The organism is Synechococcus sp. CS-1332 (assembly GCF_025127995.1).
Lineage (GTDB): Bacteria > Cyanobacteriota > Cyanobacteriia > PCC-6307 > Cyanobiaceae > Cyanobium.
Map to the genome: position 1 here is coordinate 1 of NZ_JAHLYP010000056.1, position 52363 is coordinate 52363.

Here is a 52363-nt window from a genome sequence, read left to right on the forward strand (position 1 = left end):
CGATGGGTCCCCTACCTTCGATCCCAGGCCCCCCACCCCGGGGACCACGGCAGCCGTGATGAAGCGCTCGTTCCTCCCGTTCCCCGGCCTGGTGCTGCTGTCGCTGGCCCTGGCGGCGCCGTTGGCCACCAGCAGGTCCATGCCCGCCGGCTCCATCAGGGGGATCGGCGCCGCCCGCAGACGCCCGGCCGCCAACGGCGCCGCCAGGGCCAGCGACAGCAGCACCAGGCCGGGGAACGGGAGGAACGAGCGCTTCATCACGGCTGCCGTGGTCCCCGGGGTGGGGGGCCTGGGATCGAAGGTAGGGGACCCATCGCGGCGCTGGGGGTCAGCCGAGCTCCAGGCAGGGAACCGGTGATGGACCGTGCACTCCAATGCCTTGCTGACCACTTGTCTATGTCGTCACACTTTTCTGAAGGGCTTCCTGGGCGAGCCTATTGAGACTCTTTCCCTGTACTTCCGCAGTCATCGCTAGTTTCTTGTGAAGATCAGGCGAGATTCTTAGATTGAACCTGCCTGAAAAGTGTTTACGGGGCTCGATTCCCTGCTCCTTGCAGACCTCAAGGAAAACCTCCAAAGACTTCTTGAACTCACGGCGAAGCTCATCAGGAGTGGAGCCATAGAAGTCGGCTCCTCCAGAAAGACCAAGAATCTCCCCGCGAAACTGATCCATATCCTCGTCGTATTCAATCTTGGCTTGGTAGCCATCCATTGTCATGAGATTCATGGTGTCACTCCGTGCTCTTCAAGCCATTTACGGATCGATGCAACAGCACCCTTGTCTGTATCCGGTGATGGGTGGGGCCTGTGAAAGACCTTGACTTCACCAAACAGAACGACCGCGACGCGGCTGCCCGCTCTCTCCGTGACATCCCCACCCAGCTCTTGAAACAGGGCATCCATGTCCTTCCACGGCACATTGCCGCTCACAGGGCGGGAAAAGATCAGTTCAAGGGTGCGCTGGTGCTTCCGCTTCATTCCAAGTGGTACTGATTAACAGTACCACTTGTGGGTTGCGATCAGCCCAGCTCCAGGCAGGCCAGCCCATAGACGTCCGCCAGCGACACCGCCGGCGGCAAGCCCCGGTACATGCGCAACGTGCGGGAGGCCGGGGTGAACCCCAGCGACGCCAGCAGCGGGGCGGCGGCGGCATTGGCGCCGGGGGCATCAATCAGCACCGTGCCGGGATGGCGCTGCAGCAGGCCTTCCAGCAGGGCCCGGGCGGCGGCAGGGCTGTCGGCCACCAGGGGCCCGACGCGCCAACCGTCGCCAGCGGGCAGCAGGCAGGGCCGCACCCGGCCGAAGCCGTGGCAGGCGCCGGCCCGATCCACCAGGGCCAGCACCGTGCCGGCCGGATGCTGCAGCCACTGGCGCAGGAAGTGGGGCCGGGGCGAGGGTTCCCGCTCGGCATCGAAGCGCTGCACGGCGGCCGCCGGAATGGCGCCGCCCTCCAGCAGGCACCAGGGGGGCTCCGGCGCGGCGGTTGGCGGCGCTGGTTTTTCCCCGGCGACGAGCCGCTGCCAGCGGGTGGTGGGGGAGGCGGGCGCGAAGCCCCAGCCGGCGTAGTCGTCGATCCGGTCGGGGGCGGCCTCCAGGCCGATGCAGGGCACGTCGGCCAGGTGCTGGAGGGCGTGGCGCCACAGCTGCACCCCGTAGCCCCGGCCCCGCTGGGCCGGCACCACCAGGAACAGGCCGATGAAGCCGTAGGACGCGTTGTAACGGACCCCGGCGATGCACCCCACCAGCTCATCGCCGAGCCAGCCCACCCACAGCCCCTGGCGGTCGGTCTGGCGGTAGATGGCCACATCGCCAACGCCCGGCGCAAAACCCTCCCGCCGGGCCCAGGCGGTGATGGTGGGGATGTCGGCGCTCTGCAGGGGGCGGATCGTTAGGGGGGAGGGGCGGCTCCGGTCTGGCGTGCTCACCAGATTGTCTCCAGCTCCGGAATGGCGCGGAACTTCTCGTCGGCGCTGATCAGGGGCCGGCGGCCCTGCAGGGCGGTGGCGCCGATGAGGCGATCGGCCGGGTCAATACGTCGGAACTGGGGGCCCCGGGAGAGCAGGGCGATCTCGGCGGTGATCGGCAGCACTTCCAGCCGCAGGGCTTCGAGCAGCCGCCGCAGGTAGAGGGCCGGGGGCACGGCTTCCGGGAGGGTCAGCCGTCCGCGTTCGTGGAGCAGGGTCAGCTCCCAGAGGCTGATGTCCGCGATGGCCAGCTGGCCCTGGGCCCGCCCCTGCTCCAGAGCTGCTGCGGCGCGCCGTGACAGCCGGGCGGGCGCATGGGCCCAGAACAGCAGGACATGGGTGTCACAGATGGTCAGCATCACCGGTGCCTTCGAGATCGGCGTCGCCATCGGCGATCGGGGCGACGACATCCCCCAGGGTGACGCTGCCCCCCAGCCCCTCCAGCCAGCGGCGGGCCTCCTCGGCCGGGTCGTGTTCCGGCTCGATGCGGGCAATCACCCGGCCGTGGGAGGTGACCTGAATGGCTTCCCCGGCCTGCACGCGCTTGAGCCAGGCCGGCAGGTTCTGGCGCAGGTGGGTCACGGAGACGCGCGCCATGGAGGGCGTCTGTACATGGTGTCTGTACAGATTAGGGTGCACCAGCTGCATCAGGCTGATCTGGCGGCGGGCTGGGGCCGGGTGGTGATGCCCTACGACCTGGCGAGGAAATACCCGAAGGCGGATCGGGAGTGGGCCTGGGAGTGGGTGTTTCCCCAACAAAACCGCTGGCGAGACCGGGCCTCAGGAACCCAAGGCCGCCACCACCTCGATCCGAGCGTGGTGCAGAAGGCCGTGAAGTGGGCTATGGCCGAGGCGGGACTCACGAAGGCGGCCAGTTGCCATACCTTCCGGCACTCCTTTGCGACCCAGCTGCTGGAACGGGGCCAGGACATCCGAACGATCCAGGAACTGCTTGGACATCAGGACGTGAGCACCACCATGATCTACACCCATGTGCTGAATAGGGGGCCTCTCGGTGTCTGCAGCCCAGCGGACATGATGTAGTCATGGCTACATGTGGTTATCGGACCCGTGAACCACGGCCAAAGACTTGGCCTTCCAACTAAGATTGCTGTGCAGGAAAGGATTCTCGTCCGATGGTTCACTGGCGTCAGCTGTGGTTCACGGAAAGGGGCGCAGGAAGTTCTGTGGTTCACGGAACCTCCCAATAAAGAGTTGGGATTACGGTAATTGACTGATCACATTGTCACTTGAAATCAACCTAACCTTGCATTAATGTCAGTGCAGTGAAGAGACCCACAGCAATACCCTCATCCATAATGCAATTTCTATTGACAGCTTATCTATGTTGGGCAGTGGAGTAATGCAACAAGATGAGCCAGCCCAATCTGGTATGGTCGATATTGAGACTATCCGTTCTGAGGCACTGCGTAAGGTTGGTCGCAATGTTGTCAACTTTGCAAGACTCGAGTCTGGCCTCAAGATCTTACTCTCGTTGTGTATCTCTGGTACTCCTAAGGAGCTAAAGAGAAAGAAGCGACGCAGAATTCAAGAGAATCGCTCGAAGACCCTTGGGGAACTTGCGATGCATTTTGGTAGTTCACTGGCAAAGGGACAAGAAAACCTGGAACACATTCCAGAGAATCTAGACGACATTCACATTTCACTATCTTTTTCAGTTGGAGACGATAAGGGCAGCCGGAAGTTCCGTAAATCCCTGCTAGAACTTGTAAAAGATCGCAATAACTTGATACATCACAGGCTTGCCGAGCTCGATAGCACATCAGTAGATAGCTATAGAATGCTAATTGAGTACTTGGATGAGCAGCAAAAAAGAATAATTGAAAAGCTTGATTCGATTAGGATTTTACTTGATCTTCTTGATCGGGCCTGCAGCGTGTTTGTTAGCGATCCTCAGGGCCAGCTGTCTAAATTCTCATTGACTTACGATTCGTCTGAAGCCCAACAACAAGATCCACCTGACCCGCCAGCAATGTCTCAGTAGTTTTACCAATGCGATGCTTGCGGGCAGGTGATCTTGAGCGTTAGCCACAGTAATCGGCTGGGCGAGATGGCTTGGATGTGGACCCAATGTGCTTTCTTTGGCCGCGGAGAGGGGAGCAGGGGCGAAGCTAGACAAACTTAGAAACCCAAGAGGAGTTCGCATCTCACGACCTTTGCTTGAGGCGGCTAAGGAATTTGCAGGCGGCGGGATTCTGGATGACGTCACCTCAACACGCATTGATAACTAGGAACGGAGATGATGGTTAGAGTCCCAATCGTCTGGGATGGAATCCATCTGTTCCTCTAAAACCAGTTCGAGGTCAGGAAGTTAGGTAGGTACGGTCATGCGTCGTGGCCTCTCCTGATGTGCTGATGGCTCACCTGATCAACCCCTTGTCGCGCCATTGATTACAGATTGCCTGCTCAAGTAAATCAGAGTTTGGTGCAGCTTTGAATGTAATGCTGTTCACGTCGTGCACGATCAGCTGTGAACCGTGGATCGCGAACGGTTGGTGAAGCCATTGAGAGTCCTTACGGACGAAACTCGGCTTGATGGAAGGCAGTGCATCTGGAACGGCCTGGAGGCCAGCAAGGGGCTCGAGCGAGTACAGATCACGATCCCGCATGTGCGGGCTTCCGACTTGATTACTCCAGTTGAGCCCGGGTTCCCAAAAACCTTGGCTGTGTCAGCTCGTGGGTGCCTCGGGGTGAGGAGCGCTGAGGTGACTGTGGGTGATCCTCCCTCATTGTTGGTGACATACTTTAAATCTTTGCGTAGGCCGGATACCATTGACCTCGGTCTGTTCCGTCATCAGGCCATCCTTCTCCAAGAGAGAGCCATGACCAGCGCGGCCACACATGACAAGATCCAGCGGCTCAGGGGAGCCAGTATCTTCGCCTCCACCCCCACCACCGTGTTGGTCGCTCTGGCTGATGCCGTGGAAGAAGTGCAGCTTGCCCCCAACCAGCAGCTGTTCGCCAAGGGGGATTTCGGCACCTCTATGTACGTGATCGTGGCCGGCTTGGTACGGGTACACATCGGCGACCAGACTGTGGTCGAACTCGCCGACGGCGAGATCGTGGGTGAGCTGGCCGCTCTCGACCCGGAACCCCGCTCAGCCTCAGTGAGCGCAATCGATCCGACAACGCTCTACCGGATCGAGCAGTCAACCCTGCAGAGCCTGATGACCGATCACCCTGAGATCATGCAGGGGATCATCAAAGCACTCGCCCATCGGCTGCGTGAATCCACCGCTCTCTACGGATTCACCTGATGAATCTCCTACAGGCAATGTGTAGCGGCGGCCTGGCTAGTAAGCTCCTTGAGTAAACAGACCACTAAATCCCCTGATCACGTCCAATACTTCTTGCCTGCCACTCAGGGTCAGCGTTAGATGTACGTAACAACCAAGGAGAATCATGCGAATCAAGATTGAAGTCCACGTTGCTGCTCCCATCGAAGAAGTGTGGAAAGCGTGGACCTCACCTGCTGACATTCAAAAGTGGAATGCGGCTTCGGATGACTGGCATTGCCCAAATGCAGAGATCGACCTGAGCCCCGGTGGAAAGTTCTCTTACCGCATGGAGGCCAAAGACGGCAGCATGGGCTTTGATCTTAAAGGTACCATTACGAAAATAGTCCCCTACGAACTCATCGAATTCGCTTTAGAAGACGAGCGGCAAGTAGCAGTTGAGTTCGTTGAGAGTAATGAGTCGGTGACTGTTCGGGAGAGCTTCGATGCTGAATCAACAAATTCTTGTGAGCAACAGCGGCAGGGTTGGTAGGCTATTTTAGACAGGTTTGCTCGCCACGTCGAGGCTAAGCAGGTCAGTTGAGGACTAGCTCATGGCACCTATCACCGCATCTAACACCCAGATTCAGAAGGTGGGAGTTGTGGATTTCGCCAATCACCAGCAGCACTTGCCCGCTTCTGATGTGGAGCCTTTGATGGACCCAACCCTCAGCCAGAAAATCCGGCATACAGTCAACCAAGGTATAATCTGAAAGTTCATGCCTTATGTCAATGTGCAGATCACCAAGGGTGCCACTCGCGATCAAAAGGCACGACTCGTGAAGGATATTACTGACTCTCTTGTGTCCGTCCTAGGGAAGAAGCCCGAACACACGCATGTCGTCATTCAGGAGATTGCTGAAGAAGACTGGGGATTCTCAGGGTTGCTGACTGACGAATGGAAGAAGGCACAGGGTAGGACAGGTGCCGCCTAGCATCAAGATTCAGCGGACGGGGCCAACGGCGCCTGCTTAGGCCTTGGGCTACTACTCGTTGGTGATCTTGAGCGTTAGCTGCCAGCATTGATCTGTCTTCTCATCCGATGATGAAGGCCGTAACGAATAGATTTCTGGTGAATGGTCCATGCACTGGTCATCAGTGGATTCCATCCAGCCTCAGTTGAAGACGATCAGGCGTCGGCATCGGCCTGGGTCATTGTTTCTTGTTCTGGTCGTCTCCTGGTTCGCGGCTCTTGGGTCTTCCAGTCCCTCCCACAGCCAGCCCAGGGAGGGCCGCGCCGCGCTCAGCGAGGCGGAAGAGGAGGTCAATTGCCAGCGGGTTTCGCAGATCGTCACCGCCAATTCCGCTCCCGTCCAGGAGGCCCTGGAACGATTGGCACGGCAGCGCTATGGACGGGCCTTCTCCGAACTCAGCCCTGAGCAGCTGATGGCCCTGGCCATGGCGGCGAATGTGGAAGGTCGGCCGATGACGGCGGCCCAGCGACAGATGGAGGAACGCTGTGCGGCCCACCAGCAACGGGGGATGGCCAAGGCATCCGCCGCTACCGGTCTTCGCTCCCTCTTCAGCGCCCAGGGGTTTCTGGATCGCTGGGGCCGGGAGCGCCTGGCGGGATTGGGTTGTGATTGCCCGGGCTTCCGCCCCGCTGCAGAGGACGTGGAGCAGCGCTGCGAAACCAGGGCCGTTTGCCCCGGCCAGCAGGGCGGTCCGCGGGTTCCCGATCCGGAGCGGGGCTGCCGCAGCATCGGGGCGTCGGCCTGGATCCGGCAGCAGTTGCCCGACTTCTACCGAGTCCTTGGCCTGTCGTCGCAGAACGAACAGGTGCGCGATGTGATCGCCGCCCGCGATCAGGTGGACCCGCCATCGGCCTGCGGCCCCCTTCCAGCCCCGAGCGCATCCCCGCCCACCGTCGTTGCCCTCTCGGGTTCCAGCGCCCGGCCATCGCCCCCCGGCTCCACCGCCCCGGCGGCGATCGCGGCGGCCGCGGCCTGCTTCGCCAGCCCGACGGCGGCCACTTGCCAGGAGGCCCTGGTGCGGGGCGATGGGCTGGTGGTGGCCGCCCATCGGGCCAGGCGCGACAAGTGCTTGGGGTACGCGCTCTCGGCCCGCACCCTCTGGGCGCTGGGGGCCGATCCGCGCTTCACCGACCTGCTGATCCGCTTCCCGGAGGCGACGCGCCTCCGCAATGAGGCCCGCATCGCCCTGCGCTACCTGCGCGCCGATTGCCAAGGGATCTGACGCCTACGCTCATGGTTGCACTGGATCTCTATCCGTTGTGGAGAGGTTGTGTGAACGAACCGCCCTTGACGGTGCGCCGAGCGACGGACACAGACCTGACGGTGCTGGCTCGCTTTGGCTTCGCCCTCGCACGGCTGCATGTCGGCTTTGATGGGGAACGCTTCGCCGTGCCGCCGGGTGGCGAGGGCGCCTATGCGGCGTTCTTTCAAACGGAGCTCCAACGCCCGGAGGTCGTGCTGCTGATCGCTGAGGCCGGCTCCAAACCCGTGGGCTATGCGTTCGTGCGGATGGAGCCGATGAGCCTGGTGGACATCCGCCGTGCTGGAGCCTGGCTTCACGACATCTACGTCGATCCCCAGGCCAGGAGCGGCGGGATCGGCCGCCGGCTGCTTGAGGCGGCCAAGGAAGCGGCCCTCGCCCTGGGCTCCAGCAGCCTGATGCTCAGTGCCTCGCCGCACAATGCCGCCGCCCGTCAGCTGTTTGAGCGCGCCGGACTGCGCCCGACCATGGTCGAGATGCGGATCGAACTGGGGGCGTGAAACAGGAGTTCCCCCTCACCGACGACGCCGAGATCGAACGGCTGGTCCGCGATTTCGAAGCCCTGACGCTTCCGCGTGCCAACTGGACGCATCGTGCCCATCTGGCTGTCGGGGTCTATTACGTTCGCCACTGGGGCCTGGATGGCGCCCTGCAGCGGATGCGGGAGCGCATCCAGGCTTACAACCTTGCCTGCGGCGACCCGGCCGGTTACAGCGAGACGGTCACCGCCACCTATCTCCGAAGCATTGCTGCCGACATCAGCCGCGACGACCGCACGGTCACCATGGCCGAACAGGTCGCGCGGCTGGAGCGACGTTGCCTTCTGAACGTCAGGCGTCCGGCGCCGTCGTGAGCAGCGGCAGCAGTTCCCGCATCGCATCCCCAACCTTCAGCTCCAGCGTCACGCCGAACACCCGGGCCTCGCCCGCCTGCAGGTCCAGCAGGGCGTCGTCGTGCTCCAGATGCGCAGGCCGATCGGGCCCATGGCGACCCGCTGGAAGGGCCGCAGACTCTCGAGCCGCAGCAGCAGCACCCGCCCGGTGCTCTTGGAACGCCGCCTCGATCTCAGCGCTGAGCCGCTCGTTCTCGGCTGCCCGCTTTCCCGGCGCCTCCCGCCGCTGCCGCCAGTCGGAAACATTCCTTCTCCCTCCTGAGCTCTCGGTTCTCCTTGCTGCAGGGAGGGAACGTTCCGCTCTGCGCTTCGAGCCGCCCTTCCGGTGCTCGATCGGACCCATCGTGCAGGGGCCAACGGATTAGCTTCAGGCGTGAAGGCCGACTTAAGGATGGAGCCAGCAACCTATCTCCAGATCAATGCCCGGCGTTCCCATCCCTTTCTTTTTAGCCTGACAGGCCGCGGCTTCTATTCCGAGATCAATGCACTACTGAATGCCATCCTGTTCGGATTGGTCACCCGGCGCAGGCTGTGCGTGGACGAGTCGGTCTTCGCCGGCGGCCACCTGCGCTGGTCGGATCTGTATCGTTCGGATCTGCCTTGGGCGAGCGGTGATCCGGAGGAGGTCGCCGATCCTCGCTGGCGGAGCATAGGGGTGGAAAGCACCGGCTTCTGGACGGTTCATCGGTTGGTCGGCCGCTGGCATCGCTACCGACGCTTCTTCCTCTCGCGCTCGTTCGGTTTCCATGCCAACGTTTTCGACGCCAAGCGTCATCTGGCCCGCCAGTTCTGCCAAGCCATCGTGCCGCAGGCAGAGCCAGCCTCCCTGGCCTCTCCCTATGCCGCCATCCATGTGCGACGCGGAGATAAGGTGAAGGGATACATGTTGGGCGGAAACCTTCGCATCGAGGGGGAGGATGTGCCCCTGACCGACTACCTCACCATCCTCCGCCACCGGGCGCCGCAGCTGAAGAACCTGTTCGTCATGACCGACGATCATCAGGTCCTCGACGATCTGCGCGCCCTTGATCCTGGTCTCACGGTCTCCTCCCTCTGCCAGCCGCTGGAGCAGGGCTACGAGCAGACGGATTTCGATGCCATGGAAGGGCTGGCGAAGACCATCGCCGTCAGACGTCTGCTGGCCGAGGTGGACATCGCCTGCCGCTCCCGGATCTTCATCGGCTGCTACAAGTCCAACGTGTCGCGCTACATCGCGCTGGCCCATGATCATCCCCGCTATTGTCACAGCGCCGATGCCATGAAGCGCTGGCATCCCCGCTGAATTTCCGGCCTGACGGCCGCCTCGGAGTCCCCCGGACGCCCGCTCCCGGGGCCGGCGCCCTTCGCCTCGTTCGCCGCGCGGCTCAGCCCGCGTCGATCAGCGGCACCAGCTGCTGCACCACATCGCCGGGCTTCAGCGCCAGCAACGTGCCCGAGCCGCCGCAGTCCTCCGGCGCCAGCTGGTCGGCCTTCAGCCGCAGGCTGCGGCTGTCGCTGCCCTCCAGCGTCACGCCGATCACCCGGGCGTCGCCCGCCTGCAGGTCCACCAGGCCGTCGTCCCGCTCCAGGAAGCGCAGGCCGATCTGGCCCATGGCGCCCCGCTGGCAGGGGCGCAGGCTCTCGAGTTGCAGCCGCTTCACCTGGCCGCGGCGGCTGGCCAGCAGCACATCGCCGCCTGCTGCGGCCCGGGCCGCCCCCACCACCCGTTCGCCGGGCAGCAGGCGCAGCAGCATCGGCCCCTGGGCGGTGCGTCCCAGCACCGGCAGGTTGGCGTCGTTGATCGCCAGCCGCAGCACCCGCCCCGTGCTGGTGGCCACCACCAGATCCTCCCCCTCCAGGCAGGGCACCACCCGCTGCAGCGCCACCCCCTCCTTCAGCTTCAGCACGGTGGCGGGCCGGCCCGACAGCTCCAGGAAATCCCCGATCGGCAGCCGCTTGAAGCGTCCATCGGTGCTCAGCAGCCCCAGGCTGCCGCTGGCCGGCTGCGGCAACGGCAACACCTGCACCACCATCTCCCCCTGCAGGCTGTCGGGCAGGAAGCGCTCCAGCTTGCCGGGGTGCTGGCCGGCGAACTCCCAGCGCAGCAGCGCCACCTTGCCGCCGGCACTGAACGCCAGCAGGGCCGGCTGCTCGGCCACCGGCAGGATCAGCCTGGCCGGCGGCGGCAGCTCCCCCAGTTCGGCGGCGTCATCGAGGTGCAGCCGCCCCAGCACCTGGGGGGTCACGATCCGCACGGCGCCGTCGGTCTGGATCAGCAGCCGGCCGTCACCGGCCAGGGCCCCGAAGGCCTGCTGCCGCTGCAGTTCGGTGTTGGGCCGCACCGCCGCGGCCCGCTGGGCCACCAGGGCGTCGCCGCCCTCCACCAGGCGGGTGCGGCGGGGCGTGGCATAGCGCTTCTTCAGCCCTTTGAGCTCGCTCACCATCGTGTCGAGCAGGGTGTCGCGGTCGTCGCGCAGGTGCCGCAGCCGGGTGCGTTCCTGCTCCAGCTCCGCCGCCTCCTTGCGCAGCCCCTCCTGCTCCAGGCCCGTGAGCCGCCGTAGCGGCATGGCCAGCACCGCATCGGCCTGCCGCTCGCTCAGGTCCAGGTGCACCTGCAGGCTCGCCCGGGCCGTGGCGGCATCCCGTGCCTCGCTGATCATCTCGATCACCCGTTTGAGGTCGTCGAGGGCCTTGGTCAGCCCCTGAACCACCTCCAGCCGGTCTTCGCAGCGCTTGAGCGCATGGTTGGTCCGCCGCAGGATCGTCAGCTCCCGGTACTCCAGGAACCGCAGCAGCAGCTGGCGCAGGTTCAGCTGCTGGGGCTGACCGTTCACCAGCGTCAGCAGGATGGCGCCGAAATTGCTCTGCAGCGCCGTGCGGCGCTGCAATTCCTCCAGCACCTTCTGGGGTTCGGCGTCGCGCCGCAGCTCGATCACCACCCGCATCCCGTCGCGGTCGCTCTCGTCGCGGATGTCGGCGATGCCGCCGATCTTGCCGTCGTTGACCTGCTCCGCCAGCTTTTCGATCCAGCCCGCCTTGCTCAGCTGGTACGGCAGTTCCGTCACCACCACGGCACCGCGGCGGTGGCGCCCCTTGCCCGGTTGCACCTCCTCGATGTGGGCCACGCCCCGCATCGGGATGCTGCCGCGCCCGGTGACGTAGGTGTCGCGCACCCCGCTGCCGAGCAGCACCTCCCCGCCAGTGGGGAAATCCGGGCCCGGCACCATCGCCAGCAGCTTCTCCTCCGCCAGGTCGGGCTTGCGGATCAGGGCGATCAGGGCCTCCACCACCTCGCCCAGGTTGTGGGGGGGGATGCTGGTGGCCATGCCCACGGCGATGCCGGTGCAGCCGTTGAGCAGCAGGAAGGGCAGCTGGGCCGGCAGCACTGTCGGCTCCTGCTGGGAGCCATCGAAGTTGGAGGCGAAATCGACCGTGTCGCTGCCGATCTCATCGAGCATCGCCTCGTTGGCGATCGGCGCCAGCCGGGTTTCCGTGTACCGCATCGCGGCTGGCGGATCGTCGTCCACCGAGCCGAAGTTGCCGTGGCCATCCAGCAGCGGGTGGCGGCTGGCGAAGGTCTGGACCAGTCGCACCAGGGCGTCATACACCGCCTGGTCACCGTGGGGGTGGTACTTGCCCAGCACATCGCCCACCACCCGGGCGCACTTGCGGTACGGCCGGTCCGGGGTCAGCCCCAGCTCGTGCATGGCGAACAGGATGCGGCGCTGCACCGGCTTGAGCCCGTCGCGCACGTCCGGCAGGGCCCGTCCCACGATCACGCTCATCGCGTACTCGAGGTAGGAGCGCTGCATCTCCTGATGCAGGGCGATCGGTTGGACGCGCTCGTCCTGCATCCGGTCCTGGGGGTCTGCGGCTCAGGGCGCTCAGCCTACAGATGGTGCCCGTGGCAACCAGCTCAGGAGTCGCCGCCGCTGCTGCCGTTGCCGTCACCGGCGGTGGCATTGGCCTGGGCCCGCTCCACCGCGGCCTTCAGCTCCGGCAGGGCCAGCAGCTGGGCGGTCACCGCCCGCAGCCGCGGCCCCCACAGTTGCTCCTTCTGGAAGCTGTCCTTGACGTAGTTGGGTTCCTCCGCCAGGGCGGTTTCGGCCAGCTTCAGGGCCTGGGCCCTCTCCGCAGGTCCGCGCTCGAACAGGGCCGCTGCCAGGGCCAGGGAGGTTTCGGCGATGTCCGGCTTGATCTTCAGCACCTGTTGCCAGCGGCCGAGGGCGTCGGCGGTGCGGCCGCTCTCGAACAGCACCAGCCCCTGGTTGTTGATCGCCTCCCAGAAGTCCTTGCGCAGCCCCGAGGCCTTCTCGAACGACCCCAGGGCCGCGTCGGTGTTGCCCAGCAGGATCTGGGCATTGCCCAGGTCGAAGTAGGCCCCGGCGTTTTTGCCGTCCAGTTCAATCCCTTTGCGCAGCAGGCCGATGGCGTCCTGGGGCTTGCCGTTGCGCAGGGCCAGGGAACCTTCGGCGAACCAGATGCCGGCGTTGTTGGGATCCAGCTGCTTGGCCCGGGTCAGGGCCACCATGGCCTTGTCCATCTGGTTGCTGCGCAGCTCCGCCTCCGCCAGCAGCACCCAGCCGCGGGGGTCATCCGGCAGCAGTCGCACGGTCAGCTCCGCCAGCCGGGCGGCATCTTCGGCTTGGCCGAGGCGCAGCAGACGTGCCGCCGCCTGGGCGATGCCCAGGCCCGCCCCCTCCAGTTCCTTTTCCTTGGGCAGGTACACGAAAGGCACCAGCGCCTTGGCCGGTGTGGGGAGCACCGTCAGTGGCAAGGCCAGGCAGAGGGAGGAAAACAGTCGCCAGAACCGCCGGCCCAAGGAATCACCCCGAATTTCACCAGCCTAGGGAGCCGTCCCCCGTTGTCCCCAACCGCCGGCCAGAGCTGCCCGGATGTTGCGCCGCCACATCGCCGGCCGGATCCGCCTCAGGGCCGAGGCCCGCAGCCGCTCGTCCCAGTCGCCGTCGCTCCAGCCGAGGGCCTCCTCGCCGCGCAGATCCAGCAGCCACGGGCGCGGCTGCACGTCCACGTCGCTGGCGACGGGCAGGGCCTGGTGGTTCCAGGGGCAGACCTCCTGGCAGATGTCGCAGCCGGCCACCCAGCCCTTCAGCCGCCCGGCGATCGGCGCCGGCAGCGCGTCGTCGCGGTTTTCGATCGTGTGATAAGCCAGGCAGCGGCGGGCATCCACCACGAACGGCTCGTCGATGGCGCCGGTGGGGCAGGCGTCGATGCAGGCGGTGCAGGCGCCGCAAAGGGGTTCGGCCGGGCGGTCGGGCGGCAGGTCGAGGCTGGTGAGCAGGTGGCCCAGCAGCATCCAGGAGCCACGGCGGCGATGGATCAGGTTGGCGTTCTTGCCGATCCAGCCCAGGCCCGCCTCCTCCGCCCAGGCCTTGTCGAGCAGGGGCGCACTGTCGACGCAGGCCCGCCAGCGGGTGCCCGGCGCGGCCTCCTCGAGCCAGCGCCCCAGCTGCCGCAGGCGCCCATCGATCACCCGGTGGTAGTCGCGCCCCCAGCCGTAGCGGGCCACCCGCAGGCTCCCCGGCGTCTGCTCCTGGGCCACGTGGTAGTTCCAGCCCACGGCCAGCACGCTCCGCACCCCCGGCAGCAGCGCCTCGATCCGCTGGCGGCGCGGGTCGTTCATCCATCCCATCCCCGCCTGGTGCCCCGCCGCCAGCCAGCGCTCCAGGGCGGCGCTGCGCAGCGGCAGTCGGGGCCCCCCCGGCACCGCCGCCAGGCCCACCGGCGCGAAGCCCAGCGCCTCGGCCCGGGCACGCAGCGCCGCCGCCAGCGCGCTAAGGGAGCTGGGAGCGTTCAAGGGCAGCCGGTAGAGTCCCACGAATCCGACCCCCCCTGAGTGGCTGCCGTTTCCTCCTCCCGTTTCAGCCCGCTGTTGCGCTGGATGGGCCTCACCCTGGTGGTGTTGCTCGTCCTGCAGCTGGTCGCCGTCCTCAGCCTCTGGGACTGGCAGGAGGAGGCCTTCCGCCAGCTGGTGGTGGAGCGACTGATCAGCCAGGCCCCCATGGGTCTGATCGGTCTGCTGCTCATGTACCTCTCCTCCCGCCTGGAAGACCAGTCGGAGGGGCGCACGCCCGTCCTCTGGACGGTCTGCATCATCAGTGGTCTGCTGGCTGTTCTGCTGACCGCGTCGCTGCCGATCACCTTCGGCGGTGACCAGCAGATGCAGCAGCAGAACGACCAGCAGATCGCCGCCAAGCGCGGTCAGCTCGAAATGGCCCGCCAGCAGAGCAAGGACCCCGCCCTGCTCCAGCAGCTGATCCGCCAGGCCGAAGCCACCGGCCAGGTACCTCCCGGCGCCACCGACGCCCAGAAGACCCAGTCGGCCCGGGCCTTCATCGATCGCCAGCTCGATCAGCTTGAAACCCAGTTCAAGCAGACCGAGCAGACCGGCAAGGTCACCCTCAGCCAGCGTCGCTATGGCGGATCGCTTGGAGCGGTGGTGCTGATCATCGCTTTCACCATCCTTTGCCTCGGCAGTGTCCTGTAGGACCCCCGTGGATCGTTACCGTTAGGGTTTCGCCCCTACGGACCCCTTCTCCCATTGGTCCCATCCAGTAGTCCCAGTTCCGACCAGCCCCTGGGCAACCGGCTGCAGCAGGATCTCAAGAACGATCTGATCGCCGGCCTGCTGGTGGTCATTCCGCTGGCCACCACGATCTGGCTTGCCACAACGGTGAGCCGCTTCGTGCTGGCGTTCCTCACCTCGATCCCCAAGCAGTTCAACCCGTTCAATACCCTCAACCCGCTCCTCCAGGACCTGATCAACCTGGGGGTGGGGCTGCTGGTGCCGCTGCTGGGCATCCTGTTGATCGGTCTGATGGCCCGCAACATCGTCGGCCGGTGGCTGCTGGAGTTCGGTGAGGGCACCCTGCTGCGCATCCCCCTGGCGGGCTCCGTCTACAAGACCCTCAAGCAACTGCTGGAAACCTTCCTGCAGGGCAACTCCAGCCGCTTCCGGCGGGTGGTGCTGGTGGAGTACCCCCGCGAAGGGCTCTACGCCGTGGGCTTCGTCACCGGCGTGCTGGGCACCGCCATCCAGTCCGATTTCGGGGAAAAGATGCTCAGCGTTTTCATTCCCACTGCCCCCAACCCCACCACGGGTTGGTACGCGGTGGTGCCGGAGCGCCTGGTGAAGGATCTGGAGCTGAGCGTCGAGGATGCCTTCCGCACGATCATCTCCGCCGGCATCGTCAGCCCCGACGAGCGGGAACCCAACTCCAACCGCAGCTTCGCCAGCCTCCTGGCCCAGCTGCGTGCCCCCCAAACCTCCTGATGAAGAGTCGCACCCTTGCCCGTGAACTGGCTCTGCTGATGCTGGGTCAGGTGAGCGATCGCGGCACCGGAGCCGAGGCCCCCACCGGCTCTTTCGATGTGCTGCTGCAGCAGGCCGTCACCACCCTCAGCCAGCATGTGCGGGAGGCCCTCGACCGTTCCGCCGAGGATCTGCAGCAGGCCCAGCAGCGGCTGCTCGACAGCGAGCTGCAGGACCAGGGCGAGAAACAGCTGCCCACGGTGCGCCGCCACCTGCAGGAGGGCCTGGGCCATGCCGAGCAGGCCCTCAATCGCCTCTCGGCCAGCCTGGAGCTGCCGCGACTGCTGCTGCTGGCCGACCAGGACGCCGTGCGGCTCGATGCCATCGCCCGCGCCAAGGCGGTCCTGCGTGACCGGGAGGGCCTCGACAGCCGCATCGATGCGGTGATGGAAGGCTGGCGCCTCACCCGCCTGCCCCGGGTCGACCGCGACATCCTGCGGCTGGCGGTGGTGGACCTCGAGGACTTCGCCACGCCCCCCGCCGTGGCCTGCAACGAGGCGGTGGAACTGGCCAACCGCTACAGCGACGACCAGGGGCGACGCATGATCAACGGTGTGCTGCGGCGCTTCACCGCCGCCCGGGTGTAGGCAGGAACGCGATGGTCTTCGATTGGTTCAAACGGACGCTGGCCCAGCCCGCCCCGGAGTCCGAACCGCTGCCCGAACCGCTGCCCGAGCCCCAGGCTGAGCCCGACCCCGAAGCGGCGGCTCCCGCTGAGGCTCCGGTGGCCCCGATAGAACCTGTGGCGGAACCCGTGGCGGCGCCCGCGCCTGCAGCGTCCCCTGCCCCTTCCGCCGCCGCCGCCGCCGTCGCCGCCGTCGATGAGGACGCCCTGGCCTGGGCGCGCCAGGCCTATGCCCGTCTCAAGGCCCAGCAGGAGGCGGCCAGCCCGGTGGTCGCCGCGGTCGAAACCGAGCCTGAGCCCGAGCCCGAGCCGGCACCAACCCCCGAGCCCGAACCCCCCGCCGCCGCCCCCGTGGCCACGGGCCTGTCCCTGCTGGAGCAGGCCGCCGCCCAGCGCCAGCAGCGTCTCCAGGAGATCACTGCCCCCGCCGTGCCCGTGCCGGCAGCGGTCGCGGCCACTCCCCCCGCCGATGCCGACGACCCCAGCCTGGGCGCTTTCGATGCCACCTTCACCTGGTCGGCGGACGTGCTGGCGGCCCAGGGGCGTCGCGTTGAGGAGGTGTCCCTCGAGGAGATCGACTGGCTGGGCCGGCTGCGCCAAGGCCTCGAGAAAACCCGCAAGGGCTTCGTCACCCAGCTGCTGGAGAACCTCGGCGACGATCCCCTCACCCCGGCGGTGCTCGACGATCTCGAGTCCACTCTGCTGCGCGCTGATGTGGGCGTGAAGGCCACCGACCAGGTGCTCGAAGCCCTGCGCCGTCGCCTCAACGAAGAAGTGGTGGATCCTGCCGAAGGCCTGCGCTTCCTCAAGGAGCAGTTGCGCGGCCTGCTGGATGCCCCCATCCGCGCCGGTGACACCGCCGTGCTGGCACCCCAGCGCGACAGGCTCAACGTGTGGCTGCTGGTCGGGGTGAACGGGGTCGGCAAGACCACGACCCTCGGCAAGCTGGCCAACCTGGCGGTGCGCAGCGGCTACAGCTGCCTGATTGCCGCCGCCGATACCTTCCGGGCCGCAGCCGTGCAGCAGGTGAGCGTCTGGGGCGAGCGCAGCGGCGTGGCGGTGGTGGCCAACCCCAGCGCCAATGCCGATCCGGCGGCCGTCGTCTACGACGCCATCGGCGCCGCCCGCTCCAAGGGCACCGAGCTGGTGCTGGTGGACACGGCCGGCCGGCTGCAGACCAAGCACAACCTGATGGAGGAACTGGGCAAGGTGCGGCGCACCATCACCAAGCTGGCGCCGGAGGCAGTGGTGGAGTCGCTGCTGGTGCTCGATGCCAGCCAGGGCCAGAACGGCCTGCGCCAGGCCATGGCCTTCGCCAGTGCCGCCGGCCTCACTGGGGTTGTGCTCACCAAGCTCGACGGCAGTGCCCGCGGCGGCGTCGCCCTGGCGGTGGCCTCTGAGGCGGGGCTGCCGATCCGCTTCATCGGAGCCGGCGAGGGCATCCGCGACCTGCGGCCCTTCAACAGCTTCGAGTTCGTCGAAGCGCTGCTGGCCTCCTGAGTCCCGCCTGCCGCTGCTACCTTGCGTGTCCTTTGCGGCCGCTCGGTGAGCAGCCTGCCGCCTCCGCAGCCCCTCTCCACGTCCGCGGCGTCCCCTGCTCCCGATCGGGGGCCGTCGGTCACGGCTTCGCTGCGCCAGCTGCTCGACAGCCTCGGCCGGGAACAGCGCCGCAACCAGGAGCTGCTGGCGTCGCTGTCGTTCGCCCTGCGCAGCTACACCAACCTCAAGCGTTTCCTCGAGTTGGTGCCCCTGGTGGCCGCGCGGCTGGTGGAGGCCGAAGGCAGCCTGCTGGTGGTGTTCCATGCCGATGGCCGGCTCTGGCGCGAGCAGCTGCAGGCCACCGCCGGCGAACGCAGCGCCGAGGTGCTGCGCCAGCTGGCCGCCCTGCCCGATGGCCAGCTGCATAACCAGGACGGCGATGAGGCCGTCGCGTTGCTGCTCGACCCCCTGGTTCAGCGCCTGCTCGGTGCCCAGCAGGTGGTCGCCACCTCCGTGGTGGCCCGCAGCCGCCAGCGGGGCCGGTTGTACGTGTTCAGTGGCCGGCGCGGCTACAGCTGGAGCGACGTGCGCCGCCGCCACCTCCAGCTGGTGGCCGACCTCACCGGCGTGGCCCTGGAGAACGAGGTGCTGCAGCAGGACCGCCGCCGCCACGAACGGCTCGACCGCCAGCTGAGCATCGGCGCCGAGGTCCAGTCCCAGCTGCTCCCCGACCACTGCCCGGTGATCGACGGCGTCGAGCTGGCGGCCCTCTGCCGTCCGGCCTTCCAGGTGGGCGGCGACTACTACGACTTCATCCCCACCCAGCCCCAGCTCACCGGCCACCGGCGTGAGCAGGCCCCCTGGGCACTGGTGATGGGGGATGTGATGGGCAAGGGGGTGCCGGCCGGCCTGCTGATGACCCTGCTGCGGGGCATGCTGCGGGCCGAGGTGCTCAGCGGCCTGCCCCCGGATCGCATCCTCCACGACCTCAATCAGCTGGCCCAGGAGGACCTGGCCCACTCGCACCGTTTCGTCACCCTCTTCTATTCCGACTACGACCCCCGCACCCGCCTGCTGCGCTACGCCAACGCCGCCCACAACCCGCCCCTGGTGTGGCGGCGCCACGCCGGCCGTGTGGAGCGGCTCGACACCCCCGGCCTGCTGATCGGTCTGCAGAGCGAGGCGGAGTACGGCTGCGGTGAACTGCAGCTGGAGCCGGGTGATGTGATCCTCTATTACACCGATGGCGTCACCGAAGCCAGCGGCTTCAGCGGTGAGCGCTTCGATGAGGAGCGGCTGGTGCGGGCCTTCCATGGCGCCTGCCGGGCGGCCCATGAGGCCCAGACGATCCTGGATCGGTTGTTTGAGCGCCTCGACCGTTTCGTCGGCAGCGACCGTCGCCTGGAGGACGATGCCTCGATGGTGGTGCTGAAGGTGCGGGACGGGGTGGTGCTGCCGACCCTCCCCCCAACCTGAGACGAATGGCAAGCTGAAGGGCTGCCCGGAACCCCGTGATGGCCGCTGACTCCTCCCCCACCACCTGGAGCGATCGCTTCGAGCAGGGTCTGCATCCGGCGATCGAGCGGTTCAACGCCTCGATCGGTTTTGACATCGCCCTGCTGCAGGAGGATCTCGACGGATCCATCGCCCATGCCCGCATGCTGGGCCGCTGCGGCGTGATCACCTTGGAGGAAGCCGAGCGCCTGATCGAGGGGCTCGAAGCCATCCGGGCCGAAGCGGCCGCCGGCAGCTTCACGCCGGGCCTCGAGGCGGAGGACGTGCATTTCGCCGTGGAACGGCGCCTGATCGAAATCCTCGGCTCCCTCGGCAAGAAGCTGCACACCGGCCGCAGCCGCAACGACCAGGTGGGCACCGACCTGCGCCTGTGGCTGCGGCGCCGCATCGACAGCATCGATGGCGCCCTGGTGCGCTTCGAGCGGGCCCTGCTGGCCCAGGCCGAAGCCCACCCCGACACCCTCATCCCCGGTTACACCCATCTGCAGCGGGCCCAGCCGGTCTGCCTGGCCCACCACCTGCTCGCCTACGTGGAGATGGCCGAACGCGACCGCCAGCGCCTGGCTGACGTGCGCCGCCGCGTCAACATCTGCCCCCTCGGGGCGGCGGCCCTGGCGGGGACGTCGGTGCCGATCGACCGCCGCCAGACCGCCGCCGAACTGGGCTTCGAGGCGATCTACGCCAACAGCCTCGATGCGGTGAGTGATCGTGATTTCGCCGTCGAGACGATGGCGGCGCTGTCTTTGGTGATGGCCCACCTCAGCCGCCTGGCGGAAGAGGTGATCCTCTGGGCCAGCGAGGAGTTCGGCTTCGTGGGGCTCACCGACCGCTGCGCCACCGGCAGCAGCCTGATGCCCCAGAAGAAGAACCCCGATGTGCCCGAACTGGTGCGCGGCAAGAGCGGCCGCGTCTTCGGCCACCTGATGGGGCTGCTGACGATGATCAAGGGTCTGCCCCTCGCCTACAACAAGGACTTCCAGGAAGACAAGGAAGCCCTGTTCGATGGGGTGCGCACCTGCCTCGATTGCCTGGAAGCGATGGCCGTGCTGTTCGAGGAGGGGCTCGCGTTCCGCCCCGCCCGGCTGGAGGCCGCCGTGGCCGCCGATTATTCCAACGCCACTGATGTGGCCGACTATCTGGTGGCCCGGGGCGTGCCGTTCCGGGAGGCTTATCAGTTGGTCGGTGGGCTGGTGAAGGCCTGCCTGGTGGAGCAACGGTTGCTGGCCGATCTGCCCCTGGAGCGCTGGCAGGAGCTGCATCCCTCCTTCGAGGCAGACATCCATCTGGTGATCGCGCCGCGCCAGGTTGTGGCGGCCCGGCGCAGCGAGGGCGGCACCGGATTCGAGAGGGTGGCCGAGCAGCTGCGCCAGGCCCGGGAGCGCCTGGACCAGACCCCCTGATACCGATCGGATGCACCATTTGACGCGCTTCCGAATCCCGCGTCTCCGTCTAACGTTGAAGGGTCTCAGGCGCCTGCGCGCCCCATCGGTTCCCCCTCATCGGTCAGTGAGTATTTTCGTCGGCAATCTTCCCTTCCGCGCTGAGCAGGAGGACGTGGCTGAGTTGTTCGCTCCCTTCGGAGAGGTGGTCAACTGCTCCCTGCCGCTGGAGCGCGACACCGGCCGCAAGCGGGGCTTCGCCTTCGTCGAGATGGCCGATGCGGACACCGAGACCCGGGCCATCGATGCGCTCCAGGGCGCTGAGCTGATGGGCCGACCCCTGCGCATCAACAAGGCCGAACCCCGCAGCGGTGGCGGTGGCGGCGGTGGTGGCGCCCCGCGCCGTGGCGGCGGCTACGGCGGTGGTGGTGGCGGCGGTTATGGCGGCGGCGGCGGTGGGTATGGCGGTGGTGGCGGCGGCTATGGAGGCGGCGGCGATCGGGGATCCGGTGCCAAGGGCTGGGAGGACCGCAGCTACGGCGGTGCTGGTGCAGGCAGTGGTGGTGGCGCCGCCCCTGATGCCTTTGAAGCAGGCCGCTCCCGCCGGCGCCGCACCGGTGGCGGTGGTGGTGAGTACGGCGGTGGTGGCGGTGGCGGTGATTACGGCGGAGCCGAAGTCTGAAGCGCGCCAGGCCGTGGGCTGATCCGCGTCACAGGCCCCGTTCCTCCAGCTGACTGGCGGCAGCGTCCAGCACGTCGGGGCCGGCACCGGCCTGGCCGGCCTCCCGGGTCAGCCAGCCGCGCCAGCCGCGCGCCCCGCTGACCCCCTCCACCACCTGCACCAGGTGCCGGGCGATCGGCCACAGCCGCCCGCCCGCGGCGCACCAGCGCTCGGCGTGGGGCAGCACTCCCCGGAGCACCGTCGAGGCCCGGGCTTCCTGGGCGCCCGCATCCCCGAAGATCTGCCCATCCACCCTCGCCCAGCGCAGGGGGTGGGCGTAGGCGGCCCTGCCCACCATCACCCCGTCCACCCAAGCCAGCTGCTCCCGGCAGGGCTCAAGCTCCTCAAGACCGCCGTTCAGTTCGATTCGCAGCGCCGGGCGCTCCCGTTTGAGACGGTGCACCAGATCCCAGCGCAGGGGGGGGACGGTCCGGTTCTGCTTCGGATCGAGGCCGTTCAGCCAGGCCTTGCGGGCATGGACGGCGAAGCGGGCGGCGCCGGCTGCGGCCAGGGTGTCCACGAAGGCCAGCAGTTCGGCGTAAGAGTCGCGCTCGTCGATGCCGATGCGGTGCTTGACCGTCACCGGCAGGGGCGTGGCCGCCGCCATTGCCGCCACACAGCGGGCCACCTGCTCCGGCTCCGCCATCAGGCAGGCTCCGAAGCGGCCCTGCTGCACCTTTTCGCTGGGGCAGCCCAGGTTCAGGTTGATCTCGTCGTAGCCCCAGGCGGCCCCCATCCTGGCGGCCTCCGCCAGCAGCTCCGGGTCGTCGCCCCCCAGCTGCAGCACCAGCGGGTGCTCGATCGGATCGAAGCCCAGCAGCCGTTCCAGCCGCTGCTGCCGCTCCCCCATCCGGGAGGCGGAGCCGTCCTGGGCGATGTGATGCAGCGCCCGGGCCACCACCATCTCGGAGTAGAGCAGGCAGTGCCGGCTGACCTGCCGCATCAGCACCCGGAAGTGCCGATCCGTGCAGTCCAGCATGGGCGCCACACTGAAGCGGTAGTTGTGCTCCATCGCCCCATGCTGCCCAGCCGTGCCTCCGTTGTGGTGGTGGGAGGTGGCCCGGCGGGCTTCATGGCCGCCATCGCGGCCGCTGAAGCGGCCGGCGGCAGCGTTCCTGGGGGGGTGCTGTTGCTGGAGTCCACCCCCGAGCCGCTGCACAAGGTGCTGATCAGCGGTGGTGGTCGCTGCAATGTCACCCATGCCTGCTGGGATCCGCGCGTGCTGGTGGATCATTACCCCCGTGGCGGCAAGGCCCTGCGGGGGCCCTTCTCGCGCTTCGCCACCGGCGACACGGTGGCCTGGTTCCAGGCCCATGGCCTGCAGCTGGTGGAGGAGCCCGACGGCCGCCTGTTCCCACGCTCCAACCGTTCCAGTTCGGTGGTCGACACCCTGCGCCGGGCGGCCATCGCCGCCGGGGTGGAGCTGCACACGGCCCAGGCGGGCCAGGTGGCCGAGGCCCTCCCCGGGGGCGGCTTCCGGCTGCGGTTGCGCTCGGGGGCCGAGGTGGAGGCCGAACACCTGGTGCTGGCCACAGGCAGCCACCCCAGCGGCCAGCGCATCGCCGCCTCCCTGGGCCATGGCCTGGTGGCGCCGGTGCCCTCCCTGTTCACCCTCACCCTGGCCGACCACCCCCTGCTGGACCTGGCCGGGGTGGCGATGGATCCGGTGCAGCTGGAGCTCCTGCTGCCCCCCCTGCCGGGAGCCGCCTCCGCCGGCGCCACCAAGCCCCAACGGCAACGGGGGCCGGTGCTGATCACCCACTGGGGCCTCAGCGGTCCGGCCACCCTGCGGCTCACGGCCTTCGCCGCCCGCGCCCTGCGGGAGCGTCGCTACCGGGCCGAGCTCCGGGTCGACTGGACCGGTGGCCGCAAGCCGGCGGAGCTGGAGGGGTGGTTCGTTGATGCCCGCCGCGAACAGGCCCGCCGTCAGCTCGGCAACTGGCGCCCCTGGCCCGACCTCAGCCGCCGCCTCTGGCTGCACCTGCTGACCCTGGGCGGCATCGACGCCAGCCTGCGCTGGGCCGATCTTCCCCGCCGCAGTGAACAGGCCCTGGTCACCGCCCTGCGGGACAGCCGCTACCAGATCTCAGGCCGGGGGCCCTTCGGCGAGGAGTTCGTGACCGCCGGGGGTATCCCCCTGGCGGAAGTCAACCTGGCCACGATGGAGAGCCGTGTTCAGCCGGGTCTGTTCCTGGTGGGGGAGCTGCTGGATGTGGATGGGGTGACGGGTGGCTTCAACTTCCAGCACTGCTGGACTTCGGGCTGGCTGGCGGGGCAGGCCCTGGCGGCTCAGCGCACGTGCTCATAGATGGAGAACATCGGCAGGTACATCGCCAGCAGCACCGATCCGACGATGATGCCCACCAGCACGATCATGGCCGGCTCGAGCATGGAGGTCATGGCCTTCACCATGGTGGTGACCTCGTCTTCATAGAAATCGGCGACCTTGGAGAGCATGGCGTCCATCTCGCCGGTTTCCTCACCGATGGCAAGCATGTTCACGCACATCTCCGGAAACACATTCTTCAATCGCAGGGCGGCGCTGAGCGGCATCCCTTCGCTCACTTCGTTCTTGCAGGAGATGATGGCATCGGAAATCACCGAATTGGTGGCTGTTTCCCTCACGATCTCGAGCGAAAGAAGAATCGGAACACCCGCCTTGGATAGGGAACTCAGGGTGCGGCAGAACTGCGCACTGGCCGTTTTCACGAGCAGCTCCCCGAACAGGGGAAGCTTGAGCAGCAACCCATCGATCTGCCGTCGGCCGATCGGCGTGTTGTAGGTGGCGACCACCCAGAACGCAAAGCCCACCAGACCACCGAGCAGGATCAGGGCCTTCCAGGAGCGCAGAAACTCACTGAGGTTCAGCATCATCTGGGTGAACAGGGGCAACTCCGCACCCAGCTGATCGAAGACGCTGGAGAAGGTCGGGATCAGGAAGATGGTCATGCCCAGGAACACCGCGATCGCGATCACCAGCACGGTGACCGGATAGCTCATGGCCCCCTTGATCTGATTCTGGAGCTTGGCGTTGTCCTCCAGCAGCTTGGCCAGGCGCTTGAGGGTGTCGTCGAGGACGCCGCCGGCTTCCCCCGCCTCCACCAGGGCGATGCTGAGGTTGTCAAACACCTTCGGCCAGCGGCGCATCGAATTGCCGAGGCTGTCGCCCTGGTTCACGTCCTGGGTCATGCCTGCCAGGGCCATGCGCATCTTTTTCGAGCGCTGCTGCATCCGCATCAGGTCGAGGCTGCGCAGGATGGGCACGCCGGCGTCCACCAGGGCAGAGAGCTTGTTGGCGAAAAGGGCCTTGTCCCGGATCGTCACCGGACCCTCCAGCAGGTCGGCCAGGCCGCTGAAGGAGGAGTTCGTTTTCTTGGCGCCCCCCTGGGGAATCTTCGGCGCCTCCTTGCGCACCAGGGTGTTCGGCAGGATGCCGCGGCGACGAAGTTCCCGCCGGGCCACCGAAGGGTTATCCGCCGTCAGGGTCATTTCCCGGCGCTGGCCGGACTTGGTGGTGTAGGTGACGACGAAGGCGGTCATGGCGGCGCTCGGGTGAAACGAGGATCGGCGTCCGGGGGGAAGGGGATCAGGAGGTCATTATCGGTCGAGAAGCCTGACCAGCTCATCCGGTTTGGTGGTTTTCAGCAGGGCCTCGTCGCGGGTGACCTTGCCGTCCTCCACGAGATTGGCCAGGCAACGCTCGAGGGTCTGCATCCCCATGCTGGCACCGGTCTGAATCTGGGAATAGAGCTGGGAGCTCTTGCCCTCCCGGATCAGGTTGGCGATCGCGGGGGTGTTGATCATGATCTCCTGCGCCATCACCCGGCCGAAGGCCCCGCTGGAAGTAGGCACGGCGCTCCTGCAGAGGGTCTGGGAGAAGACCGCCAGAAGACTGCCGCTCAGCTGCACCCGGATCTGGGTCTGCTGGCCGGCCGGGAACACGTCCACCATCCGATCCACAGTCTGGGAGGCGGAACTGGTGTGCAGGGTGCCGAAGACGAGGTGGCCGGTTTCGGCGGCGGTGATCGCCAGCTGGATTGTCTCCAGGTCGCGGAGTTCCCCCACCAGGATCACATCGGGATCTTCCCGCAGGGCGGCCCTCAGGGCATTCGAGAAGCTGCGGGTGTCCTCGTTGAGCTCCCTCTGGTGAATGATCGACTTGACGTTCTTGTAGGTGAATTCGATCGGATCCTCAATGGTGAGAATGTGCTCCGAGCGGGTGGCGTTGATGTGCTCGATCAGCGCGGCGAGGGTGGTGGTCTTACCGGAACCGGTGGGCCCGGTGACCAGCACCAGACCCTTGGGCTTGTTGCTGATCTCCTCGACGATGGGCGGCAGCCCGAGCTTCTCCAGGCTGGGAATGGAGTTGCCGAGTGCCCGCAGGCAGGCAGCGTAGGTGCCCCTCTGGCGGTAGACGTTGATGCGGAAACGGGCGACTCCCTTGAGGCCGTAGGAGCAGTCCAGCTCCCAGTTCTGCTCCAGATTCTTGCGCTGGGCGTTGTTGAGCAGGGAGAAGATCAGTCGGTTGCAGCTCTCCTCGCTGAGTGTCGTGTCCTGGATGATCGGCCTCAGCTGGCCGCTGAAGCGGCCGTAGGGCGGATTGCCTGCGGACAGGTGAAGGTCGCTGCCTCCGGCCTTGACCAGTTCCTGCATCAGGTCCTCAATCAGAAGGTCCATTCCGCTCAGCTCCTAACGCTCAGACAGTAGGGACATTCCAACCATTCGTCCTCCAGGCCGGCCCCGCAGCTGCGGCAGGTGAGGGTGCTCAGGGCCCGGGCCCGCCGTTCCGATTCCAGGCCCGTGTCGGTGAGCAGCATCCGCTCCACCTCCTCGAGGGTGGTCAGGCCCTGCCGCACCAGGTCGAGGCCGTAGCCAAGCAGGGTTTTCATGCCGCTTTCCAGGGCCAGGCGCCGGAGCTCCTCGGTCGTTGCCCGCTTGGCCACGGCAGCGGAGAGGGTCTCGTTCATGCGCAGGATCTCGTAGACCCCCACCCGGCCTTTGTAGCCCCGGCCCTGGCAGGCGCTGCAGCAGGCCTCCGAGCCGGGCGACACCGTGTTGGCGCGATAAAAGGAAATCTCGCTTTCATCGGACGCCACCAGGCCGAACCGAGCCAGTTCGACATGGTTTGGATGGTAAGAAATCCGGCACTCGCTGCACAGACGACGCAGCAGCCGCTGGGACACCACTCCCAGCAGGGAGGCGCTTACCAGGAAGGGCTCCATGCCCATCTCATCGAGCCGGGCGAAGGCGCTGGCGGCGTCGTTGCAGTGCAGGGTGGTGAGCACCAGGTGGCCGGTCAGGGCCGCCTCAATGGCGGTGCGGGCGGTTTCCAGGTCACGGGTCTCGCCCACCAGCAGCACGTCCGGGTCCTGCCGCATGAAGGCGCGCAGGGCGGAACTGAAGTCGTAGCCCTTTTCCCGGTTCACCTGGGTCTGGGTGATGCCCTGGAGGGTGTACTCGATCGGATCCTCGACGGTGGAGATGTTGATCGAGGGGTCGTTGCGCTCCGAGAGCAGGGCGTAGAGGGTGGTGGATTTGCCGGAACCGGTGGGTCCGGTGACCAGGATCATGCCGAAGGGCTTGGAGCCGATGTCCCGCAGGGTGCCCCTGGCTTCATCGTCGGTGATCAGGCTGTCCAGGCCCAGTTGGGTGGCGCCGCTGTCGAGCAGCCGCAGCACCACCTTCTCGCCGTAACGGCCAGGCAGGGTGCTGACGCGGAAGTCCATGGTGCGACCGCGGAAGTTGCGGCGGATCCTTCCGTCCTGGGGCATCCGCCGCTCGGCGATGTCCAGGTCGGCCATGATCTTGAAGCGGGAGGTCACCGCCGGGATCAGGGTGCGGGGAAGCTTGTCGATGCTGCGCAGGACACCATCCTGGCGGAACCGGACCAGCAGGCCGTCCTCCTGGGGTTCGACATGGATGTCGCTGGCGCCGGTGGTGAGCGACTCGATCAGGATCCGGTCCACCAGGCTCATCACCGGCGAGATTCCATCTCCGGTGCTGCTGGCTTCGAGGTCCTCCGTTTCCGGTGCGATCTGCCCCTGCGGATTGGCGGCTTGACCCAGGTCAAGGTCGCGGAACAGCGAGGTGTGCTCCGCTCCGGTGACCTGAGGACGCTGGGTGAGACCTTCTGATGGCATCGACGGGAATGATCGGGAGCGAAGCCTGGGGCCGAGGTGCGGGGTTCCACCGCTTGTGGAAGGTGCTCCTCGACATTCAACATAACGGGATCTGACATCCCTGCCAGAACGCATGACCGGCGACAACACTCCCCCCCATGAGGAACGGATCGATCCCCGGGAGGGCGCGGTCGACGCGGCCCGGGTGGAGGAGCTCCTCGAGACCCTCCAGGCCACTGCCGACAGCGAAGCGAACGCCATCCCCGGCGATCAGGGCCCCCAGGCCTCCCCGTCCCCCGTCGAGGAGCCAGGAGAGCCCCTCGGCCAGCTTGAGGCCGAACTGGCCGCCCTGCGCAGTGAAAACGAGTCGCTGCGGGGCCAGTACATGCGCATCGCCGCCGACTTCGACAACTTCCGCAAGCGCCAGAGCCGGGACAAGGAGGACCAGCGCCTGCACATCACCTGCACCACCCTCACCGAGATCCTGCCGGTGGTCGACAACTTCGACCGCGCCCGCCAGCAGCTCAACCCGCAGAGCGAAGAGGCCCAGACCCTGCATCGCAGCTACCAGAACCTCTATAAACAGCTGGTCGATGTGTTCAAGCAGCTGGGGGTTTCGCCGATGCGGGTGGAAGGCGAACCCTTTGATCCCACCCTTCACGAAGCTGTGATGCGGGAACCGAGTCAGGAACACCCGGAGGATGTGGTGATCGAGGAGCTGCAGCGGGGCTATCACCTTGATGGCCGTGTGCTCAGGCACGCCCTGGTCAAGGTCTCCATGGGCCCCGGACCGGCTGGTGGCGCGAGCCCCGGAGAAGTCTCGGCGCCTCCCAGTGAGGGGCCATCCGACTGATGGCGGACTACTACGAGCTGCTCGGTGTCAGCCGGGACGTGGATGCCGACAGCCTCAAGAAGGCCTATCGGCGACTGGCCCGCCAGTACCACCCGGATGTCAACAAGGACCCGGCCGCAGAAGATCGCTTCAAGGAGATTGGTCGGGCCTATGAGGTGCTCAGCGATCCCCAGGCACGGGCCCGCTACGACCAATTCGGCGAGGCCGGCCTGGGTGGTGGCGGCGGCATGCCCGACATGGGCGACATGGGTGGCTTCGCCGACCTGTTCGAAACCTTCTTCAGCGGCTTCGGTGGGGCCGGTGGCGGTCCCCCCGGGGGTGCACGCCGACGCGGACCTCGCCAGGGCGACGACCTGCGCCTCGATCTCACCATCAGCTTCAGCGAAGCTGTCTTCGGCAGCGAGAAGGACGTCCAGATCCGGCACCTCGAGACCTGCACCACCTGCAGCGGCTCGGGAGCCAAGGCGGGCAGCGGCCCCACCGGCTGCGGGACCTGCGGTGGTGCCGGCCAGGTGCGCCGGGCCACCCGCACCCCCTTCGGCAGCTTCACCCAGGTGGCGCCCTGCCCCACCTGCGAGGGCACCGGCCAGGTGATCGCCGATCCCTGCTCCGCCTGCGGCGGCCAGGGCCTGCAGCAGGTGCGCAAGAAGCTGCGCATCAACATTCCCGCCGGTGTCGACTCGGGGACCCGGCTGCGGGTCGGCCAGGAGGGCAACGCCGGCCAGCGTGGCGGCCCGGCGGGCGATCTCTACGTGTTTCTCACCGTCCAGCCCCACCCCCACCTGCGCCGGGATGGTGTCACGATCCACTCAGAGGTGTCCCTCAACTACCTCCAGGCGATCCTGGGGGACACGATCGAGGTGGAGACGGTCGACGGTCAGGAGCCGTTGGAGATTCCCCCCGGCACCCAGCCCGGGGCTGTGATCACATTGCAGGGCAAGGGAATTCCGCGCCTGGGCAATCCGGTGGCCCGCGGCAACCATCAGTTCACCATCAAGGTGCAGCTCCCCACCAAGCTCAACGGTGAAGAGCGGAAGCTGCTTGAGCAGCTGGCCGGACACCACACCAGCAAGGGGCAGCGCCACCACCACAAGAGCGGTCTGTTCGGCGGCCTCTTCGGTTGAACGATCCGCTGGCCCTCGATCTGCGGGGAACCGCCTGTCCGGTCAACTTCATTCGGGCCCGCCTGGCGCTCGAGACGCTGCCGCCGGGTGGCTGGCTCCAGATCGATCTGGATGGGGGAGAACCGGAACAGATGGTGGCCGAAGGGCTGCGCTCCGAGGGGCATGGCGTGCAGCTGGTCCCAGCCTGCGGCGAGGGGGTGAGGCTCCTGGTGCAGCGGGATGGGGGCTGAGCCGCTGCCGGGTCGGGTGGTTGCCCTGCAGGCCAACTACTGCCTGGTGGCCCTCGATGGCCCCTCTGAGCTCGGCATTGGCGGCCGCCTGCTGTGTACCCGCCGCACCCGCCTCGACAAGAGCGGCCTGCAGGTGTGCGTCGGTGATCGGGTGAGCGTCGCTTCTGTCGACTGGCGGGCGCGGCGGGGCGCGGTGGTGGGCCTCGAGCCCCGGCACAACCTGCTGCAGCGTCCGGCTGTCGCCAACGTCAGCCGGGTGGTGGTGGTGGTGGCTCTGGTGGAGCCGGGCCTCGATCCTCTGCAGCTCACCCGGTTCCTGATCACCGCCGAAGCCACTGGCCAGCCCGTGCAGGTGGTGCTGAGCAAGGCCGACCTGCTGCCAACGGCCGCGGTGGAGGCCTGGTGCCGCCGGCTGGAGGACTGGGGTTATCCCACGGTGGCCGTTTCTACCCGCACCGGCGTGGGCCTGGCGGCGTTGCGGAGCCACCTGGAGCAGCCGGGAATCGCCGTGCTCTGTGGCCCCTCCGGCGTGGGCAAGAGCAGCCTGCTGAATGCCCTGGCCCCTGCCCTTGAACTTCGTGTCGCCGCCGTATCCGGACGGCTGCGCCGGGGTCGTCACACCACCCGGCATGTCGAACTGTTTGCGCTGGCTCCAGAGGCCCTCGTGGCCGATTCACCGGGCTTCAACACCCCTGCCCTGCCCTGCGACCCCCAGACCCTCGCGGCGGCCTTCCCGGAGCTGCTGGCGCGGCTCAGGGCCGACCCCTGCCGTTTCGCCAACTGCCGCCACCAGGGAGATCCCGGCTGTGCCGTTGGGGACAACTGGGACCGCTATGTGATCTACGGCCGCTGCCTGGAGGAGCTGGAGGCCCTGGCGCGGGCCAGAGCGCGCGGGGGCCACGGGCGCCAGGGGGACAGCGGCATGCGCCAGCGGGGCGACCGCCTCGAGCCCCTGCTTGATCCCCAGCTGCGCCGTTCCTCCCGTAGCACCCGGCGTCAGGCGCTGGAGGAGGACCTCAGTTCCCCAGACCGGGAAGATTGAGATCCAGCCCGCCGGTGAGGGTTTCCATCCGCTCGCGCATGGTGGTGGTGGAGAGCTCGTAGGCGTTGCAGAGGGCTGCCAGCACGGCCGCCTCGACAGCTTCGGCGGGTTCGCTGAGCAGTTCGGGGCTCAGCGCGACCCGAAGGGGCTGCTGGTTGCCGGTGAGCCAGACGCTGGCCCGGCCCTCGGGATCGCTGCCCTGCAGTTCCATCGCATCGAGCTCCTCCTGGAGCTTCTGGGCGTCCTGCTGAATCTGCTGGGCCTTGCGGAAGGCCTCGGTCAGCTGTCCGAAGTTGGGAAGTCCGAAGCCGGCCATGCCAGGAGGTCAACGTAGGAACCCAGGCTAGAACCCCAGCCGTTTGACTTCCGGGTGCAGCGGTACGCCGCAGCCCTCCAGCACCCTTTGCTGCACCAGCCGGATCAGGGCGTCGATGTCGGCGGCGGTGGCGGAGCCTGTGTTGACGATGAAATTGGCGTGGATCGGTGACACCTGGGCATCCCCGACGCTCAGTCCCTTGAGGCCGAGGGATTCGATCAGCTGGCCCGCCTTGAGCGGCTCGGGATTGCGGAAGACGCTGCCGCAGCTGGGTTGCTGGTAGGGCTGGGTGCTGGTGCGGCTCTGCAGGTTGGCGCTGGTGCGGGCCGTGAGCGTGGCCGGGTCGTGGCCAGGCTCCAGCCGGAACCGGGCCGAGAGCACCAGCAGCGGTTCGTCCTGCAGACGGCTGTGGCGGTAGGCGAAGGCCAGATCGGCGGCCTCCAGGCGGAAGGGGGCTTCGGGTCTGCGGGGATCCAGCACCCATACCGAGGCGAGCCACTCAGCCGTGCAGCCCCCCTGGGCGCCCGCGTTCATCACCACGGCCCCACCCACCGTGCCGGGGATGCCCACGGCCCACTCCAGCCCCCGCAGGCCGCTTCTGGCGGCCTTGCGGGCCAGGGTGGGGATCGGTTCCCCCGCCTCCGCCTCCACCCAGCCCTCCCCCGGATCCAGGCGGCTGCCCTGCAGACGGCGGTTGCAGAGGGTGAGGCCGTCGAGGCCTCCGTCGGCGATCAGCAGGTTGGAGCCGGCGCCGATGCAGCGGAAGGGAAGGCCTGCGGCCGCTGCCCAGGCGGCGTGGGCGATCAGGGCCTCCTGGTCGGCGGGTTCGGCGAACCAGGCGGCCGGCCCGCCCACCTTCCAGGTGGTGAATTCCCGCAGGGAGACCGTCTGACGGGGCTGGCTGAACGGCGCCGTGACCATCCCCTCAGGCCACCAGCGCGGAGGGTCGTTCGTGCTCGTCGAGGGCTTCCAGGCGCTCCCAGAGGCCGTTGACGTCGCCGGCTCCCATGGCCAGCACCAGGTCGCCCGGGCGGGTGCGACTGGCCACCAGGTCCGCCAGAGTCTCCATGCTGTCTGCCACCGCCACCGGGAGGTTGGGGGCTAGGGCCCGCACGGCCTCGGCGAGGGCCTGGCTAGAGATCCCTGCGATCGGGGCCTCGCCGGCGGCATAGAGCGGCGCCAGCAGCACCACATCGGCGTGGGTCAGGGCGGCGGCGAAGTCCTCCAGGAACTGGGCGGTGCGGGTGTAGCGATGGGGCTGGAACACCGCCACCAGCCGGCGCGGCACCAGTGGCAGCGGGCTGCGACCGCTCTCCACCATCAGCCGGGCCATGGCCAGGGTGGCCGCCACTTCGCTGGGGTGGTGGGCGTAGTCGTCGACGATCGCCCGGTCCTGCCACAGGCCGCGGCAGTCAAAGCGGCGCCCGGGGGGGCGCAGGCCCGCCACCGCCTTTCGCAGGGCGTCGAAGGGCACGCCTTCAAGGCGGCAGGCCGCCATTGCCGCCACGGTGTTGCTCAGGTTGTGGCGGCCTGGCAGGGGCACCTCCAGGGTGCCCAGGTCCACCCCCTGCTCGTACCAGGTCGCCAGAGTGCCATCGCCCCGCTCCTCCAGAGGGATGGCGGCGAAGTCCACCGCCTCGCTGCTGCGGGTGGACCACCAGCTGGCGGCCTGGAAGTGCTCGAGCAGAACCGGGCAGTCCCGGTTGGCCAGCAGGGTCGTGCAGCCGCTGGCGAAGCGTTGCAGGGTGGCCACCAGGGCGGCCAGGTCGGGGTAGTGGTCGGTGTGGTCGAGTTCGAGGTTGGTGAGCAGCCCGAGCCGGGGGTTGAACTTGACCAGGGAGCCATCTGATTCGTCGGCTTCCGCCACCAGCAAGCGCCCCTGGCCATGGCGGCCGTTGCTGCCGAAGGCCGGCACGATGCCGCCGATCACGGCGGTGGGGTCTTCACCGACGGCCTCCAGCAGCGTGGCGATCAGGGTGCTGGTGGTGGTTTTGCCGTGGCTGCCGGCCACGGCGATGGAGGGCTGGTCATTGATCAGGGCCGCCAGCACGTCGGAGCGGTGCAGAACCGACAGCCCGCGCCGCCGCGCCTCGGCCAGCTCCTCGTTGGCGGCGGGCACCGCCGAGCTGATGACCACGAGAAGGGTTTCCGCGGCTCCGCGCTCGGGCCCTTCCAGCCCTGCGATCACCGCGGCGATGGTGGCGGCGGTCTGCTCCTGGAAGACCCGTACCCCGGCGGTTCGCAGCCTCTCCAGCACCGGGCTTGGGCGGGGATCGGAGCCGCTCACCAGGAAGCCCCGTTCCGCCAGGATCCCTGCCAGGGCGGACATGCCGATCCCACCGGCTCCAATGAAATGGAGCGGCTGACGGCGATCAAGCTTTGGGATCAAGGGGAACTCCAGGCCTCGCCGAAAATAACGGCAGATCCCCCTCCCCTCCTTTGCGGGATACTGCGCTTTGCCGACCGTCCGATCCGGGGCCTGTGGCTGAGAGTATGAGCAGGACCCCATTTCTGTATGATCGGCAGCCAAAATCCCCCCTTGCTAGCGGGTTCCACCGCTTTCTGCCATGACCTTGCGCGTAGCGATCAATGGATTTGGCCGAATCGGTCGGAACTTCATGCGCTGCTGGCTCAGCCGCGGTGAGAACACCGGCATCGAAGTGGTGGGCCTGAACGACACGTCCGACCCGAAGACCAACGCCCACCTGCTCCAGTACGACACGATGCTCGGCCACATCCGCAATGCGGAAGTGAGCTACACCGACGACACCATCGTCGTGAACGGCAGGCCGATCAAATGTTTTTCCGATCGCAATCCCCTCAACCTTCCCTGGAAGGAATGGGGCGTGGATCTTGTGATCGAGGCCACCGGTGTCTTCATCGATCAGAAGGGGGCCGGGAAGCACATCGAGGCCGGCGCCAGCAAGGTCCTGATCACGGCTCCAGGCAAAGGCGAAGGCGTGGGCACCTTCGTGGTGGGTGTGAACGCCGACCAGTATCGCCACGAAGATTTCGACATCATCAGCAACGCCAGCTGCACCACCAATTGCATGGCGCCGATCGTCAAGGTGCTCGATCAGAGCTTCGGGATCGTCAAGGGCATGATGACCACCACCCACAGCTATACCGGTGACCAGCGGATCCTCGATGCCAGCCATCGCGATCTGCGCCGTGCCCGTGCCGCCGCCGTCAACATCGTTCCCACCTCCACCGGTGCAGCCACGGCCGTGGCTCTTGTCTACCCGCCGATGAAGGGCAAGCTGAGCGGCATTGCCATGCGCGTGCCGACCCCCAACGTTTCGGTGGTCGACCTCGTCCTTGAAGTGAGCCGCGGCACCACCAAGGAAGAAGTGAATGCCGTTCTCGAGGAGTCCTCAAGGAACGGGATGAAGGGGATCATCAAGTACTGCGATCTCCCCCTGGTCTCCACCGACCACGCCGGCACCGATGAATCCACCATCGTGGATGCCGACCTCACCCTGGTGATGGGCGAGAACATGGTCAAGGTGATTGCCTGGTACGACAACGAGTGGGGCTACAGCCAGCGCGTCGTCGATCTGGCTGAAGTGGTGGCGCGAAACTGGAAGTGAGCTGCAGGGCTGGGATCAGCTGAAATGCTGGAAGCCGGCTGACGGGGGGGGTATCGCTCCTCCCCCGCCCGACCAGATCAGGGGACCTTCCGCTTGGAGGGCGTCCAGGTGGCCGATGCAACGGGCACCGGGCAGCCTCTCCTCCAGGGCGGCCGCCCAGGCCGGCTCCAGGGCCAGCACCAGTTCGAAATCTTCTCCTCCCCAGAGGCACCAGTCCTCGGAGACGGCCAGTCCCTCCAGTTCCGGAGCCAGCGGCAGCGACTCGCGCTCCAACAGGGCCGTGCAGCCGCTGGCGACCGCCAGACAGGCGGCCGCGGCCGCCAGTCCGTCGCTGCTGTCGCAGCCGGCCACCCGCCAGCTCAGGGCCCCTGGCTGGCTGGCGCCCAGGGCCGCCACCGCATCGAAGCGGGGTACGGGTCGCCGGTGGGCGTTGATGGCTCGCTCCTGTTCGGCCGGTGCCAAAGCCGGTAAGGCCTCGCCCCGGAGCAGGGCCAGGCCCAGCCGGCTCAGCCCATGGGCGCCCGTGCAGACCAGCTGGTCGCCCGGTTGCCCATCCCCCCGGCGGATCGGCCCGCCGCGGCCCTCCTGGAGCCGGCCGAGGGCGGTGATTGCCAGGAGCCGCTGTCGGCCGCCGCTGCAATCTCCCCCCAGCAGCACGCCCCCATGGGCGCCCAGCAGCTCCGTCAGGCCGGCATAGGCCCCCTCCACCCAGGCCCAGGGGGTGTGTCCCGGGGCCACCAGGCCCACGGTGATCCCGACGGCGTCGACGCAGCCCATCGCCGCCAGGTCGGAGAGGTTGGCGGCGGCGGCCCTCCAGCCCACGTCCCTGGCGTCCATGGTGGCGGCACTGAAATGAACGTCCTCCACCAGCACGTCGGTGTTCAGCACCAACTGGAGACCGCCCCCACCGTTCGGGCTGAGCAGGGCCGGGCCCAGCAGGGCGGCGTCATCGCCGAACTGGCCCCGGGGGGCGAAGGAACCGAGGCGCCGGATCAGCTCCGTTTCCCCCAGCTCCGCCAGGGTGGGCCCCTCAGGCATGGGGGTGCAGGTTGTCGGCCCCTTCGATCACCGTCGCCTTGACGATGCCGTCATCGGCGGTGAGCTCCTCAAGCACCTCCAGACCCTCCACCACGTAGCCGAAGGCGGCGTAGCGCCCGTCAATCAGGTTCAGGCCGGCGGGGGTGAGTTCCGGCTCGAACAGGAACAGGAAGAACTGGGAGGAACCGTCCCCCAGGCCCTCGTCGGAGTGGGCCCATCCCAGGGTGCCCTTGCTGGCGAAGGGCAGCACCGGTTCGGCCTTGAACAGACCCAGATCCTCAAAGGTCTGGTTGTAGAAGGGGGCCTCTTCGCCGGGCACCTTGATTTCCAGGGGCACCTGGCGTTCCTGTTTGGTGGCTGGATCCACGTAGCCCGTCAGCGGGCCGGCGGGATCACCGGTCTGGAGCACGTAGAAGTCTTCGGCGCGGTTGAAGGGCAGGTCGTCGTAGAAGCCGCGTTGCGCCAGATCCACGAAGGCGCCGGCGGTCAGGGGCGCGTTGTACCCGTCCACAACGGTGATCAGGTCGCCCTTGGTGGTGGTCAGCCGCACGGTGGCGCGGCCGAGCAGCCGCGGCAGCGCATCGAATTCAGGCGGAATCGCGAAGGGGAAGGGCCCCACCAGCAGGCCTTCGGCACGGCCGACGTCGGCGAGGGCTTCCCGGCGGGCCGCCAGGAAACGGTCCCGATCCTGGGCCTCGCCGGCAGCCGCCAGCTCCTGCAGATGCACGCCGGCGTCGGTGAGCAGGGCCTCGGCGGTGGCTCGATCGGTGGGATCAAAGCTGGCCAGGATCCGCTCCCGGCTACTGCCGAGCTGGGATTCGGCCCGGCGTACGGAGCCGGTCAGGCTGGTCCAGCGCTTGGCCCGCAGGTCGTCGCTGGTGTCTTCGAGACGGTGCTGCAGCTTCTGAAGATCGCTCTGGTCGATGGGCAGGGCGTTGCGCAGCAGGGCGGTGGGATCACTGACGGCGTTGCCCTGGGGCAGATAGGCCCAGGCGGCGGGGACCGCAAGCAGCAGGGTCAACAGAAGGGTCACGGTGGCTCCCAGCGTGGTGGTCAACCCGATGGGCCTGCGTCGCCGGTCCATGCATCCCTTGTGACTGCCTGGACTTTGGCACAACCGGCCCTGGCTTCCCCCGCGGCGGCTCGCAGGCGTGCCTGTAGCCAGACGTACAATCCCCCGATCCGATCCGCCGGAATGATCTCCAGCAACGACTTTCGTACCGGCACAACGATCGAACTGGATGGCCAGGTCTGGCGCGTTGTCGAGTTCCTGCATGTCAAGCCCGGCAAAGGCTCGGCCTTCGTGCGCACCAAGCTCAAGGGCGTCCAGAGCGGCAACGTGGTGGAGAAGACCTTCCGCGCCGGGGAGACCATGCCCCAGGCCCAGCTGGAGAAGGCGACCCTCCAGCACACCTACATGGAGGGAGACGATTACGTCTTCATGGACATGGCCTCCTACGAGGAGACCCGTCTGACCGCCAAGCAGATCGGTGACGGCCGCAAATACCTCAAGGAAGGGATGGAGGTGAGCGTGGTCTCCTGGAACGGCAAGCCCCTGGAGGTTGAGCTGCCCAATTCGGTGGTGCTCGAAGTCACCCAGACTGATCCGGGCGTCAAGGGTGACACCGCGACCGGTGGCACCAAGCCCGCCATCGTCGAGACTGGGGCCCAGGTGATGGTGCCCCTGTTCATCACCATTGGCGAGAAGATCAAGGTCGACACCCGCACCGACAGTTACTTGGGTCGGGAGTCCTGATCGCCATGCAGCTCGATCACGACCAATTGCGCCAGTTGCTGGCCCTGCTCGGGGACAGCGATATTCAGGAGCTCAAGCTCGAGGGCGACGATTTCCGTCTGGAGGTGCGCCGCAACCTGCCTTCCCCGGCACCGGCCACGGTCACCATGTTGCAGGCACCGGCCGGCCTGCCACCGCTGGCCCCTGGGCCCACTGCCCCGGTCGGCGCCCCCCCCGGCCCCTCGGCGCCGCCGCCGCCGGCCGCCTCGGTGCGCAGCGACCTGCAGGCCGTCACCGCCCCGATGGTGGGCACCTTCTACCGCTCCTCGGCACCGGGCGAAGCCGCCTTCGTGGAGGTGGGCAGCCGGATCAGCGCCGGCCAGCCGGTCTGCATTCTTGAGGCGATGAAGCTGATGAACGAGCTGGAGTGTGAATTCAGCGGCGAAGTGGTGGAGATCCTGGTGGAGAACGGCACCCCGGTGGAATTCGGCCAGGTGCTGATGCGGATCAAGGCGAGCTAACCCAGGTCCCAGGCGGTGCGGATCGCCGCCGCCATGCTGTCGGCCCGCGCCACGCCCCGGCCGGCGATTCCGAAGGCGGTGCCGTGGTCGGGGGAGGTGCGCAGGAAAGGCAGACCCAGGGTGGTGTTGACGGCGGCGTCGAAGGCCAGCAGCTTCACCGGGATCAGCCCCTGGTCGTGATAGAGGGCCAGATAGCCGTCGGCGCCGTCTGCTTCCCCCTTCCAGGCGGCCGCCGCCTCCAGCCAGCAGGTGTCCGGTGGCATGGGCCCCTCCAGCCGCACCTCCGGATGCAGGTCCTGCCACTGCCTCAAGGTGGCAATCAGCCAGTCCTGCTCCTCCCTGCCCAGATGGCCCCCTTCCCCGGCATGGGGGTTGAGGCCCGCCACCACCAGCCGCGGCCGGTTTTGGAACCGCTGGCAGAAGGCCAGCAGGGCCTCCAGCCGACGGACCACCAGCTCCGGAGTGAGCCGGCTGCTCACCTCGGCCAGGGGGATGTGGGTGGTGGCCAGGAGGGTGTTGAGCCGCCAGCCGCCGCCGGGGGCCAGGGCGGTGAACAACATGCCGGCATCGGCGCTGCCGGTGAGTTCCGCCAGCCGCTCCGTCTGGCCGGGATAGGCATGGCCGGCCGCCTGCCAGCTGGCCTTGGCGATCGGGGCGGTCACCAGGGCCCGGCCGCCGCCGGCGCCCACCAGCGCCACGGCACGCGTCAGCCAGGCGAAGCTGGCCGCGCCGGCGGCGCGGCTGCTCACCCCCGGGACAACCGGCAGCTCCAGGGGGACGTCCTCCAAGGCGAAGTCGTCGGGGTCGGCCAGGGGAGCGTTGCTGCAGGCCAGCAACTGGTGGTGGCAGTCCCGCAGCCAGCGGCCGCAGCCCACCAGCACCACGTCCTGGCCGGCGGGACGCGGCTGGGCAAGGGCCTTGAGGGTCACCTCGGCGCCGATGCCGGCCGGATCCCCCAGGGCGATGACAAGGCGATCCGCTGTAGTTTTCATGCCATCGGGCGCTGTCGGGGTCGGTCCATGTTCCGCTTGCTGCTGCTGGGTGCGCTGTTGCTGGGTGGTGGGGTCGCCTTCCGCAACGAATGGGTGGTGGTGGATTGGCAGAAAATGGGGAAAGACACGGGTGTCTCCAACCTGATCGACCCTTCGATCTTTGGCGCTCAGAAGAAGTCCCCGGTGCAGGACGACAAGCCCTCCCGGTAGGTGGGATAGAGCAAGCGATAACCGAGGTCGTCCCGAAGCCGGCGGCTGCTGGCCCGTCGATTCTCGCTCCAGAAGCTGCGGGCCATGGGTCCCATCGTTGGCGCCACGTCCGCGTAGCGCTGCACCTCCGGCAGCCGGCAGCCCAGCAGATGGGCGGCCAGGCCCAAGATCTCGCTGGAGGGACAGGGGCAGGTGTCCGCCAGGATCAAGGTGTCCGGGCGGTCCTGGGGCGCCAGGGCGATGCTGTGCAGCACGGCGCCGACGATGTCGTCGACGTGCACCCTTGAGAACACCTGGCCCGGCTTGTGGATCAGCCGTGCCGTCCCGTTGCGCAGGTTCAGCATCGGATTGCGGCCTGGGCCGTAGATGGCCGGCAGCCGCAGCAGCTGCACCGGCAAGCTGCTGCGGCGCCAGGCCTGCTCGCAGGCCAGCCGGGCCTGGCTCCGCTCCAGCAGGGGCCGGGTAGGACTCGTCTCGTCCACCCAGGCGCCGCCGGTGTCGCCGTAGACCCCGGTGGTGGAGAGGTAGCCCACCCAGGCAGGATCCAGATGATGCAACTGGGCCGCAAGCGACTCCAGCACCGGATCCCGGCCGCCGGCATTGGGCGGGATCGTCACCAGCACATGGCTGACTCCGGCCAGGTCCGCCTGGGTGGGCAGGGCCCCCTGGTCGGGATCGAAATGCAGCCAGTCCGGGTCGGGACCGCCGGGGGAGGGCTGACGGTGGGTGAGCAGCACCGGTACACCGGCCGCCTCCAGCGCCAGGGCCACACGACGGCCGGTGTAGCCCCCGCCGAGCACCAGCATCCGCCCGATGGCGGTGGCGGCGGCGGGCAGCGCCGGGTGTGCAATCCGCTCGGGAGCTGGCACCGGGTTGACAGATGGCGCCGACATCAGTACATCTGTATCACTGTCTGTTCCCCATCCCGTGACCACCTCCTCATTCGGAGCCAGTCTCCCTGTCGGCCTCGCGACAACGCTCCCCGCCAGCCGCCCCCTCCCCAGCGGCAGCCCCCTCGCCAGCGGCAGCCGCAGCCTGGCCTCGGTGCCCCCCGGGTCGCGGGCTACCACCCCCCTGCTGCTGGCCGTGGGGCTGTTGCTGGGGGCCGTGCTGCTGGCGCCGGAGCAGCCCCTTGATCAGGAGGCCATTTGCCATCGCCACAACGGCGTGGAAGCCTGCCGGGTCTGGTGAGTCACTTCGGCCTCGGCCGCCGTGGCTGTCTCCGCTTCAACGGGCGCCACCCACTGCAGCAGCCGCAGCGCCAGGCGCAGGTCGCCATCGGTCCAGGCCCGCAGGGCCATCGCCCGGCGCGGGTCGTAGAAGGGCTGGCTCCGATACCAGGTGAAGGCATCGCTGTCCCCCTTGCGGCCGTTGCAGCCCAGGCAGGCCGGCACACAGTTTTCGGTGATGCTCTGGCCGCCGCGGCTCAGCGGATGCACGTGGTCGATGGATTCGGAGGCCTCGCCGCAATAGAGGCAGCGACGACCGGTCATCCGGTGCAGCGACTGTCGCCATCGTCGCGCTCGCAGCTTGGGGCAGAGATCTTCAAGAAAGACTCCATCCCTGGCCTGCATCAGCGCGCCTCGGTTGCCGGAAGTTTGCCCTCAGCGCACCGGGTGTCAATGTGTTCGTGATTGCTTTTTGCCGCATTGGCCACCCCCCTGGTGCAGATGCGCCTGGGCGCCTCGGGTCTGATCGAAGTCGTCAGTCCCTTCGATGCGGTGACCCAGGCGCAGCTCCGGGCCATCCGCCCCCGCGGGCAGTGGCTCAGCCGCCGTGGCTGCTGGCAGTTTCCCCTTGAGGCAGCCGCGGCGCTGCAGGCGCAGTGCGCCGGCCGCATTCCGCTCACCCCTGAGCTCGACCAGTGGTTCGCCTGGCTGCGGCAGCCCCTGCCGCCCCTGCCCCCCCACCGGGCCCTGGTGGCGGCGGCGGCCGCCGACGATCCGTTGCCCGATGGCCGCCAGCTGTTCCGGCACCAGCGGCAGGCCGTGCGCTGGTTGCTGGCCCGACGCGGGGCCGTGCTGGCCGATGCGATGGGTCTCGGCAAGACCCTCAGCGCCCTGGTGGCCGGTCGTGCCCTGGTGCGCCTCGCCGACTGCCGGCTGGTGGTGGTGGCCCCGGCGGGGCTGCACCACCATTGGCGGCAGGAGGCGGCGGGTCTGGGTCTGCACCTGGAGCTGCACAGCTGGGCCAGGCTGCCCGCCGAGCTGCCGGCCGCCGGCACGGTGCTGATCGCCGATGAGGCCCACTTCGCCCAGACGATCCACGCCGCCCGCACCCAGGCGTTCCTGCGGTTGGCCCGCCACCCACGTTTGCGGGCGATCTGGCTGCTCTCGGGCACGCCGATGAAGAACGGCCGGCCGGTCCAGCTGTTTCCCCTGCTGGCGGCCATCGGCCATCCCCTGGGGACGGACCAGCGTCACTTCGAGGAGCGCTACTGCCAGGGGCACTGGCGGGAACGGGGGGGGCGGCGGATCTGGCAGGCCAGCGGCGCCAGCCAGCTGGTGGAGCTGCAGCGGTTGGTGCGGCCCCTGGTGCTGCACCGGCGCAAAGGGCAGTGCCTCGACCTGCCGCCCAAGCAGCGGCTGGAGCGGCCCGTGAGCCTCGATGCCGTCGCCGCTGAAGCCTTTGAGCAGGCCCTGCAGGAGCGGATCGTCGATTACCGCCGCCGGGCCTGGGCCGGCGAGGTGCGCCGCGATGCCGAAGCCCTGGCCGTGTTCACGGCCCTCCGCCAGATCGCTTCGCGCCACAAGTTGGCCGCTACCACCGAGCTGGTGGCAGAGCTGCAGGGCCGCGGCGAAGCGGTGGTGGTGTTCACGGCCTTTGTGGCCACCGCCCTGGCCCTGCACCGCCAGCTGGGCCAGGGGGACGACGGCGGCCCCCTGGTCGGCGCCGTGCCCCCGGCCCGACGGCAGCAGCTGGTGGACGCCTTCCAGTCGGGCCGCTGCCCCGTGCTGATCGCCACCTACGGCACCGGGGGCCTGGGCTTCACCCTGCACCGGGCCCGGCACGTGGTGCTGGTCGAGCGGCCCTGGACCCCTGGCGACGCCGAGCAGGCCGAAGACCGCTGCCACCGGATCGGCATGGGCGCCGCTCTCACCAGCCACTGGCTGCAGCTGGGCGTTGCTGACCAGCTGGTGGACGACCTGATCGCCAGCAAGGCCGAGCGGATTTCCCTGCTGCTCCAGGGCCATGACACCCTGCGCCGCCAGCAGGCGCTGCCGGCGCTGGTGCGCCAGTGGCTCGAGGGCGGCTAGGGCAGCGTCACGGTCCGTCCTGGCTGCAGCTGCGCTGCCGCACCTCCAGGTCCTGGCGCAGGATCGGATCCAGCTTGGTCTTGGGCACCCCGGCCGCGAGGGTGGTGGCCCTGGCGATGTCCCTGCAGGCGGCGACGGTGTTCCCGGCCAGGGTGTGCAGCAGGAACCGCTCGTTCAGGGGGCCGGGATCCTGCGGGAAGGCCGCCACCACCTTGTCGCACTGCTGCAGTGCGCTGGGGAGGTGCTCCAGCGTCACGTTGCGCAGGCAATCCTCGCGGGTGATCGGTCGCTGGGGCAGGGGCTGCTCCACGCAGCCGCCAAGCAAGAGGGCCAGCAGCAGCACCAGAGGCGGCCGTCGCTGGTGCGCGGTGAGGGCATGCTGGCCAGCCTGCTCAGTTGTAACGCTCACTCCGGGTCATGCCGCTGTCACCAGCCTTACCACCGCCGACGACCGAGATGGCGGTGGGGCTGGGTTCGGTGCTGGTCGCGGTGCTGCCGGAGGAGCGCGGCGCGTACAGATCGCCCAGGAACCGGCCGCAATCGGGGAAGGTGCCGGGGTTCTGGACCACCGCCTCGGTGATCATCACGGCGGCATGCTCAGGGGAGGTCTTGAACAGACCGGCGCTCTGGCGCTTGATCAGGGCATACGAGGCCGTCCAGCTGACCTCATGGACGTTGCCGTTGTTGCGCATGAAGCAATACACCTGGGCGCCCTTGCCCCCGGGTCCGTCGATGTCGTTGCCGGCGCGGGCGCTCGGCGCTGTGCCGGCGGTGGCCAGCAGGCCGGCTGCCGCCGCCAGGACGAGGGGGCCCAGTCGGCGAAGGAGAAAGTGGCGTGTGGCCATCGGACCGGACAGAACGAACAAGGTGGCCCAACGTATCGACCCCTGCGCTCCTGTCCAGGGTGGTCAGCCGCCCGGTGGGGCGGCGGTGGCGGGGAGCACCAGCTTCACCACCAGCGGCAGGATCACGAGCACGGTGATCAGTCGCACCGCGTGCAGGGTGGCCACAGCGGCCCCCACGCCGAACTCCGCGCCGACCAGACTCATGCCGCTGATGCCCCCCGGGGCCGCCCCCAACAGGGCCACCACCGGGTCGACGCCCATCAGTCGGCTGCAGCCCAGACCGACTACCAGGCCGGTGAGCACCAGGGTGACCGTGATCAGCAAGGCGGGTCGCCACAGCTGGCGGAGTTCCACCAAGGCTGCGCCGGTGAGGCCGGTGCCGATCACCGTGCCGATGCCGATTTCCAGCAGGGTGCGGGAACCGACCGGCCATTGGGCCACCTCGAGTCGGCCCGTCACGCTGACCACGGCGGCCCCCAGCAGGGCCCCGGCCAGGGGTGCCGCAGGGATACCGGTGCGCAGGGCCAGCAGGCCGCCGGTGAGTCCCGCCATCACGTAAAGCAAGAGATGCCAGGAATGGTTCATCCGCCGCCGAGCTTGATCAACAGAGCCCACTCTGGGAGATCACTGCTGTGGGTGCTTGAGAGCGTCGCCGGGGTGTGTTGTCATGCGACTCAGAACAGTTGCTCTTCCCGACATGGCCCCCACCTCGGTGTCATTCCGCATCAGCCGCAATGCCGAAGATCTCGCCGAAACCATCCATGCCCTCTCCCAGCGCCTGGTGACGCTGGAGCAGCGCCTGGCCGCGGTGGAACTGCAGGCGTCGAACCAGGCCCGTCCGGAGCCGGAAGAACTGGCCAGCCTCGACAACGTCGAGCGTCTGCTGCAGGACTGCCGCCATCTGCTGGAGATCGGCGTCAGCTCCGACGCGTCCCCTGTCGACGAAAGCCACGACGACGTCCCTTACCCCTCTGCCGCCTGAGTCCACGCACCCCCCTGGTCAAGGGTGTCAAAATGAAAAGAAAGCGGGTCATGGCCTTCCCCACATCCCCTTACCAGTCATCCTCCAGCGCCCTTCACGGGCAGAACGCCTCCTCACGCGCGGCCAACCCTGCCCCCCACTGCCAGTTACGAAGCCATTCCCAGGAGGAAGGCGACCACCAGCTGGAAAAGCTCGAGTTCGCTCTCGCCGTTGCCCTCACCCGGGGCGACCAGCAGCGCTCCGACCAGCTGCGCTCCCAGATCGCTGCCCTGGGTGGCAATCAGGAAGAACCGGGCACCTGAGCAGCAAGTCCGCGCGATCACACCCCAACCTCTCGTTTGACGGTCAATTTCCTCCAACTGGAGGCCCTGGATATGGTGTGGAGTAAGATTTTAAAACGAAGGGTCTGTTGAATGCCAACGGACCCGTTGTGAATGTCTTCAGATACTGCGAAACTCTCGCCGGTCATGATTGTCTCTAGCCCGTCTGCTCCCGTCACCTTGACGTTGGAATCGTCCGCACGTCCAAGGTCCAGCGTCTCACCGCTGTCCGACACCACTGCCCGCCAACGCCTACTGCTCCAGGCGTCCACCCTCAACGAACAGGCTCGGATGGCGGCCACTGAGGGTGATCTTGACGCTTCGGCCCGGGCGATTCTCGAGGCCCTTGATTGCGAACGTCGCGCTGGCGGCCTGGGTCTGCAGGTGCTCCAGTTGATCAAGCCCCGGGCCTGAGCAAGTAGCCCTGCTCAACCTCCGGGCGTGGAAGACGACGCGCGGCTAGAGGCAGGTTCTGAGGCCGCCATTGTCTTCAGGGTGCAGACACGGAGAACCTCTGTGCTGGGCTGCCCGCGCCAGTCATGTTCCGAGCCTCCCAGATTGATGGGAACGCATGGTGCGAAATGGCGCAGAATAACCTATACAACGAAGTGGCCATCTGCCCTGAGAATAAAAAAATAGGTCAGTTCTTAAAAGATATCTCCTGCTCGTTTTCGTTTGGATTCTTCATCAAGCGGGTGACCGGATTCGAACCGGCGACGTTCAGCTTGGGAAGCTGACATTCTACCACTGAATTACACCCGCATCGCATTACACTAGCAAGGCTCTGGGCGCCATTCGGGCGCCCAGAGCCACTGCGCCGCCCGTCAGGGCTTGCTGGGGGCCGCCGGAGCCGGCTCCTCGCACTGCACGGCGGCGGAGAGCGCCCTGCGGGCGGCGATCACTGCCAGGGCCTTTGGCTTCAGCTCATTGGCGGCCTGTTCAAGCGTCTGTGTCTTGTTGGCGGAGGCTTTGGCCACTTCCCCGCGGAAGCCATCAAGCAGCTTGCGGAAGGCCTCCACCCGCAGCTTCTGCAGCTGGTTCTCCGAGGTCTGCAGGGCCGCGATCGACTGCTCCAGCTTCTGCTGGGCCGCCTTGGCTTCACCCACGGTAGAGGAGGGCGACAGGGCAGCCACCTGCTCCAGGGCCTGGTTCACCGTGGTCAGCTCGGTGCAGATCCTGGCTTCGGTCTTCTTGGTCTGCTGGGGGAGGTCGGCGCGCTGGCAGCCGGCGGCCGCGAGGCTCAGGCTGAGGGCGGCGGCGAGGGGAAGGCGTCGCAGGGCAGCAAGGGTCATGGCGTCAAAAGCGTCCACCATGAACCTAATTCGCCCCTTGCCACCCCGCCACCCCGCCACGCGGCTGTTCAGCCACTCAGCCGGCCAGGGCCGCCGCCGCCGCCGCCACGCCCGCGCCGGTGGGCGCCTTGGCCAGGCCCAGGGCCTGCAGGGTGGCCTCGATGGCTGCCACGGCCGTGAGCACATCGCGGTCGCAGACGAAGCCCAGGTGGCCGATGCGGAACACCTTGCCCTTGAGGTGGTCCTGGCCGCCGGCCAGCAGGATGTCGAAACGCTCCTTGACGTGCTTGCGCAGAAGCTCGGCATCGATGCCCTCCGGGGCCACCGCGGTGATGGCCGGGCTGCCATGGCCCTCGGCCGCGTAGAGCGGCAGACCAATCGCCTTCATCGCCGCCTGGGTGGCGCGCCGATGACGATCGTGGCGGGCGAAGATGGCCTCCAGGCCCTCCTTCTGCATCATGCCCAGGGCGGCTTCAAGGGCGAAGTAGAGGTTGATCGCCGGGGTGAAGGGGTTGCTGTCGTCATCGGCCGCCTTGCGGTACTTGCCCAGATCCAGATAGAACTTGGGCAGGTCGGAGCGCTCGTACGCCGTCCAGGCTCGCTCGCTCATGGCGACGAAGCTCAGGCCCGGCGGCATCATGTAGCCCTTCTGGGAGCCGGAGCCGACCACGTCCACGCCCCAGGCATCCATGGGCACGTCGCAGGCCCCCAGGCTGGTGACGCAGTCGGCGATGGTGAGCGCCGTGCCGTGGGCCTTCACGTATCCGGAGATGGCCTGCAGGTCGTTGATCACCCCGGTGGAGGTTTCCGAGTGGGTGAGGATCACGCCCCGGATCTCTTTGGCGGTGTCGGCCTCGAGGGCGGCGCGGAAGGCCTCCGGATCGAGGGGCTGGCCCCAGTCCGCCTTGATCACTTCCACGTTGAGCCCGTAGGCCTTCGCCACCTTCACCCAGCGTTCGCCGAACTTGCCGTTGTCGCCGCAGAGCACCTTGTCGCCGCGGCTGAGGGTGTTGACGATCGCCGCCTCCATCGCCGCGGTGCCGCTGCCGGTGAGCACCAGCACGTGGCCCTTGGTCTGGTGCAGCCACTGCAGCTGCTCGGTGGTGCGGCGCACGATCTTCTGGAAATCGCCGCTGCGGTGGCCGATCGGATGGCGGGCCATGGCCTGCAGGACGGTCTCCGGCACCGGGGTGGGGCCGGGGATCATCAGTGTGAGCTTGTCCTGCATGAGCGGTGGGGAACGAAGGAGCGCGGCCCGGCGGAGGCAAGGCGATCGACCACCATAAAAAACAGCGTTCCCGTCGGCCATCGATTCCCTGCGCCCCCCCCCTGCGCCCCAGCGGGGATTCACCCTGCCGGTGTGGCTGGCGGCCGCGGCCCGCGCCGCCCTCGGGGCCCTGCAAGGGGAGCCCTTCAACGCCGCCGTGCCCCTGGAACTCCTGCAGCCGCAGGGGGTGGTGCCGATTCCGGTGCGGGCCGCCGCGCGGCTGGGGGAGGGGCTGGCCCTGGGGGAAAGCTGCTGTGATCCGGGCGAGGGGCTCGACCTCACCCGCGGCCTGGTGGTGTGGGTGCTGGCGCGGTGGCTTCCAGGCGACGGGCCCTGGCTGCAGTTGGAGCCAGGCGAGGGGGTGGGGGTGCACGAGGCCAGCGGCGAGGCCTGTCTGTCTGCCTATGCCCAGCAGCTGCTGGAGACCAACCTGCGGCCCCTGGTGCCGGCCGGCGGCCGTCTGGGGCTCACCCTGGTGCTTCCCGACGGCCGCCGTCTGGCGGAGCGCACCAGCAATGCGGCCTTCGGCGTGGTGGACGGGCTGGCCCTGATCGGCACCCAGGCCGAGGTGCAGGCGGGCGCGGACCCGGACCAGCTCGCCCACACCCTGGCGGATCTGGCCGGCCGGGTTGCCGCGCCGGGATTCAACGGCGACCTTGTGCTGGTGATCGGCGAGAACGGCCTCGATTTGGCCCCGCGGCTGGGACTGCCGCCGGAGCTGCTGCTCAAGGCGGGCAACTGGCTTGGGCCGGTGCTGGTGGCGGCTGCCGAAGCGGGGGTGGAACGGCTGCTGCTGTTCGGCTACCAGGGCAAGCTGATCAAGCTGGCCGGCGGCATCTTTCACACCCATCACCACCTGGCCGATGGCCGCGCCGAGGTGCTCACCGCCCTCGCCGCCCTGGAGGGGGCCACCGGCGCCACCCTCGCCGCCCTCCACGGGGCCGCCACGGTGGAGGCCGCCCTGGCTGGCCTGGAGCAGGCCGATCCGGACCTGGCCGGGCGCCTGCGGGCCCGCATCGCCGCCACCATCGAAAGCCGTTGCCAGGCCTACCTGGCCAGCCACGGTGCCCCGCCGATCGCCGTGGGGGCAGCCCTGTTCGATCGCGCTCGCCAGGTGAGGGTCTGCGGTCCGGTGGGGGCGGGGCTGATGGAGCGTTTCAGGGGCGCGACTTAGGGTGCTGGCACCGATACCGGGCCCCGGCCCTGGCCGCCTTCGAGCCGATGTCCCAAACGCCGCAGACCGCTCCACCGGGTTCGGAACGGGACCATGCCAGCGGTTCCAGCCGTCCTCCGGCCATCGTCATCCTGGATTTCGGTTCCCAGTACTCCGAACTGATCGCCCGCCGGGTGCGGGAGACGGAGGTCTTCTCCCTGGTGATGGGGTATGCCACCACCGCCGCGGAACTGAAGGCCATGGCCCCGAAGGGCATCATCCTCAGCGGCGGTCCCAGTTCCGTCTACGAGGAGGGGGCCCCTTCCTGCGACCCCGGCCTCTGGGACCTGGGCATCCCGGTGCTGGGGGTCTGCTACGGCATGCAGCTGATGGTGCAGCAGCTGGGCGGATCGGTGGTGGCGGCCGGCCGGGCTGAGTACGGCAAGGCACCGCTGCATGTCGACGACCCGGTCGATCTGCTCACCAACGTCGCCAGTGGCTCGACGATGTGGATGAGCCACGGTGATTCGGTGGAGGCCCTGCCGGACGGCTTCGTGCGGCTCGCCCACACCGACAACACCCCCGAGGCCGCGGTGGCCGACCATGCCCGCCGCCTGTACGGGGTGCAGTTCCACCCGGAGGTGGTGCACTCCACCGGCGGCATGGTGATGATCCGTAATTTCGTTTATCACATCTGCGGCTGCACCCCCGACTGGACCACCGCCGCCTTCATCGACGAGGCCATCGGCGAGGTGCGTGCCCAGGTGGGCGAGAAAAGGGTGCTGCTGGCCCTCTCGGGCGGAGTCGATTCCTCCACCCTGGCCTTTCTGCTGCACCAGGCGATCGGCGATCGCCTCACCTGCATGTTCATCGACCAGGGCTTCATGCGCAAAGGTGAGCCGGAGTTCCTGATGGAGTTCTTCGATCACCAGTTCCACATCAACGTGGAATACATCAATGCCCGTGAGCGCTTCATCTCCAAGCTCGCCGGCATCACCGACCCCGAGGAGAAGCGCAAGATCATCGGCACCGAGTTCATCCGGGTGTTCGAGGAGGAAAGCCGTCGCCTCGGCCCCTTCGACTACCTGGCCCAGGGCACGCTCTATCCGGATGTGATCGAATCGGCCGGCACCAACGTGGACCCCAAGACCGGCGAGCGGGTGGCGGTGAAGATCAAGAGCCACCACAACGTGGGCGGCCTGCCGAAGGATCTGCAGTTCAAGCTGGTCGAACCGCTGCGTCGCCTGTTCAAAGACGAGGTGCGCAAGGTGGGCCGCAGCCTGGGTCTGCCCCAGGAAATCGTCGGGCGCCACCCGTTTCCGGGCCCCGGCCTGGCGATCCGCATCCTGGGGGAGGTCAACGATGACAAGCTCGACATCCTGCGGGATGCCGATCTGATCGTGCGCGAGGAGGTGCGCGACGCCGGCCTCTACAACGAGATCTGGCAGGCCTTCGCCGTGCTGCTGCCGGTGCGCAGCGTCGGTGTGATGGGTGACAAGCGCACCTACGCCTATCCGATCGTGCTGCGCTGCGTCTCCTCCGAGGACGGCATGACCGCCGACTGGTCGCGCCTGCCCTACGACCTGTTGGAGCTGATCTCCAACCGCATTGTCAATGAGGTGCGAGGGGTGAACCGGGTGGTGCTCGACATCACCAGCAAGCCCCCCGGCACGATCGAGTGGGAGTAGGCGGGTCCCCAGGCTGGCCCCCGGGGGCCAACTTCGATAACGTCGGCGCCCGGCCTTTGCTCCGTGCCTTCCGTCTCCCCCGTCGTCGCTGGCAGCCCTGCCGGGGCTGAGCACGACCCCCAGATGCACCGGCGTCTGCAGCAGGACAGCATCCTGCTGGCCGGCAAGACCGTCTTCCTCAATCCCTTCCTCTACTGGCGTCGTTTTGATGCCAACACCGACCGCTGGCTGCGGGAACCCGGCCAGCTGCCGGAGGAGCAGATCCGCAGCAACCGCCTGCGCTTCTATCCCGAACTCGACTGGGAGGGGCTGGATCCGGCCGACCTGGCGGTGAAGGAGGGGGCAGTGGAGATGTTCCTCAAGAGCCTGGAGCTGATCAGCACCTTCAACCCCGACCTCAGCGCCGGCCACCTGCTGGAGGTGGAGCGCAAGATGGCTGTCACCAAGAAGAAGGCCTTCGAGCGCTGGGTGGCCCGGGCCCTCGACCGTCGCGGCAAGGAAAGCCTGCGGGAGCGGCGCCGCTTCGATCGCGACCGCCTGCTGCGGGGCTGGATGGAGTGGCTCTCCCTCGAGGGCACCCGCCAGGCCCTGCTGCCCTTCAGCGTCCTGCTGGTGCTGGCCGTCGCCGGCGGCTGGTGGCTCGGCAGCACCCGCTTCTGCAGCCAGGTGATCGTCGATCCCGGCGTTCAGCGTCCCGCACCCTGAAGCGGGCCGTTCCGCACGTCAGACTGGACAGCCTGGCCCCTTTGGCGACGTCATGGCTGCCGACCCTCTTGATTCCCTGCGTCTGGCCCTGATGCAGGACGTGCTTCCAGTCGGACTGGCGGTGGTGGAGCGGGCCCGCAAGGGGGGGCCGGCCGAGGTGATCGCCGCCTTCAACGGCAGCAGTGCTGACCCCCTCAGCCAGCTGCGCCAGGAGGGAGAACCCGCAGCCAGCCAGGTGCGTGAGAACCTCGACCGCTTCCAGCCCGGTCTGGGCAACCCGGTGATGAAGGTGGAGGTGCGCGACGTCGCCGCCGAGGCTGGGGACGCCGTGGGTGGCCCCGAAGCGCCTACCCCCGCCTGGGAGGCCCCGCCGCCGCCCACCCCCGCCGATCCGGCTGAACTGCTGGCGGCCCTGGGGCGTATTGAGGAGCGGCTGGCCCTGCTCCAGAGCCGGCTGGCCTGATGGTGCGCGCTGCCGGCGGCGGGCTCGGTCCCTCCTCCACCCGCCACAGCGGGGCGGGGCACCAGGCCGCCCTCCTGCTCACCTTCATGCTGCTGGTGCTGGCCGCCATGCTCGGGCGGCTGGCCTGGCTCCAGCTGCTGCATGGGGCCGAGAACCGGGCCATGGCCGACGAGAACCGGATCCGCCTGTTGCCGCGGAACCCGGTGCGCGGGCGCCTGCTGGATCGCAAGGGCCGGGTGCTGGCCACCAATCGCCTCACCTACAACCTTTATCTCCAGCCCCTCCAGGTCGATGACCGCCGTTGGCCCGAGCTGCGCGACCGGCTGGCCACCCTGCTGGGGCTCTCCACCGACCGGCTTGAGGCCCAGCGCAAGAGCGGCGCCAACGCCGAGGGTTTCCGCATCCCCCTGGCTCTCTCGCTCACCCCCGTGCAGGTACTGCGCTTCCGGGAGCAGGCCGGCTCCCTGCAGGGGGCGGAGGTGTCCGAGGACGTGCTCCGCGCCTACCCCGACGGCAGCCTGGGGGCCCATGTGATGGGCTACACCAGCAGCATCACCGAGGAGGAGTACGCCGCCCTCAAGGACCACGGCTACCGCATCAGCGACCGCATCGGCCGCAGCGGGCTGGAGAAGGTCTACGAAACCCACCTGCGTGGCGAGTGGGGCGGCCAGCAGCTGGAGGTGAATGCCGAGGGCCAGGTGCAGCGCGTGCTGGGGGACAAGCCCGCCAAGGCCGGCAAGGATCTGCGCCTCACCCTCGATCTCGACCTGCAGCGCGCGGCGGAGAGGGCCCTCGACGGGGTGCGCAAGGGGGCGATCGTGGCCATGGACCCCCAGACCGGTGCCGTGCGGGCCATGGCCAGCCGGCCCAACTTCGATCCCAACATTTTCTCCGACGGCCCCACCACGGCCCAGTGGAACAGCCTCAACCGGCCGGAGGCGCCGATGCTGAACCGGGCTTTCCAGGGCTTCCCGCCCGCCAGCACCTTCAAGATCGTCACCACGATCGCCGGCATCGAGTCCGGCAAGCTCAACGAGACCTCCACCGTGCCGACGGTGGGCTCCTTCTGCTACTACGGCCAGTGCTATGCCGACCATGGCTCCTTCGGCAGCATTGGCTTCCCCTTCGCCCTTGGGGTGAGCAGCAACAGCTTCTTCTACAAGGTGGGGCTGATGGTCGGTCCTGACGAGCTGTTCAAGGCCG

61 protein-coding genes, 1 tRNA gene and 1 pseudogene (1 of these 63 cut by a window edge) are annotated in these 52363 nt (G+C 67.8%); 35 read left to right on the forward strand and 28 right to left on the reverse strand.

Annotated features, from left to right (window positions below):
* The 6 genes and pseudogenes from KQ305_RS14670 to KQ305_RS14695 form a co-directional block, all read right to left on the reverse strand.
* Positions 1-258, reverse strand: a pseudogene (locus tag KQ305_RS14670) (hypothetical protein); the annotation flags it as partial.
* 136 nt (positions 259-394) lie between these two features.
* Complete coding sequence (locus tag KQ305_RS14675; protein WP_259726147.1) at positions 395-718, reverse strand: type II toxin-antitoxin system HicB family antitoxin; 324 nt, start codon at positions 716-718, stop codon at positions 395-397.
* A gap of 5 nt (positions 719-723) precedes the next feature.
* On the reverse strand, positions 724-978 hold the full coding sequence (locus KQ305_RS14680) for a type II toxin-antitoxin system HicA family toxin (RefSeq protein WP_259726148.1): 255 nt from the start codon (positions 976-978) through the stop codon (positions 724-726).
* Between the two features lie 41 nt (positions 979-1019).
* Entirely contained in the window at positions 1020-1925 is a 906-nt protein-coding gene (locus KQ305_RS14685) for a GNAT family N-acetyltransferase (RefSeq protein WP_259726149.1), read from the reverse strand.
* Entirely contained in the window at positions 1922-2323 is a 402-nt protein-coding gene (locus KQ305_RS14690; RefSeq protein ID WP_259726150.1) for a type II toxin-antitoxin system VapC family toxin, read from the reverse strand. Before KQ305_RS14690 ends, KQ305_RS14685 begins: the two co-directional genes overlap by 4 nt.
* Positions 2307-2561, reverse strand: coding sequence for a type II toxin-antitoxin system Phd/YefM family antitoxin (locus KQ305_RS14695; RefSeq protein ID WP_254964418.1), 255 nt, complete (start codon positions 2559-2561; stop codon positions 2307-2309). Before KQ305_RS14695 ends, KQ305_RS14690 begins: the two co-directional genes overlap by 17 nt.
* A 15-nt stretch (positions 2562-2576) precedes the next feature.
* Between KQ305_RS14695 and KQ305_RS14700 the strand changes: the two genes are divergently transcribed.
* The 8 genes from KQ305_RS14700 (at position 2577) to KQ305_RS14735 (ending at position 8348) form a co-directional block, all read left to right on the forward strand.
* Positions 2577-3008 carry a tyrosine-type recombinase/integrase gene (locus KQ305_RS14700; protein WP_311134364.1) on the forward strand — a complete coding sequence of 144 codons (432 nt, stop codon included), beginning with the start codon at positions 2577-2579 and terminating at the stop codon, positions 3006-3008.
* A gap of 319 nt (positions 3009-3327) precedes the next feature.
* On the forward strand, positions 3328-3969 hold the full coding sequence (locus KQ305_RS14705; protein ID WP_259726151.1) for a hypothetical protein: 642 nt from the start codon (positions 3328-3330) through the stop codon (positions 3967-3969).
* 838 nt (positions 3970-4807) lie between these two features.
* Positions 4808-5242 (forward strand): cyclic nucleotide-binding domain-containing protein, encoded by a 435-nt coding sequence (locus tag KQ305_RS14710; RefSeq protein WP_259726152.1) that lies wholly within the window; start codon positions 4808-4810, stop codon positions 5240-5242.
* A gap of 145 nt (positions 5243-5387) precedes the next feature.
* Complete coding sequence (locus tag KQ305_RS14715) at positions 5388-5753, forward strand: SRPBCC domain-containing protein (protein ID WP_259726153.1); 366 nt, start codon at positions 5388-5390, stop codon at positions 5751-5753.
* A gap of 226 nt (positions 5754-5979) precedes the next feature.
* Positions 5980-6195 (forward strand): 4-oxalocrotonate tautomerase family protein, encoded by a 216-nt coding sequence (locus KQ305_RS14720; RefSeq protein ID WP_259726154.1) that lies wholly within the window; start codon positions 5980-5982, stop codon positions 6193-6195.
* A 220-nt stretch (positions 6196-6415) separates the two neighbouring features.
* Entirely contained in the window at positions 6416-7456 is a 1041-nt protein-coding gene (locus KQ305_RS14725) for a gluconate 2-dehydrogenase subunit 3 family protein (protein ID WP_259726155.1), read from the forward strand.
* Positions 7457-7506: 50 nt separating this feature from the next.
* On the forward strand, positions 7507-7995 hold the full coding sequence (locus KQ305_RS14730) for a GNAT family N-acetyltransferase (protein ID WP_259726156.1): 489 nt from the start codon (positions 7507-7509) through the stop codon (positions 7993-7995).
* Positions 7992-8348, forward strand: a complete 357-nt coding sequence (locus KQ305_RS14735; RefSeq protein WP_259726157.1) for a hypothetical protein — start codon at positions 7992-7994, stop codon at positions 8346-8348. The genes KQ305_RS14730 and KQ305_RS14735 overlap by 4 nt, the downstream gene beginning before the upstream one ends.
* Here the strand turns inward: KQ305_RS14735 and KQ305_RS14740 are convergent.
* A complete protein-coding gene (locus tag KQ305_RS14740) occupies positions 8326-8730 on the reverse strand; it encodes a hypothetical protein (RefSeq protein ID WP_259726158.1) in 405 nt (134 codons plus the stop codon). The genes KQ305_RS14735 and KQ305_RS14740 overlap by 23 nt on opposite strands.
* Before the next feature lie 30 nt (positions 8731-8760).
* On the opposite strand from KQ305_RS14740, the gene KQ305_RS14745 reads away from it, so the two are divergent.
* Complete coding sequence (locus tag KQ305_RS14745) at positions 8761-9669, forward strand: hypothetical protein (protein WP_259726159.1); 909 nt, start codon at positions 8761-8763, stop codon at positions 9667-9669.
* Between the two features lie 82 nt (positions 9670-9751).
* On the opposite strand, the gene KQ305_RS14750 is transcribed toward KQ305_RS14745, so the two are convergent.
* The 3 genes from KQ305_RS14750 to queG all read right to left on the reverse strand — a co-directional run bounded on the left by KQ305_RS14750 (position 9752) and on the right by queG (position 14184).
* A complete protein-coding gene (locus KQ305_RS14750; RefSeq protein WP_259726160.1) occupies positions 9752-12220 on the reverse strand; it encodes a DNA topoisomerase (ATP-hydrolyzing) subunit A in 2469 nt (822 codons plus the stop codon).
* Positions 12221-12282: 62 nt separating this feature from the next.
* On the reverse strand, positions 12283-13188 hold the full coding sequence (locus tag KQ305_RS14755; protein ID WP_259726161.1) for a tetratricopeptide repeat protein: 906 nt from the start codon (positions 13186-13188) through the stop codon (positions 12283-12285).
* A 24-nt stretch (positions 13189-13212) separates the two neighbouring features.
* Positions 13213-14184 carry a tRNA epoxyqueuosine(34) reductase QueG gene (gene queG, locus KQ305_RS14760; RefSeq protein ID WP_259726162.1) on the reverse strand — a complete coding sequence of 324 codons (972 nt, stop codon included), beginning with the start codon at positions 14182-14184 and terminating at the stop codon, positions 13213-13215.
* Between the two features lie 39 nt (positions 14185-14223).
* On the opposite strand from queG, the gene KQ305_RS14765 reads away from it, so the two are divergent.
* From KQ305_RS14765 to KQ305_RS14795, 7 genes are all read left to right on the forward strand, one after another.
* On the forward strand, positions 14224-14874 hold the full coding sequence (locus tag KQ305_RS14765; RefSeq protein ID WP_259726163.1) for an HpsJ family protein: 651 nt from the start codon (positions 14224-14226) through the stop codon (positions 14872-14874).
* Positions 14875-14928: 54 nt separating this feature from the next.
* Positions 14929-15660 (forward strand): DUF502 domain-containing protein, encoded by a 732-nt coding sequence (locus tag KQ305_RS14770; protein WP_259726164.1) that lies wholly within the window; start codon positions 14929-14931, stop codon positions 15658-15660.
* On the forward strand, positions 15660-16286 hold the full coding sequence (nusB, locus tag KQ305_RS14775; RefSeq protein WP_259726165.1) for a transcription antitermination factor NusB: 627 nt from the start codon (positions 15660-15662) through the stop codon (positions 16284-16286). The genes KQ305_RS14770 and nusB overlap by 1 nt, the downstream gene beginning before the upstream one ends.
* Before the next feature lie 11 nt (positions 16287-16297).
* A complete protein-coding gene (ftsY, locus tag KQ305_RS14780; RefSeq protein ID WP_259726166.1) occupies positions 16298-17824 on the forward strand; it encodes a signal recognition particle-docking protein FtsY in 1527 nt (508 codons plus the stop codon).
* Between the two features lie 45 nt (positions 17825-17869).
* On the forward strand, positions 17870-19279 hold the full coding sequence (locus KQ305_RS14785; RefSeq protein ID WP_399231831.1) for a PP2C family protein-serine/threonine phosphatase: 1410 nt from the start codon (positions 17870-17872) through the stop codon (positions 19277-19279).
* 38 nt (positions 19280-19317) lie between these two features.
* Positions 19318-20718, forward strand: a complete 1401-nt coding sequence (argH, locus tag KQ305_RS14790) for an argininosuccinate lyase (protein ID WP_259726167.1) — start codon at positions 19318-19320, stop codon at positions 20716-20718.
* Between the two features lie 106 nt (positions 20719-20824).
* Positions 20825-21379: an RNA-binding protein gene (locus KQ305_RS14795; protein WP_259726168.1), complete on the forward strand. Its 555-nt coding sequence runs from the start codon at positions 20825-20827 to the stop codon at positions 21377-21379.
* A 28-nt stretch (positions 21380-21407) separates the two neighbouring features.
* Here the strand turns inward: KQ305_RS14795 and dusA are convergent, their stop codons facing one another.
* Positions 21408-22397: a tRNA dihydrouridine(20/20a) synthase DusA gene (dusA, locus tag KQ305_RS14800; RefSeq protein ID WP_259726169.1), complete on the reverse strand. Its 990-nt coding sequence runs from the start codon at positions 22395-22397 to the stop codon at positions 21408-21410.
* A gap of 39 nt (positions 22398-22436) precedes the next feature.
* Between dusA and KQ305_RS14805 the strand changes: the two genes are divergently transcribed.
* Positions 22437-23726 (forward strand): NAD(P)/FAD-dependent oxidoreductase, encoded by a 1290-nt coding sequence (locus KQ305_RS14805; RefSeq protein WP_259726170.1) that lies wholly within the window; start codon positions 22437-22439, stop codon positions 23724-23726.
* On the opposite strand, the gene KQ305_RS14810 is transcribed toward KQ305_RS14805, so the two are convergent.
* Genes KQ305_RS14810 through KQ305_RS14820 form a run of 3 tightly spaced genes read right to left on the reverse strand, consistent with a single transcriptional unit; the run spans position 23708 to position 27558 of the window.
* Positions 23708-24958, reverse strand: coding sequence for a type II secretion system F family protein (locus tag KQ305_RS14810; protein WP_259726171.1), 1251 nt, complete (start codon positions 24956-24958; stop codon positions 23708-23710). The two genes, KQ305_RS14805 and KQ305_RS14810, sit on opposite strands and share 19 nt — an antisense overlap.
* 57 nt (positions 24959-25015) lie before the next feature.
* Positions 25016-26095: a type IV pilus twitching motility protein PilT gene (locus KQ305_RS14815; RefSeq protein WP_259726172.1), complete on the reverse strand. Its 1080-nt coding sequence runs from the start codon at positions 26093-26095 to the stop codon at positions 25016-25018.
* A gap of 5 nt (positions 26096-26100) precedes the next feature.
* Complete coding sequence (locus KQ305_RS14820; protein WP_259726173.1) at positions 26101-27558, reverse strand: GspE/PulE family protein; 1458 nt, start codon at positions 27556-27558, stop codon at positions 26101-26103.
* Positions 27559-27670: 112 nt separating this feature from the next.
* Here KQ305_RS14820 and grpE point away from each other — a divergent pair, with 112 nt between their 5' ends.
* From grpE to rsgA, 4 genes are read left to right on the forward strand one after another with little or no spacing between them, the layout of a single operon-like run.
* Positions 27671-28390, forward strand: a complete 720-nt coding sequence (gene grpE / locus KQ305_RS14825) for a nucleotide exchange factor GrpE (protein ID WP_259726174.1) — start codon at positions 27671-27673, stop codon at positions 28388-28390.
* Entirely contained in the window at positions 28390-29514 is a 1125-nt protein-coding gene (dnaJ, locus tag KQ305_RS14830) for a molecular chaperone DnaJ (protein WP_259726175.1), read from the forward strand. Before grpE ends, dnaJ begins: the two co-directional genes overlap by 1 nt.
* Positions 29511-29744: a sulfurtransferase TusA family protein gene (locus tag KQ305_RS14835; protein WP_259726176.1), complete on the forward strand. Its 234-nt coding sequence runs from the start codon at positions 29511-29513 to the stop codon at positions 29742-29744. Before dnaJ ends, KQ305_RS14835 begins: the two co-directional genes overlap by 4 nt.
* Positions 29734-30786 (forward strand): ribosome small subunit-dependent GTPase A, encoded by a 1053-nt coding sequence (gene rsgA, locus KQ305_RS14840; RefSeq protein WP_259726177.1) that lies wholly within the window; start codon positions 29734-29736, stop codon positions 30784-30786. Before KQ305_RS14835 ends, rsgA begins: the two co-directional genes overlap by 11 nt.
* Here the strand turns inward: rsgA and KQ305_RS14845 are convergent.
* From KQ305_RS14845 to murC, 3 genes are read right to left on the reverse strand one after another with little or no spacing between them, the layout of a single operon-like run.
* Positions 30761-31102: a YbaB/EbfC family nucleoid-associated protein gene (locus KQ305_RS14845; protein WP_259726178.1), complete on the reverse strand. Its 342-nt coding sequence runs from the start codon at positions 31100-31102 to the stop codon at positions 30761-30763. The two genes, rsgA and KQ305_RS14845, sit on opposite strands and share 26 nt — an antisense overlap.
* Positions 31103-31129: 27 nt before the next feature.
* On the reverse strand, positions 31130-32023 hold the full coding sequence (gene murB / locus KQ305_RS14850; protein ID WP_259726179.1) for a UDP-N-acetylmuramate dehydrogenase: 894 nt from the start codon (positions 32021-32023) through the stop codon (positions 31130-31132).
* Positions 32024-32027: 4 nt separating this feature from the next.
* Positions 32028-33488 carry a UDP-N-acetylmuramate--L-alanine ligase gene (gene murC, locus KQ305_RS14855; protein ID WP_259726253.1) on the reverse strand — a complete coding sequence of 487 codons (1461 nt, stop codon included), beginning with the start codon at positions 33486-33488 and terminating at the stop codon, positions 32028-32030.
* 181 nt (positions 33489-33669) lie between these two features.
* Between murC and KQ305_RS14860 the strand changes: the two genes are divergently transcribed.
* Entirely contained in the window at positions 33670-34692 is a 1023-nt protein-coding gene (locus tag KQ305_RS14860; RefSeq protein WP_259726180.1) for a type I glyceraldehyde-3-phosphate dehydrogenase, read from the forward strand.
* A 15-nt stretch (positions 34693-34707) separates the two neighbouring features.
* Here KQ305_RS14860 and thiL read toward each other — a convergent pair whose 3' ends face one another.
* Together thiL and KQ305_RS14870 are read right to left on the reverse strand one after the other, a co-directional pair.
* Positions 34708-35730 (reverse strand): thiamine-phosphate kinase, encoded by a 1023-nt coding sequence (gene thiL / locus KQ305_RS14865; protein WP_259726181.1) that lies wholly within the window; start codon positions 35728-35730, stop codon positions 34708-34710.
* Positions 35723-36814, reverse strand: a complete 1092-nt coding sequence (locus KQ305_RS14870) for a peptidylprolyl isomerase (protein ID WP_259726182.1) — start codon at positions 36812-36814, stop codon at positions 35723-35725. Before KQ305_RS14870 ends, thiL begins: the two co-directional genes overlap by 8 nt.
* A gap of 111 nt (positions 36815-36925) precedes the next feature.
* Between KQ305_RS14870 and efp the strand changes: the two genes are divergently transcribed.
* Together efp and accB are read left to right on the forward strand one after the other, a co-directional pair.
* Positions 36926-37486: an elongation factor P gene (efp, locus tag KQ305_RS14875; RefSeq protein ID WP_216907098.1), complete on the forward strand. Its 561-nt coding sequence runs from the start codon at positions 36926-36928 to the stop codon at positions 37484-37486.
* A gap of 5 nt (positions 37487-37491) precedes the next feature.
* Positions 37492-37986: an acetyl-CoA carboxylase biotin carboxyl carrier protein gene (gene accB / locus KQ305_RS14880; RefSeq protein ID WP_259726183.1), complete on the forward strand. Its 495-nt coding sequence runs from the start codon at positions 37492-37494 to the stop codon at positions 37984-37986.
* Here accB and pdxA read toward each other — a convergent pair.
* Entirely contained in the window at positions 37983-38978 is a 996-nt protein-coding gene (gene pdxA, locus KQ305_RS14885) for a 4-hydroxythreonine-4-phosphate dehydrogenase PdxA (protein WP_259726184.1), read from the reverse strand. The two genes, accB and pdxA, sit on opposite strands and share 4 nt — an antisense overlap.
* Positions 38979-39014: 36 nt before the next feature.
* Here pdxA and KQ305_RS14890 point away from each other — a divergent pair, with 36 nt between their 5' ends.
* Entirely contained in the window at positions 39015-39188 is a 174-nt protein-coding gene (locus tag KQ305_RS14890) for a hypothetical protein (protein WP_259726185.1), read from the forward strand.
* Here KQ305_RS14890 and KQ305_RS14895 read toward each other — a convergent pair.
* Positions 39146-40081, reverse strand: a complete 936-nt coding sequence (locus KQ305_RS14895; protein ID WP_259726186.1) for an SDR family NAD(P)-dependent oxidoreductase — start codon at positions 40079-40081, stop codon at positions 39146-39148. The genes KQ305_RS14890 and KQ305_RS14895 overlap by 43 nt on opposite strands.
* A 34-nt stretch (positions 40082-40115) precedes the next feature.
* Here KQ305_RS14895 and KQ305_RS14900 point away from each other — a divergent pair, with 34 nt between their 5' ends.
* Positions 40116-40379, forward strand: a complete 264-nt coding sequence (locus KQ305_RS14900) for a serine protease inhibitor (protein WP_259726187.1) — start codon at positions 40116-40118, stop codon at positions 40377-40379.
* Here KQ305_RS14900 and KQ305_RS14905 read toward each other — a convergent pair.
* The gene (locus KQ305_RS14905) at positions 40325-40762 is read right to left on the reverse strand and encodes an HNH endonuclease (protein WP_254944536.1); all 438 of its coding nucleotides are present in this window, start codon (positions 40760-40762) and stop codon (positions 40325-40327) included. The genes KQ305_RS14900 and KQ305_RS14905 overlap by 55 nt on opposite strands.
* A 96-nt stretch (positions 40763-40858) precedes the next feature.
* Here KQ305_RS14905 and KQ305_RS14910 point away from each other — a divergent pair, with 96 nt between their 5' ends.
* Complete coding sequence (locus tag KQ305_RS14910; RefSeq protein WP_259726254.1) at positions 40859-42445, forward strand: DEAD/DEAH box helicase; 1587 nt, start codon at positions 40859-40861, stop codon at positions 42443-42445.
* 7 nt (positions 42446-42452) lie between these two features.
* On the opposite strand, the gene KQ305_RS14915 is transcribed toward KQ305_RS14910, so the two are convergent.
* The 3 genes from KQ305_RS14915 to KQ305_RS14925 all read right to left on the reverse strand — a co-directional run bounded on the left by KQ305_RS14915 (position 42453) and on the right by KQ305_RS14925 (position 43875).
* Positions 42453-42854 carry a hypothetical protein gene (locus KQ305_RS14915; RefSeq protein ID WP_259726188.1) on the reverse strand — a complete coding sequence of 134 codons (402 nt, stop codon included), beginning with the start codon at positions 42852-42854 and terminating at the stop codon, positions 42453-42455.
* On the reverse strand, positions 42838-43290 hold the full coding sequence (locus tag KQ305_RS14920; RefSeq protein WP_259726189.1) for a DUF6554 family protein: 453 nt from the start codon (positions 43288-43290) through the stop codon (positions 42838-42840). The genes KQ305_RS14915 and KQ305_RS14920 overlap by 17 nt, the downstream gene beginning before the upstream one ends.
* 63 nt (positions 43291-43353) lie before the next feature.
* Positions 43354-43875 (reverse strand): AbrB family transcriptional regulator, encoded by a 522-nt coding sequence (locus tag KQ305_RS14925; RefSeq protein ID WP_259726190.1) that lies wholly within the window; start codon positions 43873-43875, stop codon positions 43354-43356.
* A 112-nt stretch (positions 43876-43987) separates the two neighbouring features.
* Here KQ305_RS14925 and KQ305_RS14930 point away from each other — a divergent pair, with 112 nt between their 5' ends.
* The 3 genes from KQ305_RS14930 (at position 43988) to KQ305_RS14940 (ending at position 45006) form a co-directional block, all read left to right on the forward strand.
* Positions 43988-44272, forward strand: a complete 285-nt coding sequence (locus KQ305_RS14930) for a hypothetical protein (RefSeq protein WP_259726191.1) — start codon at positions 43988-43990, stop codon at positions 44270-44272.
* 50 nt (positions 44273-44322) lie between these two features.
* Positions 44323-44574, forward strand: coding sequence for a hypothetical protein (locus KQ305_RS14935; protein WP_259726192.1), 252 nt, complete (start codon positions 44323-44325; stop codon positions 44572-44574).
* A 309-nt stretch (positions 44575-44883) separates the two neighbouring features.
* A complete protein-coding gene (locus KQ305_RS14940; protein WP_259726193.1) occupies positions 44884-45006 on the forward strand; it encodes a hypothetical protein in 123 nt (40 codons plus the stop codon).
* Positions 45007-45282: 276 nt separating this feature from the next.
* Here the strand turns inward: KQ305_RS14940 and KQ305_RS14945 are convergent.
* The 3 genes from KQ305_RS14945 to KQ305_RS14955 form a co-directional block, all read right to left on the reverse strand.
* Positions 45283-45354: transfer RNA gene (locus KQ305_RS14945), tRNA-Gly, on the reverse strand.
* A gap of 62 nt (positions 45355-45416) precedes the next feature.
* Positions 45417-45884: a hypothetical protein gene (locus KQ305_RS14950; RefSeq protein ID WP_259726194.1), complete on the reverse strand. Its 468-nt coding sequence runs from the start codon at positions 45882-45884 to the stop codon at positions 45417-45419.
* Between the two features lie 76 nt (positions 45885-45960).
* Positions 45961-47112: an alanine--glyoxylate aminotransferase family protein gene (locus KQ305_RS14955; RefSeq protein ID WP_259726195.1), complete on the reverse strand. Its 1152-nt coding sequence runs from the start codon at positions 47110-47112 to the stop codon at positions 45961-45963.
* A gap of 79 nt (positions 47113-47191) precedes the next feature.
* Between KQ305_RS14955 and cbiD the strand changes: the two genes are divergently transcribed.
* The 5 genes from cbiD to mrdA form a co-directional block, all read left to right on the forward strand.
* Positions 47192-48325 (forward strand): cobalt-precorrin-5B (C(1))-methyltransferase CbiD, encoded by a 1134-nt coding sequence (cbiD, locus tag KQ305_RS14960; RefSeq protein WP_259726255.1) that lies wholly within the window; start codon positions 47192-47194, stop codon positions 48323-48325.
* 47 nt (positions 48326-48372) lie between these two features.
* Positions 48373-49992, forward strand: coding sequence for a glutamine-hydrolyzing GMP synthase (gene guaA, locus KQ305_RS14965; RefSeq protein WP_259726196.1), 1620 nt, complete (start codon positions 48373-48375; stop codon positions 49990-49992).
* A 123-nt stretch (positions 49993-50115) separates the two neighbouring features.
* Positions 50116-50697, forward strand: coding sequence for a hypothetical protein (locus KQ305_RS14970; protein WP_259726256.1), 582 nt, complete (start codon positions 50116-50118; stop codon positions 50695-50697).
* A 52-nt stretch (positions 50698-50749) separates the two neighbouring features.
* Positions 50750-51160, forward strand: a complete 411-nt coding sequence (locus KQ305_RS14975; RefSeq protein ID WP_259726197.1) for a hypothetical protein — start codon at positions 50750-50752, stop codon at positions 51158-51160.
* Positions 51160-52363: the 5' portion of a penicillin-binding protein 2 gene (gene mrdA / locus KQ305_RS14980; RefSeq protein ID WP_259726198.1), read on the forward strand. 578 nt of this gene lie beyond the right edge of the window; only the first 1204 of its 1782 coding nucleotides appear in the window; it begins with the start codon at positions 51160-51162; the stop codon falls past the right edge of the window. The genes KQ305_RS14975 and mrdA overlap by 1 nt, the downstream gene beginning before the upstream one ends.

What these genes read in the sequence shown, in the direction of transcription:
- KQ305_RS14675 (WP_259726147.1), bottom strand. Translation starts at nt 718, where the DNA reads ATGACAATGGATGGCTACCAAGCCAAGATTGAATACGACGAGGATATG.
- KQ305_RS14680 (WP_259726148.1), bottom strand. Translation starts at nt 978, where the DNA reads ATGAAGCGGAAGCACCAGCGCACCCTTGAACTGATCTTTTCCCGCCCT.
- KQ305_RS14690 (WP_259726150.1), bottom strand. Translation starts at nt 2,323, where the DNA reads ATGCTGACCATCTGTGACACCCATGTCCTGCTGTTCTGGGCCCATGCG.
- KQ305_RS14695 (WP_254964418.1), bottom strand. Translation starts at nt 2,561, where the DNA reads ATGGCGCGCGTCTCCGTGACCCACCTGCGCCAGAACCTGCCGGCCTGG.
- KQ305_RS14700 (WP_311134364.1), top strand. Translation starts at nt 2,577, where the DNA reads ATGGTGTCTGTACAGATTAGGGTGCACCAGCTGCATCAGGCTGATCTG.
- KQ305_RS14705 (WP_259726151.1), top strand. Translation starts at nt 3,328, where the DNA reads ATGCAACAAGATGAGCCAGCCCAATCTGGTATGGTCGATATTGAGACT.
- KQ305_RS14710 (WP_259726152.1), top strand. Translation starts at nt 4,808, where the DNA reads ATGACCAGCGCGGCCACACATGACAAGATCCAGCGGCTCAGGGGAGCC.
- KQ305_RS14715 (WP_259726153.1), top strand. Translation starts at nt 5,388, where the DNA reads ATGCGAATCAAGATTGAAGTCCACGTTGCTGCTCCCATCGAAGAAGTG.
- KQ305_RS14720 (WP_259726154.1), top strand. Translation starts at nt 5,980, where the DNA reads ATGCCTTATGTCAATGTGCAGATCACCAAGGGTGCCACTCGCGATCAA.
- KQ305_RS14740 (WP_259726158.1), bottom strand. Translation starts at nt 8,730, where the DNA reads ATGGGTCCGATCGAGCACCGGAAGGGCGGCTCGAAGCGCAGAGCGGAA.
- KQ305_RS14750 (WP_259726160.1), bottom strand. Translation starts at nt 12,220, where the DNA reads ATGCAGGACGAGCGCGTCCAACCGATCGCCCTGCATCAGGAGATGCAG.
- nusB (WP_259726165.1), top strand. Translation starts at nt 15,660, where the DNA reads ATGAAGAGTCGCACCCTTGCCCGTGAACTGGCTCTGCTGATGCTGGGT.
- ftsY (WP_259726166.1), top strand. Translation starts at nt 16,298, where the DNA reads ATGGTCTTCGATTGGTTCAAACGGACGCTGGCCCAGCCCGCCCCGGAG.
- argH (WP_259726167.1), top strand. Translation starts at nt 19,318, where the DNA reads ATGGCCGCTGACTCCTCCCCCACCACCTGGAGCGATCGCTTCGAGCAG.
- dusA (WP_259726169.1), bottom strand. Translation starts at nt 22,397, where the DNA reads ATGCTGGACTGCACGGATCGGCACTTCCGGGTGCTGATGCGGCAGGTC.
- KQ305_RS14805 (WP_259726170.1), top strand. Translation starts at nt 22,437, where the DNA reads ATGCTGCCCAGCCGTGCCTCCGTTGTGGTGGTGGGAGGTGGCCCGGCG.
- KQ305_RS14810 (WP_259726171.1), bottom strand. Translation starts at nt 24,958, where the DNA reads ATGACCGCCTTCGTCGTCACCTACACCACCAAGTCCGGCCAGCGCCGG.
- KQ305_RS14815 (WP_259726172.1), bottom strand. Translation starts at nt 26,095, where the DNA reads ATGGACCTTCTGATTGAGGACCTGATGCAGGAACTGGTCAAGGCCGGA.
- KQ305_RS14820 (WP_259726173.1), bottom strand. Translation starts at nt 27,558, where the DNA reads ATGCCATCAGAAGGTCTCACCCAGCGTCCTCAGGTCACCGGAGCGGAG.
- grpE (WP_259726174.1), top strand. Translation starts at nt 27,671, where the DNA reads ATGACCGGCGACAACACTCCCCCCCATGAGGAACGGATCGATCCCCGG.
- dnaJ (WP_259726175.1), top strand. Translation starts at nt 28,390, where the DNA reads ATGGCGGACTACTACGAGCTGCTCGGTGTCAGCCGGGACGTGGATGCC.
- rsgA (WP_259726177.1), top strand. Translation starts at nt 29,734, where the DNA reads ATGGGGGCTGAGCCGCTGCCGGGTCGGGTGGTTGCCCTGCAGGCCAAC.
- KQ305_RS14845 (WP_259726178.1), bottom strand. Translation starts at nt 31,102, where the DNA reads ATGGCCGGCTTCGGACTTCCCAACTTCGGACAGCTGACCGAGGCCTTC.
- murB (WP_259726179.1), bottom strand. Translation starts at nt 32,023, where the DNA reads ATGGTCACGGCGCCGTTCAGCCAGCCCCGTCAGACGGTCTCCCTGCGG.
- KQ305_RS14860 (WP_259726180.1), top strand. Translation starts at nt 33,670, where the DNA reads ATGACCTTGCGCGTAGCGATCAATGGATTTGGCCGAATCGGTCGGAAC.
- thiL (WP_259726181.1), bottom strand. Translation starts at nt 35,730, where the DNA reads ATGCCTGAGGGGCCCACCCTGGCGGAGCTGGGGGAAACGGAGCTGATC.
- KQ305_RS14870 (WP_259726182.1), bottom strand. Translation starts at nt 36,814, where the DNA reads ATGGACCGGCGACGCAGGCCCATCGGGTTGACCACCACGCTGGGAGCC.
- efp (WP_216907098.1), top strand. Translation starts at nt 36,926, where the DNA reads ATGATCTCCAGCAACGACTTTCGTACCGGCACAACGATCGAACTGGAT.
- accB (WP_259726183.1), top strand. Translation starts at nt 37,492, where the DNA reads ATGCAGCTCGATCACGACCAATTGCGCCAGTTGCTGGCCCTGCTCGGG.
- pdxA (WP_259726184.1), bottom strand. Translation starts at nt 38,978, where the DNA reads ATGAAAACTACAGCGGATCGCCTTGTCATCGCCCTGGGGGATCCGGCC.
- KQ305_RS14895 (WP_259726186.1), bottom strand. Translation starts at nt 40,081, where the DNA reads ATGTCGGCGCCATCTGTCAACCCGGTGCCAGCTCCCGAGCGGATTGCA.
- KQ305_RS14905 (WP_254944536.1), bottom strand. Translation starts at nt 40,762, where the DNA reads ATGCAGGCCAGGGATGGAGTCTTTCTTGAAGATCTCTGCCCCAAGCTG.
- KQ305_RS14910 (WP_259726254.1), top strand. Translation starts at nt 40,859, where the DNA reads ATGCGCCTGGGCGCCTCGGGTCTGATCGAAGTCGTCAGTCCCTTCGAT.
- KQ305_RS14920 (WP_259726189.1), bottom strand. Translation starts at nt 43,290, where the DNA reads ATGGCCACACGCCACTTTCTCCTTCGCCGACTGGGCCCCCTCGTCCTG.
- KQ305_RS14925 (WP_259726190.1), bottom strand. Translation starts at nt 43,875, where the DNA reads ATGAACCATTCCTGGCATCTCTTGCTTTACGTGATGGCGGGACTCACC.
- KQ305_RS14930 (WP_259726191.1), top strand. Translation starts at nt 43,988, where the DNA reads ATGGCCCCCACCTCGGTGTCATTCCGCATCAGCCGCAATGCCGAAGAT.
- KQ305_RS14935 (WP_259726192.1), top strand. Translation starts at nt 44,323, where the DNA reads ATGGCCTTCCCCACATCCCCTTACCAGTCATCCTCCAGCGCCCTTCAC.
- KQ305_RS14940 (WP_259726193.1), top strand. Translation starts at nt 44,884, where the DNA reads ATGGCGGCCACTGAGGGTGATCTTGACGCTTCGGCCCGGGCGATTCTC.
- KQ305_RS14950 (WP_259726194.1), bottom strand. Translation starts at nt 45,884, where the DNA reads ATGACCCTTGCTGCCCTGCGACGCCTTCCCCTCGCCGCCGCCCTCAGC.
- KQ305_RS14955 (WP_259726195.1), bottom strand. Translation starts at nt 47,112, where the DNA reads ATGCAGGACAAGCTCACACTGATGATCCCCGGCCCCACCCCGGTGCCG.
- guaA (WP_259726196.1), top strand. Translation starts at nt 48,373, where the DNA reads ATGTCCCAAACGCCGCAGACCGCTCCACCGGGTTCGGAACGGGACCAT.
- KQ305_RS14970 (WP_259726256.1), top strand. Translation starts at nt 50,116, where the DNA reads ATGCACCGGCGTCTGCAGCAGGACAGCATCCTGCTGGCCGGCAAGACC.
- KQ305_RS14975 (WP_259726197.1), top strand. Translation starts at nt 50,750, where the DNA reads ATGGCTGCCGACCCTCTTGATTCCCTGCGTCTGGCCCTGATGCAGGAC.